The sequence below is a fragment of the Amycolatopsis sp. NBC_00348 genome (genome assembly GCF_036114655.1).
Lineage (GTDB): Bacteria > Actinomycetota > Actinomycetes > Mycobacteriales > Pseudonocardiaceae > Amycolatopsis.
Genome location: NZ_CP107994.1, coordinates 4,142,466 through 4,196,104, shown reverse-complemented (window position 1 = coordinate 4,196,104; position 53,639 = coordinate 4,142,466). Strand labels below are relative to the sequence as shown.

The 53,639-nt window shown below is 68.9% G+C and carries 63 protein-coding genes and 6 pseudogenes (1 of these 69 only partly in view); 32 read left to right on the top strand and 37 right to left on the bottom strand.

Features of this window, described 5'->3' with window-relative positions; all coding sequences use genetic code 11:
- Positions 1–386, top strand: partial view of a carboxymuconolactone decarboxylase family protein gene (locus tag OHS58_RS18190; protein WP_328649132.1) — the 3' portion only. 196 nt of this gene lie to the left of the window's left edge; only the last 386 of its 582 coding nucleotides appear in the window; its start codon lies off the left edge, out of view; the stop codon is at positions 384–386.
- Between the two features lie 24 nt (positions 387–410).
- Positions 411–785 (top strand): LysR substrate-binding domain-containing protein, encoded by a 375-nt coding sequence (locus OHS58_RS18185; protein ID WP_328649131.1) that lies wholly within the window; start codon positions 411–413, stop codon positions 783–785.
- Positions 786–788: 3 nt separating this feature from the next.
- Here OHS58_RS18185 and OHS58_RS18180 read toward each other — a convergent pair whose 3' ends face one another.
- From OHS58_RS18180 to OHS58_RS18170, 3 genes are all read right to left on the bottom strand, one after another.
- Positions 789–2,012, bottom strand: coding sequence for an IS110 family transposase (locus tag OHS58_RS18180; RefSeq protein ID WP_442875495.1), 1,224 nt, complete (start codon positions 2,010–2,012; stop codon positions 789–791).
- A gap of 309 nt (positions 2,013–2,321) precedes the next feature.
- On the bottom strand, positions 2,322–2,729 hold the full coding sequence (locus OHS58_RS18175) for a hypothetical protein (RefSeq protein ID WP_328649130.1): 408 nt from the start codon (positions 2,727–2,729) through the stop codon (positions 2,322–2,324).
- A 385-nt stretch (positions 2,730–3,114) separates the two neighbouring features.
- A complete protein-coding gene (locus OHS58_RS18170; protein ID WP_328649129.1) occupies positions 3,115–3,576 on the bottom strand; it encodes a MarR family winged helix-turn-helix transcriptional regulator in 462 nt (153 codons plus the stop codon).
- A 69-nt stretch (positions 3,577–3,645) separates the two neighbouring features.
- Here OHS58_RS18170 and OHS58_RS18165 point away from each other — a divergent pair, with 69 nt between their 5' ends.
- The gene (locus tag OHS58_RS18165) at positions 3,646–4,107 is read left to right on the top strand and encodes an SRPBCC family protein (protein WP_326948612.1); all 462 of its coding nucleotides are present in this window, start codon (positions 3,646–3,648) and stop codon (positions 4,105–4,107) included.
- A 48-nt stretch (positions 4,108–4,155) separates the two neighbouring features.
- Here OHS58_RS18165 and OHS58_RS18160 read toward each other — a convergent pair whose 3' ends face one another.
- Positions 4,156–4,443, bottom strand: coding sequence for a three-helix bundle dimerization domain-containing protein (locus OHS58_RS18160; RefSeq protein WP_328649128.1), 288 nt, complete (start codon positions 4,441–4,443; stop codon positions 4,156–4,158).
- Positions 4,444–4,706: 263 nt separating this feature from the next.
- Here OHS58_RS18160 and OHS58_RS18155 point away from each other — a divergent pair, with 263 nt between their 5' ends.
- Positions 4,707–5,027 (top strand): hypothetical protein, encoded by a 321-nt coding sequence (locus OHS58_RS18155; protein ID WP_326948614.1) that lies wholly within the window; start codon positions 4,707–4,709, stop codon positions 5,025–5,027.
- A 241-nt stretch (positions 5,028–5,268) separates the two neighbouring features.
- Positions 5,269–5,367, top strand: coding sequence for a CoA transferase (locus OHS58_RS18150; protein ID WP_326954087.1), 99 nt, complete (start codon positions 5,269–5,271; stop codon positions 5,365–5,367).
- A gap of 288 nt (positions 5,368–5,655) precedes the next feature.
- On the opposite strand, the gene OHS58_RS18145 is transcribed toward OHS58_RS18150, so the two are convergent.
- Complete coding sequence (locus OHS58_RS18145; protein WP_328649127.1) at positions 5,656–5,985, bottom strand: trypco2 family protein; 330 nt, start codon at positions 5,983–5,985, stop codon at positions 5,656–5,658.
- 621 nt (positions 5,986–6,606) lie between these two features.
- Between OHS58_RS18145 and OHS58_RS18140 the strand changes: the two genes are divergently transcribed.
- Complete coding sequence (locus OHS58_RS18140) at positions 6,607–8,421, top strand: eCIS core domain-containing protein (protein ID WP_328649126.1); 1,815 nt, start codon at positions 6,607–6,609, stop codon at positions 8,419–8,421.
- Positions 8,422–8,471: 50 nt separating this feature from the next.
- Here OHS58_RS18140 and OHS58_RS18135 read toward each other — a convergent pair whose 3' ends face one another.
- Positions 8,472–8,789 carry a hypothetical protein gene (locus tag OHS58_RS18135; protein ID WP_328649125.1) on the bottom strand — a complete coding sequence of 106 codons (318 nt, stop codon included), beginning with the start codon at positions 8,787–8,789 and terminating at the stop codon, positions 8,472–8,474.
- A 47-nt stretch (positions 8,790–8,836) separates the two neighbouring features.
- On the opposite strand from OHS58_RS18135, the gene OHS58_RS18130 reads away from it, so the two are divergent.
- From OHS58_RS18130 to OHS58_RS18120, 3 genes are read left to right on the top strand one after another with little or no spacing between them, the layout of a single operon-like run.
- A complete protein-coding gene (locus OHS58_RS18130; RefSeq protein ID WP_326948619.1) occupies positions 8,837–9,019 on the top strand; it encodes a hypothetical protein in 183 nt (60 codons plus the stop codon).
- A gap of 6 nt (positions 9,020–9,025) precedes the next feature.
- Complete coding sequence (locus OHS58_RS18125; protein ID WP_328649124.1) at positions 9,026–9,355, top strand: class I SAM-dependent methyltransferase; 330 nt, start codon at positions 9,026–9,028, stop codon at positions 9,353–9,355.
- A gap of 43 nt (positions 9,356–9,398) precedes the next feature.
- The gene (locus OHS58_RS18120; RefSeq protein ID WP_328649123.1) at positions 9,399–9,599 is read left to right on the top strand and encodes a hypothetical protein; all 201 of its coding nucleotides are present in this window, start codon (positions 9,399–9,401) and stop codon (positions 9,597–9,599) included.
- 477 nt (positions 9,600–10,076) lie between these two features.
- Here the strand turns inward: OHS58_RS18120 and OHS58_RS18115 are convergent, their stop codons facing one another.
- Positions 10,077–10,643, bottom strand: coding sequence for a TetR/AcrR family transcriptional regulator (locus tag OHS58_RS18115; protein ID WP_328649122.1), 567 nt, complete (start codon positions 10,641–10,643; stop codon positions 10,077–10,079).
- Positions 10,644–10,737: 94 nt separating this feature from the next.
- On the opposite strand from OHS58_RS18115, the gene OHS58_RS18110 reads away from it, so the two are divergent.
- Together OHS58_RS18110 and OHS58_RS18105 are read left to right on the top strand one after the other, a co-directional pair.
- Entirely contained in the window at positions 10,738–11,856 is a 1,119-nt protein-coding gene (locus OHS58_RS18110) for a zinc-binding alcohol dehydrogenase family protein (RefSeq protein WP_328649121.1), read from the top strand.
- 400 nt (positions 11,857–12,256) lie between these two features.
- Positions 12,257–12,397: pseudogene (locus OHS58_RS18105) on the top strand (alpha/beta hydrolase fold domain-containing protein); the annotation flags it as partial.
- 189 nt (positions 12,398–12,586) lie between these two features.
- On the opposite strand, the gene OHS58_RS18100 reads toward OHS58_RS18105, so the two are convergent.
- Together OHS58_RS18100 and OHS58_RS18095 are read right to left on the bottom strand one after the other, a co-directional pair.
- Entirely contained in the window at positions 12,587–12,994 is a 408-nt protein-coding gene (locus OHS58_RS18100) for a RidA family protein (RefSeq protein WP_328649830.1), read from the bottom strand.
- Between the two features lie 507 nt (positions 12,995–13,501).
- On the bottom strand, positions 13,502–14,107 hold the full coding sequence (locus OHS58_RS18095; RefSeq protein ID WP_328649120.1) for a TetR/AcrR family transcriptional regulator: 606 nt from the start codon (positions 14,105–14,107) through the stop codon (positions 13,502–13,504).
- 174 nt (positions 14,108–14,281) lie between these two features.
- On the opposite strand from OHS58_RS18095, the gene OHS58_RS18090 reads away from it, so the two are divergent.
- Complete coding sequence (locus tag OHS58_RS18090) at positions 14,282–15,205, top strand: SDR family NAD(P)-dependent oxidoreductase (RefSeq protein ID WP_328649119.1); 924 nt, start codon at positions 14,282–14,284, stop codon at positions 15,203–15,205.
- A 188-nt stretch (positions 15,206–15,393) separates the two neighbouring features.
- Here the strand turns inward: OHS58_RS18090 and OHS58_RS18085 are convergent, their stop codons facing one another.
- Positions 15,394–16,173, bottom strand: coding sequence for a transposase family protein (locus OHS58_RS18085; protein WP_328649118.1), 780 nt, complete (start codon positions 16,171–16,173; stop codon positions 15,394–15,396).
- 235 nt (positions 16,174–16,408) lie between these two features.
- Between OHS58_RS18085 and OHS58_RS18080 the strand changes: the two genes are divergently transcribed.
- From OHS58_RS18080 to OHS58_RS18060, 5 genes are all read left to right on the top strand, one after another.
- Entirely contained in the window at positions 16,409–16,810 is a 402-nt protein-coding gene (locus OHS58_RS18080; RefSeq protein WP_328649117.1) for an ATP-binding protein, read from the top strand.
- 70 nt (positions 16,811–16,880) lie between these two features.
- Positions 16,881–17,087: a hypothetical protein gene (locus OHS58_RS18075; RefSeq protein WP_326948624.1), complete on the top strand. Its 207-nt coding sequence runs from the start codon at positions 16,881–16,883 to the stop codon at positions 17,085–17,087.
- Positions 17,088–17,195: 108 nt separating this feature from the next.
- Complete coding sequence (locus tag OHS58_RS18070; protein WP_326948625.1) at positions 17,196–17,414, top strand: hypothetical protein; 219 nt, start codon at positions 17,196–17,198, stop codon at positions 17,412–17,414.
- A 157-nt stretch (positions 17,415–17,571) separates the two neighbouring features.
- On the top strand, positions 17,572–17,745 hold the full coding sequence (locus OHS58_RS18065; protein ID WP_326948626.1) for a hypothetical protein: 174 nt from the start codon (positions 17,572–17,574) through the stop codon (positions 17,743–17,745).
- Complete coding sequence (locus tag OHS58_RS18060) at positions 17,745–18,986, top strand: hypothetical protein (RefSeq protein ID WP_328649116.1); 1,242 nt, start codon at positions 17,745–17,747, stop codon at positions 18,984–18,986. The genes OHS58_RS18065 and OHS58_RS18060 overlap by 1 nt, the downstream gene beginning before the upstream one ends.
- 44 nt (positions 18,987–19,030) lie before the next feature.
- On the opposite strand, the gene OHS58_RS18055 is transcribed toward OHS58_RS18060, so the two are convergent.
- From OHS58_RS18055 to OHS58_RS18045, 3 genes and pseudogenes are all read right to left on the bottom strand, one after another.
- On the bottom strand, positions 19,031–19,183 hold the full coding sequence (locus OHS58_RS18055) for a hypothetical protein (RefSeq protein WP_328649115.1): 153 nt from the start codon (positions 19,181–19,183) through the stop codon (positions 19,031–19,033).
- Between the two features lie 26 nt (positions 19,184–19,209).
- Positions 19,210–19,461 (bottom strand): hypothetical protein, encoded by a 252-nt coding sequence (locus OHS58_RS18050; RefSeq protein WP_328649114.1) that lies wholly within the window; start codon positions 19,459–19,461, stop codon positions 19,210–19,212.
- Positions 19,462–19,610: 149 nt separating this feature from the next.
- Positions 19,611–19,934 (bottom strand): annotated as a pseudogene (locus tag OHS58_RS18045) (single-stranded DNA-binding protein); the annotation flags it as partial.
- Positions 19,935–19,985: 51 nt separating this feature from the next.
- On the opposite strand from OHS58_RS18045, the gene OHS58_RS18040 reads away from it, so the two are divergent.
- Both OHS58_RS18040 and OHS58_RS18035 read left to right on the top strand, forming a co-directional pair.
- Positions 19,986–20,306, top strand: coding sequence for a hypothetical protein (locus OHS58_RS18040; protein ID WP_328649113.1), 321 nt, complete (start codon positions 19,986–19,988; stop codon positions 20,304–20,306).
- A 283-nt stretch (positions 20,307–20,589) separates the two neighbouring features.
- Positions 20,590–21,027: a MarR family winged helix-turn-helix transcriptional regulator gene (locus tag OHS58_RS18035; RefSeq protein WP_328649112.1), complete on the top strand. Its 438-nt coding sequence runs from the start codon at positions 20,590–20,592 to the stop codon at positions 21,025–21,027.
- Between the two features lie 21 nt (positions 21,028–21,048).
- On the opposite strand, the gene OHS58_RS18030 is transcribed toward OHS58_RS18035, so the two are convergent.
- Positions 21,049–22,239, bottom strand: a complete 1,191-nt coding sequence (locus tag OHS58_RS18030; RefSeq protein WP_328649111.1) for an amidohydrolase family protein — start codon at positions 22,237–22,239, stop codon at positions 21,049–21,051.
- Positions 22,240–22,328: 89 nt separating this feature from the next.
- Between OHS58_RS18030 and OHS58_RS18025 the strand changes: the two genes are divergently transcribed.
- Positions 22,329–22,925, top strand: coding sequence for a nuclear transport factor 2 family protein (locus OHS58_RS18025; protein ID WP_328649110.1), 597 nt, complete (start codon positions 22,329–22,331; stop codon positions 22,923–22,925).
- 189 nt (positions 22,926–23,114) lie between these two features.
- On the opposite strand, the gene OHS58_RS18020 is transcribed toward OHS58_RS18025, so the two are convergent.
- The 4 genes and pseudogenes from OHS58_RS18020 to OHS58_RS18015 form a co-directional block, all read right to left on the bottom strand.
- Positions 23,115–23,462: a hypothetical protein gene (locus tag OHS58_RS18020; RefSeq protein ID WP_328649109.1), complete on the bottom strand. Its 348-nt coding sequence runs from the start codon at positions 23,460–23,462 to the stop codon at positions 23,115–23,117.
- A gap of 124 nt (positions 23,463–23,586) precedes the next feature.
- Positions 23,587–23,877 (bottom strand): annotated as a pseudogene (locus OHS58_RS48785) (ATP-binding protein); the annotation flags it as partial.
- 37 nt (positions 23,878–23,914) lie between these two features.
- Positions 23,915–24,124: pseudogene (locus tag OHS58_RS48780) on the bottom strand (ATP-binding protein); the annotation flags it as partial.
- Positions 24,125–24,376: 252 nt separating this feature from the next.
- Positions 24,377–27,178: an arabinosyltransferase domain-containing protein gene (locus OHS58_RS18015; RefSeq protein WP_328649108.1), complete on the bottom strand. Its 2,802-nt coding sequence runs from the start codon at positions 27,176–27,178 to the stop codon at positions 24,377–24,379.
- 341 nt (positions 27,179–27,519) lie between these two features.
- Between OHS58_RS18015 and OHS58_RS18010 the strand changes: the two genes are divergently transcribed.
- Complete coding sequence (locus OHS58_RS18010) at positions 27,520–27,867, top strand: hypothetical protein (RefSeq protein WP_326954067.1); 348 nt, start codon at positions 27,520–27,522, stop codon at positions 27,865–27,867.
- A 737-nt stretch (positions 27,868–28,604) separates the two neighbouring features.
- On the opposite strand, the gene OHS58_RS18005 is transcribed toward OHS58_RS18010, so the two are convergent.
- The 6 genes from OHS58_RS18005 to OHS58_RS17980 form a co-directional block, all read right to left on the bottom strand.
- The gene (locus OHS58_RS18005) at positions 28,605–29,021 is read right to left on the bottom strand and encodes an organic hydroperoxide resistance protein (RefSeq protein ID WP_326948635.1); all 417 of its coding nucleotides are present in this window, start codon (positions 29,019–29,021) and stop codon (positions 28,605–28,607) included.
- 2 nt (positions 29,022–29,023) lie between these two features.
- The gene (locus OHS58_RS18000; RefSeq protein ID WP_328649107.1) at positions 29,024–29,968 is read right to left on the bottom strand and encodes an NAD-dependent epimerase/dehydratase family protein; all 945 of its coding nucleotides are present in this window, start codon (positions 29,966–29,968) and stop codon (positions 29,024–29,026) included.
- Positions 29,969–30,071: 103 nt separating this feature from the next.
- Complete coding sequence (locus tag OHS58_RS17995) at positions 30,072–30,635, bottom strand: TetR/AcrR family transcriptional regulator (RefSeq protein WP_326948637.1); 564 nt, start codon at positions 30,633–30,635, stop codon at positions 30,072–30,074.
- Positions 30,636–30,836: 201 nt separating this feature from the next.
- Positions 30,837–31,715, bottom strand: a complete 879-nt coding sequence (locus tag OHS58_RS17990; protein ID WP_328649106.1) for a hypothetical protein — start codon at positions 31,713–31,715, stop codon at positions 30,837–30,839.
- A 525-nt stretch (positions 31,716–32,240) separates the two neighbouring features.
- Complete coding sequence (locus OHS58_RS17985) at positions 32,241–32,618, bottom strand: hypothetical protein (RefSeq protein ID WP_328649105.1); 378 nt, start codon at positions 32,616–32,618, stop codon at positions 32,241–32,243.
- A gap of 29 nt (positions 32,619–32,647) precedes the next feature.
- On the bottom strand, positions 32,648–33,031 hold the full coding sequence (locus OHS58_RS17980; protein ID WP_328649104.1) for a hypothetical protein: 384 nt from the start codon (positions 33,029–33,031) through the stop codon (positions 32,648–32,650).
- A gap of 62 nt (positions 33,032–33,093) precedes the next feature.
- On the opposite strand from OHS58_RS17980, the gene OHS58_RS17975 reads away from it, so the two are divergent.
- Positions 33,094–33,246, top strand: coding sequence for a hypothetical protein (locus OHS58_RS17975; protein WP_328649103.1), 153 nt, complete (start codon positions 33,094–33,096; stop codon positions 33,244–33,246).
- A 142-nt stretch (positions 33,247–33,388) separates the two neighbouring features.
- On the top strand, positions 33,389–33,748 hold the full coding sequence (locus OHS58_RS17970) for a hypothetical protein (RefSeq protein WP_328649102.1): 360 nt from the start codon (positions 33,389–33,391) through the stop codon (positions 33,746–33,748).
- Between the two features lie 43 nt (positions 33,749–33,791).
- Here the strand turns inward: OHS58_RS17970 and OHS58_RS17965 are convergent, their stop codons facing one another.
- From OHS58_RS17965 to OHS58_RS17955, 3 genes are all read right to left on the bottom strand, one after another.
- A complete protein-coding gene (locus OHS58_RS17965; protein ID WP_328649101.1) occupies positions 33,792–34,142 on the bottom strand; it encodes a hypothetical protein in 351 nt (116 codons plus the stop codon).
- Positions 34,135–34,413 carry a hypothetical protein gene (locus OHS58_RS17960; RefSeq protein WP_328649100.1) on the bottom strand — a complete coding sequence of 93 codons (279 nt, stop codon included), beginning with the start codon at positions 34,411–34,413 and terminating at the stop codon, positions 34,135–34,137. The genes OHS58_RS17965 and OHS58_RS17960 overlap by 8 nt, the downstream gene beginning before the upstream one ends.
- A gap of 142 nt (positions 34,414–34,555) precedes the next feature.
- Positions 34,556–35,116, bottom strand: coding sequence for a phosphoribosyltransferase family protein (locus OHS58_RS17955; protein ID WP_328649099.1), 561 nt, complete (start codon positions 35,114–35,116; stop codon positions 34,556–34,558).
- Between the two features lie 127 nt (positions 35,117–35,243).
- Here OHS58_RS17955 and OHS58_RS17950 point away from each other — a divergent pair, with 127 nt between their 5' ends.
- The 3 genes from OHS58_RS17950 to OHS58_RS17940 all read left to right on the top strand — a co-directional run bounded on the left by OHS58_RS17950 (position 35,244) and on the right by OHS58_RS17940 (position 38,012).
- Positions 35,244–35,606 carry a hypothetical protein gene (locus tag OHS58_RS17950; protein ID WP_328649098.1) on the top strand — a complete coding sequence of 121 codons (363 nt, stop codon included), beginning with the start codon at positions 35,244–35,246 and terminating at the stop codon, positions 35,604–35,606.
- Positions 35,607–35,653: 47 nt separating this feature from the next.
- On the top strand, positions 35,654–36,616 hold the full coding sequence (locus OHS58_RS17945) for a hypothetical protein (RefSeq protein ID WP_328649097.1): 963 nt from the start codon (positions 35,654–35,656) through the stop codon (positions 36,614–36,616).
- Between the two features lie 571 nt (positions 36,617–37,187).
- Positions 37,188–38,012 (top strand): alpha/beta fold hydrolase, encoded by an 825-nt coding sequence (locus tag OHS58_RS17940; protein WP_328649096.1) that lies wholly within the window; start codon positions 37,188–37,190, stop codon positions 38,010–38,012.
- A 179-nt stretch (positions 38,013–38,191) separates the two neighbouring features.
- Here OHS58_RS17940 and OHS58_RS17935 read toward each other — a convergent pair whose 3' ends face one another.
- The 3 genes from OHS58_RS17935 to OHS58_RS17925 all read right to left on the bottom strand — a co-directional run bounded on the left by OHS58_RS17935 (position 38,192) and on the right by OHS58_RS17925 (position 39,761).
- A complete protein-coding gene (locus tag OHS58_RS17935) occupies positions 38,192–38,587 on the bottom strand; it encodes a hypothetical protein (RefSeq protein ID WP_328649095.1) in 396 nt (131 codons plus the stop codon).
- 304 nt (positions 38,588–38,891) lie between these two features.
- Positions 38,892–39,197 carry a hypothetical protein gene (locus OHS58_RS17930; RefSeq protein WP_328649094.1) on the bottom strand — a complete coding sequence of 102 codons (306 nt, stop codon included), beginning with the start codon at positions 39,195–39,197 and terminating at the stop codon, positions 38,892–38,894.
- A 63-nt stretch (positions 39,198–39,260) separates the two neighbouring features.
- Entirely contained in the window at positions 39,261–39,761 is a 501-nt protein-coding gene (locus tag OHS58_RS17925) for a hypothetical protein (RefSeq protein WP_328649093.1), read from the bottom strand.
- Positions 39,762–40,125: 364 nt separating this feature from the next.
- Here OHS58_RS17925 and OHS58_RS17920 point away from each other — a divergent pair, with 364 nt between their 5' ends.
- Positions 40,126–40,884 (top strand): glutamine amidotransferase, encoded by a 759-nt coding sequence (locus OHS58_RS17920; RefSeq protein WP_328649092.1) that lies wholly within the window; start codon positions 40,126–40,128, stop codon positions 40,882–40,884.
- A gap of 35 nt (positions 40,885–40,919) precedes the next feature.
- Here the strand turns inward: OHS58_RS17920 and OHS58_RS48775 are convergent, their stop codons facing one another.
- Positions 40,920–41,153, bottom strand: a complete 234-nt coding sequence (locus OHS58_RS48775; RefSeq protein WP_442875545.1) for a hypothetical protein — start codon at positions 41,151–41,153, stop codon at positions 40,920–40,922.
- A 3-nt stretch (positions 41,154–41,156) separates the two neighbouring features.
- On the opposite strand from OHS58_RS48775, the gene OHS58_RS17915 reads away from it, so the two are divergent.
- Positions 41,157–41,951, top strand: a complete 795-nt coding sequence (locus OHS58_RS17915) for a cell cycle transcriptional regulator TrcR (RefSeq protein ID WP_442875544.1) — start codon at positions 41,157–41,159, stop codon at positions 41,949–41,951.
- Positions 41,952–42,103: 152 nt separating this feature from the next.
- Here the strand turns inward: OHS58_RS17915 and OHS58_RS48770 are convergent.
- The 3 genes and pseudogenes from OHS58_RS48770 to OHS58_RS17905 all read right to left on the bottom strand — a co-directional run.
- Positions 42,104–42,403 (bottom strand): annotated as a pseudogene (locus tag OHS58_RS48770) (carbamoyltransferase N-terminal domain-containing protein); the annotation flags it as partial.
- A gap of 185 nt (positions 42,404–42,588) precedes the next feature.
- A pseudogene (locus OHS58_RS48765) lies at positions 42,589–42,693 on the bottom strand (hypothetical protein); the annotation flags it as partial.
- A gap of 261 nt (positions 42,694–42,954) precedes the next feature.
- Positions 42,955–43,575 carry an isochorismatase family protein gene (locus OHS58_RS17905; RefSeq protein ID WP_328649090.1) on the bottom strand — a complete coding sequence of 207 codons (621 nt, stop codon included), beginning with the start codon at positions 43,573–43,575 and terminating at the stop codon, positions 42,955–42,957.
- Positions 43,576–43,867: 292 nt separating this feature from the next.
- Between OHS58_RS17905 and OHS58_RS17900 the strand changes: the two genes are divergently transcribed.
- On the top strand, positions 43,868–45,622 hold the full coding sequence (locus OHS58_RS17900; RefSeq protein WP_328649089.1) for an aminotransferase class I/II-fold pyridoxal phosphate-dependent enzyme: 1,755 nt from the start codon (positions 43,868–43,870) through the stop codon (positions 45,620–45,622).
- A 43-nt stretch (positions 45,623–45,665) separates the two neighbouring features.
- Here the strand turns inward: OHS58_RS17900 and OHS58_RS17895 are convergent, their stop codons facing one another.
- Positions 45,666–46,943: a PucR family transcriptional regulator gene (locus OHS58_RS17895; protein ID WP_328649088.1), complete on the bottom strand. Its 1,278-nt coding sequence runs from the start codon at positions 46,941–46,943 to the stop codon at positions 45,666–45,668.
- A gap of 257 nt (positions 46,944–47,200) precedes the next feature.
- Here OHS58_RS17895 and OHS58_RS17890 point away from each other — a divergent pair, with 257 nt between their 5' ends.
- From OHS58_RS17890 to OHS58_RS17880, 3 genes are all read left to right on the top strand, one after another.
- Positions 47,201–48,424: an ROK family transcriptional regulator gene (locus OHS58_RS17890; RefSeq protein ID WP_328649087.1), complete on the top strand. Its 1,224-nt coding sequence runs from the start codon at positions 47,201–47,203 to the stop codon at positions 48,422–48,424.
- Positions 48,425–49,141: 717 nt separating this feature from the next.
- Positions 49,142–50,308, top strand: a complete 1,167-nt coding sequence (locus OHS58_RS17885) for a PucR family transcriptional regulator (protein WP_328649086.1) — start codon at positions 49,142–49,144, stop codon at positions 50,306–50,308.
- An 88-nt stretch (positions 50,309–50,396) separates the two neighbouring features.
- The gene (locus tag OHS58_RS17880) at positions 50,397–50,540 is read left to right on the top strand and encodes a hypothetical protein (RefSeq protein WP_328649085.1); all 144 of its coding nucleotides are present in this window, start codon (positions 50,397–50,399) and stop codon (positions 50,538–50,540) included.
- On the opposite strand, the gene OHS58_RS17875 is transcribed toward OHS58_RS17880, so the two are convergent.
- On the bottom strand, positions 50,524–52,047 hold the full coding sequence (locus tag OHS58_RS17875) for an nSTAND1 domain-containing NTPase (protein WP_328649084.1): 1,524 nt from the start codon (positions 52,045–52,047) through the stop codon (positions 50,524–50,526). The two genes, OHS58_RS17880 and OHS58_RS17875, sit on opposite strands and share 17 nt — an antisense overlap.
- Positions 52,048–52,398: 351 nt before the next feature.
- A complete protein-coding gene (locus tag OHS58_RS17870; protein ID WP_328649083.1) occupies positions 52,399–53,424 on the bottom strand; it encodes a PucR family transcriptional regulator in 1,026 nt (341 codons plus the stop codon).
- Between the last annotated feature and the right edge of the window lie 215 nt (positions 53,425–53,639).

Sequence of the window (53,639 nt, the reverse complement as noted above, 5' to 3'; positions counted from 1 at the left end):
GGGAGCTGATGGTCGCGATGGTCGCCAAGTGGAACTCGTGTCCCTTTTGCATTGGGGCGCACCGGGCCATCGCCGTGCACGGGATGGACAAGGCGGTGGCGGACGCGGCCCTCGCCGACTACCAGACCGCACCCATCTCGGAGCCTCTGCGCGCCACGCTCGCCGTTCTGGAAACCATGACCGTGCACCCTGACGAACTGCAGGGCGAGCAGATCCGAGCGGCGCTGGCCGCGGGCGCCACCCGGCGACAACTCGACGATGCGGCCGCGGTCGCGGCCGTGTTCAACATCGTCACCCAGTATGCCAACGCGCTGGGCTTCGCCATCCCGACCGACGCCGAGTTCGACAAGGCCGCCGGCATGATGCTCAAACGGGGCTACGCCTGACACGCGGCCGGTTGTCGTATCAACGTGAGTGCGGCGCCCGGCGACCCGGCGAGTTGCCGGACGTCGGGTGCCGCAGCCAAGGTTCTTGCCGCGCCGATACCGGGTGACATCTGCGCGCTGACCGCGGGGCTGGGCATCGCGCTGCTGCCCCGGCTCAGCGTCGCGGGCAAGCTGGCCGACGGCTGGCTGGTCGAGGTGCCGTGGACCGTGCCGTTCCAGGTCTTCACGCAGGTCGCCTGGCACCGCGAGATCCGCATCGATCCCCGGTTCTCGGTACTGCTCGACGCATCGGCCCGCGCGACTGCCGAGCAGGTCGCGGACGCGGGAGCGCGCCCGACCGGCGGAGCCGGCGCTGAGTCGGCCGAACCTGTTGACCTGAAAGACATCCCAGGAGCGTAGATGTCAAGCAGCAACGTTCTCGGCGTGATGCGACCAGGCGGTCGTCTCGTCGTAGAGGGTGCCGGTTTTGAGGCAGCCGTGGAGGATGCCGACGAGTCGGTTGGCGACCTGGCGAAGCGCGGCGTTGTGGCTGACGCCGCGAGCGCGTTGCCGGTCGTAGCAGGCGCGGGTGCCAGGCGAGCGACTGAGCGCGCTGAACGCCTGGGTCAGAAGCGCGTCGATGAGCCGGTCGTTGTGCACGAACCGGGCCAGGGCGACCCTTTTCCGGCCGGAGGCTCGGGTGATCGGCGAGGTCCCGGCGTAGTTCTTGCGGGCCTTGGCGGTGGCGTAGCGGTCGGGGTCGTCACCGAACTCTGCGAGCACCCGGGCGCCGAGAACCGGCCCCAGACCAGGCTGGGACAGGACGATCTCAGCGGCCGGGTGCTGGCCAAAATAGGCCTCCACCTGCCCCTGCAAAGTTTTGACCTGCGCGTCCAAGACGGTCAGGACAGCGATCAGCGCCTGGACCGAGGCGGCGTAGGCGGCAGCCACGACATCCGGTTGGCCGAGATGCTCGGCGCGCAGCGCGGCCTGGATCACCGTCGCCTTCCCGGCGATGTTCTTGCGGCGCGCCCGCTTCAGCGCGCCGTTGATCTGGGCGAGGGTCAACCGGGCGGCCTGGGCCGGGGTGGGGGCCTTGGCCAGCAACTCCAGGGTGTCGGCGGCGTCGAGGTCGTCGAACGCGACCAGCGCGGCGGGGAAGTAGTCCCGCAGCGCGTGCCGCAACCGCTGGGTGTGACGGGTTCGTTCCCAGATCAGGGTTTTATGGGTGCGGGTCACGACCTTGACCGCCTCGGCCCGCGCGGAATCCCCGGCGACCGGCCGCAGCTCGTGGCTGTGGGTGCGGACCATGTCAGCCAGCACGTGGGCGTCGCCGGGGTCGCTTTTGGCGCCCGAGACCCCCAGCCGGTCACGGAACCTCGCGGACTGCAACGGGTTGACCGCCAGCACCGTGTATCCGGCCGCGACCAGCGCCGCGACCCAGGGGCCTCGGTCGGTCTCGATCCCGACCAGCACCTCGGCCTCGTCGGTCTCGTCCCCGGTCAGCTCGCCGATCATTGCGTGCAGCCTGGCCATCCCGGCGACGCCTTCGGGCAGCCGGGCCTTGGCCAGCCTGCGACCGGAGCCGTCCATCACCTCCACGTCGTGGTGGTCTTCAGCCCAGTCGTCTCCTGCGAACAGCCTCAATTGTCCTCCCGATCTCGGTCACCGTGAGCAGCCGGCGGGAGAACTATCAGCGACCTAATCAAGCAGTGCTCACGCGCGACCAGCGCGCGGGGCACGACATCCCAGCAGCGATCAATTCTCCCGTCCAACCGGCAGGGGCACGATCTTTCAGCAGGACTCGGTCGTCCAGGAATCCTGAGTGCTCACCTGCCGGTCGGCTACCGACCAGGAGTTTGCCGTATGGCTCGCTCCCAGACTGATTAGGAGTTCGCGGGGGCCATCTGGTCACCCATCGCCGGGGGCTGGGAATAGCAATTGCGATTGAGCGATTCAGCGGGCGTGGCCAGGCTGTGGTGCCGTCCAGGGCCTGCCGTTCAGCAGATTCGTGGCCCACCAGTAGGCGGTGCGCACCACGTCCGGTTCCGGACCTCGCAGGTGGGCGGCGACGTCGTTGCCCGACCACAGCATCAGCGCGACGGTGTCGCCGGTCATCGGGGTCAGGCCGACGGTCCAGTGGCGGCCCTCGGCGATGATCGTGCGTTCGGCGGTCTGCCAGTGTCCTTTGGGGCCGGTCCTGGTGATCGTCCAGGTGCGGATCCGCAGGTCACGGACGGAAGCCAGCTCGATCGAGAAGCTGACGACAGGCCGGCAACCGGCTTCGACGGTGTCATAGCCGCAGGGTCCGGTCAGGTAGACGAAGCCGTCATCGTGGTCTCGTCGCGGTTGTGACCATGTCATCGTGGCTTCGGGGTGGTGGCTGCCCGGCCTCGTCCTGCCCACACCCGAGGCAGCGCGCGGGCGGCAGTGTGGTCTTCGACGAGCGGGGCGCAGCTGAAGACGGCCTCGGTTCCCTCGGTCCGGACGGTCCAGCGTTCCATCGCCCGGGTGGGGCAGACGACCGGCATCGCGCTGCTTGCTTCCTCCCCAGGACGTATGCGCAGCGTCCTGGTCAGGACTGCGTCGCAAGTGGATTACACCACGATCGAGGCCAGGCTTCGACAGTCGACCTGAAGGTCGATCTCAACAAGGTACTGACTTTCAAGTTGAGGGCGGCAGCAGCAATGCTCGTTTACGACGACGTCGAGGCATGGATGTCGGTTGGCCGCTGTGCGATGAGGCATGATCAGGCGCCGGTCTCCTTGCGGTGCGCGAGGGCGCGGCCGGCCGGCAGGCCGTCGACGAACCGGTGCAGGAAGCCGATGACCTCGCCGGTGTCGCTCCCGGCGCCGGCGGTGTCGAGCCGGTCGTAGAGCTCGTCCTCGATCTCGGCGATACGTGTCGCGATGCGCGCGCCTTCGGGGGTGAGCGTGAGCCGGACTTGGCGGCGGTCGTGGTCGGCGGGGAGGCGGTCGATCAGGCCGGTGGTGGTCAGGCGGTCGACCAGCCGACTGGGACTGCTGCCGCTTTCGCAGACCAGCAGGGCGCCCAGGCCGTTGAGGGTCAGCGGCTGGCGCTCCTGCAGGAGCCGCAGCACCTCGGCCTGCGACGGCGTGACCCCAAACGGCTTGAGGGCCTGGGCGAGCACGCGGTTGCCCTCCCGCTGCGCGGCCAGGATCAGGAACCGTAACTCTTCGGCGATGCGCACGGGAATAGATTACACGTCATCAGGTGTCGTATCACCTATCGACCGGGTGGAACGAGGGAAGGACCTCTGATGAGCTTCGAGATCACGCAGGACATCGACCGGCCGCCGGCGCGGGTGTTCGCGTTCGTCGCCGACGTCACGACCATGCCGCGCTGGTACGAAGCAGTGGTCCGGGTCGAGCCCGCCGACCCGGTCGGTCCGGGAGCCCGGTTCCGCATGGTGCGGTCGCTGCCCGCCGGCCCGGCGCACAACGACGTCGAAGTCGTCACCTGGGTGCCGGACGAAGAGATCACCTTCGTGTCCGTGGCCGGCCCCACCCCGTTCCGGTACCGCTACCGGTTCGCGCCGACGGCCACCGGTACTCGCCTGACGCTCGAAGGGCGGATCAGCGCGGAAGGGCTGACCGGTCCGGCCGGTCGCCTCGGCGGTCTCGCCGAACGTTTCTTCAAGCAGGGCATGAAAACGAACCTGCGCGCTCTCGCGCGGTTGCTCGAGTCGGCCACGCCCGCCGGTGCGATCCGGAGCCACTGAAACGCGGCTTTCCTCTCACGCTGACGTGCTTCTCGACGCGCGGCTCCGTCAGTCGCGCTCGTGGAGCGCCGACTGGAACGACGGGGTGTCGATGGAGCGGCGGGCGAGGTGCTCCACCAGGATCGGCACGTAGCTGCGGATCCTGGCGGTGTCGAATCGGTGGTGGTAGACGCGGACCCGCTCGGCGAGGTCGGCGGGCGAGATTTCGCTGGGTGGGTAGCGCTTCCGAAGCCGTGCGGTGATCTCTCCGATTTCCACGGCCTGGCTCAGCCGACCGTCGGCTTCGTCGAGTGATGCGGCGTGCTCCATCGTCAGCCCGGGTTCGTGGATGCGCATCGTCACTGCCTTCGCTAGGAGAACCCAAGCTTCCCACTCCTTCCTGGGCTCGACCGGGTCCCGACATGAACAGTGCACGTCACTGAGCGCCCACACCGGGCGAACCGAGCACGCGGCGCTGGTCGTGTCGGGGTATCGCCGAGCGGAGCGCGGTGACGCCCTGCCCGGCACTCAGCCGACCAATGACTGACCGTAGCTGTCGCTTGCGCAACGGTCTTTGCCCTGCGGGGGACAGTTCGGCAGGGTGTGCGAGGTTGGGCGGTGTGGATCGTAACCCGATCGCGGTGAGCCGGTTTCTCGTCTCGGCGGCGCCGTTGCGCGTCGCGGATCTCGCTGCCGACCCGCAGTGGCACGTCACGACGACCCCTGGGCGGCGCTGGACCACCGTGGAGCGTCATCTCGAGCGTCAGGGCCGCAGCTGGGTGGTGGGGCTGACGCCCGCGCCGGACGAAGACGTCGCCTTGATCGTCTGGTGTGACGGAGACGTGGTCGGTCACGCTCGCGGGCGCGAGGTCGACATGTGCGCGGCCGCGGTGGACTGGATCGACCGTGTGTGCGCTGACGGCACGGGTTCGCAGCCCTAGCTCTGCACCCGTAGCAGAGGTCGAGGACGCGACGGTGAGTTCGTGGTCGATAGTGAGGTCGGCCCGGTCGAAATCGACGTGTGCTCGTCCCCTGCGGTGCGAGCACTTTCGTGCTTGGAGGCGGCCGGCCGGCAGACAGGGTCGCAGGCCTTCTAGGCCGAAGCCGAGCTCATCGCCATCGCCGGCAGCCCCCGAAGTCCCGGCGAAGATCGGCATCCTGACGGCCGACATCTTGTCCGGCGTGTACCGCGCGCAGGCGATCCTTGCGGCGTTGCTGCGGAGCTGGCGGACCGGCGAGGGCGTGACGATCGAGGTCTCGATGCTCGAGGCCACGGCCTGATGCACTGCGCGTGCCCAGAGGGTTCCCTCCCGTACCTCGCGCTGGCCGACGCAGCCCGCGGCGGCGATCACCTTCCGTCCGGTTGAGCTAGCCGATACGGGACAACGACCGGGGGAGAGGCGACCGCGCGTCCTCCGCTACCTGCTCTCGATGCGCCTCAGATCATCGTCCTGATGTGTCGGGGGAGGCTCCGCCGAGGTCAGCACCAGTCGCGGTGCCACTTCGTAGCCCGAGCCGGGGCCGCCCGGGCCGGTGACCGCGGACCCGCTCCCACACAGCACGGTCCTCTCAGCGTTCGACGTGCCCGGATACGTCACCCGGCCCCGCCGGACGAGCTTGATCACCTGCGACCAGCAGATCCCCGCCGCCTGGCTTCTTCGGGGTGAGGGTCAGCTTGACCTTGTGCGTGCGACCCTGTGCTAGCCCGCCTTCGGCGTCGGCGGAGATCAGCCACGCTTTGAACCCGGCCTTCACTTTGGCGTCCCGGCGCATCTCGACCGCGAACTCCAGCTCGATCGGCCCGACCACGAACTCGACGTCGCTGCCGGCTCCCCGCGCCGCGGCCGCCATCAGCTCGTCTCGCACCGAGGCCACCGCGTCCGCCAACTCGATTTCCATGCCTCCACAGTCGCAGGTCGGGCACGACTTGCAACACGCCCCGGCGGGAGAAGCAAGGGCACGGTCAGACAGGCGGCCTGCGTGCCGAATAGCCGAGGGCACCAGTCATCGCCGGTGTTGACCGGTGGGTCTTCGGCGAATATCGCACGGCAGAATATATCTGCCGGCGACCGAGACGATCATGCTCAGGAAGAGCGCGCGGAATTCGCCTACCCGCAACACTTGACGGTAAGTCACTGACATGTGGCCATTCTGGTCCGTCCGTTTAGCTTCGGCGACGGGGAGCGATCGATGGTCACCACATATGCACGTGGTTGTTTCCGGTGGCCAACGCGGGGCTGTCGTAGATGGGACCAGGTAGTTGCGGGAATTCAACTCAACCGGGTGGCTGCCGATTGCGGCAAACCGTGGCGAGCGGATGCACATGGACATCTCGGGTGGCGTGATACGCCGCGCTTGCGGCATCGCTGCCGCCGCGAATGCGGTAACGCCGCGACGACGGGTAGCGACATCAACCGGGGGTGCGCTTGGGGTGACGACGAGCACGGCGACACCTCCGCCATTCACTCGTTTCCCATCGATCGAGAGCAATCGCGCGCGACAACCGCAGAGGACGCCCACATGATCGAAACCGCACATGAATCGCACCGCACGCCGTCTGCCCCCGAGTGGTCGGCGGCACTGATTCGCAATTCACGAGGGAAGGGGAAACGACTCGACGCCGATGCGCGGCGCATTCTACAGCGGTTCTTCGGAAGAAATCTCTCCGCCGTCCGGGTCCACCTCGGTTCCGACGCCGACGACCTCGCCCGCAGTCTGGGCGCGCGGGCGGTCACCACGGGCACCGACATCTACTTCCGCTCCGGTGAGTACCGCCCCGACCTGCCGGCGGGCCTGGCTCTGCTCGCCCACGAGGTCACCCACGTGCTGCAGCAGGCGACGTTCGCGCGCGGTTGCGCGACGGTCCGGACCGGCGTGCTCGTCGGGGCCGTGGACGGCGCGCCGGAACGCGCAGCGCTGGCGGTCGAACGCCGGTTGCTCACCCAGCACGACCTCGTGTGCGCGTCGGCGCACCGCGCGGGCCAGGCGGACCGCGATCCGGTGACCGCCGGTCGCGCAGGCGGGCTGCTGCTGCAGTGCGGGATCGGCCTGGAGGTCGAGATCCCGATCCCCATCGACCGGTTGACCCCGGCCCAGCTGGTCCAGATCCAGGGCTGGGTGGCCGCGGGCACCCACGCCAACACCCTGGGTGCCACCCAGGCCAACGGCCGCGTGCCGTACGGCATCATCGCGAACGCGCCGGTGGTAGGCGTGGCTCCGGGAGCGGGCTACCGGATCGACGCAGACCACGACAACCGCGTCAAGTCCAACCCGGGCAACCCGCCGATCCGCGAGGGTGGGTACGACTCGATCCTGGAGATCGTCACCGAACCCCCCGTCGGCACCGCGGCCGCCTTCACCACCGTCATGAATCACGTGCAGGGCTTCATCGGCAACATCAACGCGAACACGAACAACCTGACCACCCGGTGGGTCAACGCCTTCCCGGGAGTCGCTCTACCCGGGGGACCGTTCGACATCAGCATCGGCCCGATGGACTTCACGGCGCAGGGCCACCCGCTGGCCGTCAAGCTGCCCCACCACAACCTCCAGGGCAGCGTGCAAGTCAACATCGACATCGACCTGCGCGAGTACCAGAGCCTCCTCAAGTGGTACGCCAACTCCAACTACGCCGCCAGCGCGAACGCCCCGGCCGCCGAACAACCGATGTACAGCCAGATCAAGGACGACATCCGGGACGCCGTCAACGCGGGCCGGACCATCACCGCGACCATCTCTGCCGCGCACACCGCCGCCCAGCGCGCCCAGGCCGGGAACTTCCGCGGCCTGCGCGGCTGGATCACCCACCTCGCTCTCTACCTGAAACGCGGCATGATCGGACCCGGTGTCCTGGGCGGCAGCGCGAAGAACCTCGTCCCCATTCTGGTGAAGAGCCCGAACAACGTGCTCACCACCTACGGGTTCACCGCCGCGGAAATGGCGTACTACGCCGGGAACAAGAACGCGGTCCTGAACCAGATCATGGCCCAGCTGGGACGTCCCGCCATCGCCGGGCCGCTGGCGGGGATCCCGGTCTTCGCCGCCAACCCCGCGGGCTTGAACCTGAACCAGCTGGCCGACGAAGCCGCCGTCGGCGTGCCGCTGGCGGGCACCCCCGTCCTCAACCCGCCCAACCTCGGCGCCTGGCGCACGGGAAACGCCGCGGTGCAGGCCATCGCGCAGGTTCCGGGCGCGGCCAACTCCCGCGGCGGGCTGGTCGCTGAGTTCCGCAACTTCCCCGGTTTCTACAACGGTGTCGCCGCCTGGCGGACGCTCGGCCTGGACTTCCTGGCCCAGGCCACCACCCGCAACGCGCGCAACGGCATCGTGGCGTAGGCGGAACTCGCGAGTTCCGCGGACTGAGGGCCGGATTCTCCGCCCGGCCCTCAGTCCGCCGCGGTCGTCGCGGTAAAGGTCGCCGCCGGGCCGGCGCTCGTCGCCGTCACCGCGGCCATCGTGAACGTGTACGCCTTGGCCAGCTTCAGGGTGTCGACCACCCGGGTTATGCCCTTGACCGTCGGCTGGGTCACCAGGGCGTCCCGGCCGGTGACCGGGATGGTGCGGCTGTCGGACACGGTGATCAGGTGGCCCGGCACCGGGTGTCGCCCGTGGCCGCCGGCGGGGTTCCAGTGGATCGAGGCTGCGGTGGCGCTCGGCAGGGCATTGCGGCCTTTCGGGACGCCCGGCAGCGCCCCGCCTTGCATGCCAGGGTTAGCGGATCCGCGGGGCAGCGACGGCTCGCTCGTAACGCATGCTGGAAGAATCCACCCTGATCGACGCGGGGTACCTGGACCGGCGAGCACTTCACGCGGCGTGGCAGGCCGCGAAAACGGCCGACACGATCCCCTCGATACTCTGCGACGCAATCGCCGTCGAACGTGGCGTCCAGACACTGCGCAACGCGGCACACCCCGCCACCGCAACGACAGGCTGAACGGACATGGAACTCACTGAATCCAATCTCTTCTACCGCCATCCACGGCTGTACGACCAGGTGCAGGCAGACCCTCAGCACACAGCTGCGACAACCTGCGAAGAACTCGTCGACACCTTCGGGCCGGCCAACGCCCGAGCACTCGTGGATTTCGGCTGCGGGACCGGCCGTGACCTCGACCGCCTCGCGAAACGGTTCGACTGCATGGGAGTCGATGCGCTTCCCTCCATGGTCGACCACGCTGCCCGTGAACGTCCGCACTTGGACATCCGCCACGGAGACGTCCCCTCCTCGCGGCTCGGGCGAACAGTCGATGTGATCACCCGCCCTGGGTAATCTGCTGTCCTACCTGCACGGCAACTCGGCGGCTGACGAGTTCATGACCGCGGTATCGGAAATTATCGATCTCGACCGGTTGGCGTTGTACCGGCACCTCGGACTGACCCGGCCGCGGACCACCCACCAGGAGCGTCACCGGAACGCGAAGCTGATGCTGCTGCTCCAGAACGAACCTACGGATCCAGGAGAACCCGATGCTTCGCTGACCTATGCCCGCGAGGAGTCACCCGACAAGGCCTGACCGCCGACCGGTCGTCCGTCGACCTCCTTCGGCGACCGAGCCGGTCCGGCAACCGGCCGTCATGAACCACACCGCTCGGGCATTCACGCGGCGGTGAGAGAAGCGTTAGAGCGGCGGCGCGGACGCCGATGCCATCGTGTGGTCGGTCCGGCCGACCGGGAGTGCGCAACGGTCGGCGAACCATTGATAGGCGCCGTGCCGTCGGGTGTCGATCGAGGCCCCCCTCTGCTCGGCCAGGCCAGACGTTCCCGTGGATGCTTGGGAATCGCATGCCCAGCAAGAAAGCATGAGGTGTGTGTCTTGTTTGGCATCTAGCTGCGGTTATACGTTCCGCTGGACGTAGGACCCCTCGGAGACAGCTGGCGGCTGGACGCCTTTACCGGATCCGGGACCGGTGTTCACCTGGTTCGGTCAGGCTGTGCGCGCTCATCACGACAGCCGACATTGAAGCCCGGCGCGCGGGTGGCCGGCACCTTCTTAGATGGGGTGGACGGCCTTGCGCAAGCAGGTCAACGATTCCTGCATCAAGGCATCGAATTCTGCGGTGGTGTCTTCGGTCCAGTCGTCGTAAGCGGCTGTGAACACCGTGACCGCTGCCTGTGCGGCGAACGCCGCCGCCCTGCTCGACTCGCGATGGGTGTCCAGGGCTCTGGTGATGGCCGCGGCGAGGGATGACATTTTGATCAGGTTGCGTTCGTGCAACTCCGGCGAAGCGGCGATCACTTTGCGCCTGACGTCGGCGTACTCGACGTAGTTCGCCAGCAGGTCCGTGCCGGCGCGAGTCAGGGCCATGACGGCCGCGTCGATGGCGTCGAGGCCGTCATCGGCCTCGGCCAGGTACTGGACAACGCGGTCTTCAAAGGCCGGCGCGCCGGCGAAGAGGACTTCTCTCTTGTCGGTGAAGTGGTTGAAGAACGTCCGCTTGGTCACGCCCGCCCGCTCGGCGATCTCGGCCACTGTCACCTCGGTGTAGCCACGCTCGAGGAACAAGGTCATGGCCGCGTGCTGCAGACGCTCCTGCGCGTTCGGTTCCCACCGTCCCATGCCGTCCAGCGTACCCCAGTGATTGCACTTGGTGAAATGCTATGGCACAGTGGTCATTGCACTTGATGCAATCATCGATAGAGGAGCGGTCCGCATGACCACCAACACCGCCGCCTGGATCAACGGCAGGCACGCTCGGCTCGAGGTGGGCCCCGCGCCCTACACCTCGCCGGGGACCGACCAGATCGTCATTCGCAACCAGGCTGTCGCCATCAACCCTCTGGACTGGATCATCCAGGCCGCGGGCAACCTGGCCTACCGCTGGCTTCGCTACCCGGCGGTGCTGGGCTCCGACGTCGCCGGCGAAGTCGTCGAAGTGGGCGAGAACGTCACCCGCTTCCGCGTGGGCGACCGGGTGCTTGCTCACGCGGTCGGCACCGACAAAGACGCCAACAATGCAGCTGAAGGTGCCTTCCAGCTCTACAGCGTCGCACTGGAACGGATGGCCTGCCCGATCCCGGACGACCTTCCCGTCGACGAAGCCGCCGTGCTCCCGCTGGCCGTCTCGACCGCGGCGTGCGGGCTGTTCCAAACCGATCAGCTGGGCCTGCGCCATCCGTCGGTGAACGCCGAGCCCATCGACGAGACCGTCCTGGTGTGGGGTGGGTCGACCAGCGTCGGCAGCAACGCCATCCAGCTGGCGGCCGCGGCGGGCTACCGGGTCGTCACCACAGCCTCACCGCACAACTTCGACTACGTCACCTCGCTCGGGGCCGCACAGGTCTTCGACTACAACAGTCCCACCGTCGTACCCGACATCGTCAAGGCCCTCCAGGGCCGCACACTCGCCGGCGCGCTCGCTGTCGGCACCACCTCTGCGGCCGCGTGCGTGCGCATCGCCGGCTCGTGCACCGGCCGGCGCTTCGTGTCGATGGCCAGCCCGGCGGTCTCCTTTGCCGGCCTCGGCCACGAGCACGGACGGCTCGAGCTCCCACGGCTGATCCTCAAGATCATCACTTCCAACGTGGCATTGCAAATCCGGTCCCGGTTCCAGAGGGTCGCCACGAAGTTCATCTTCGGCACGACGTTGAAGACCAACGACGTCAGCACGGCCATCTACCGCGATTTCCTGCCCGGCGCCCTCGCCGATGGCCGGTATGTCGCCGTGCCGAAGCCGTTGATCGTCGGGCACGGCGTTCACGACTTCCAGCACGCCATGGACATCCAGCTGAAGGGCGTCTCGGCGGAGAAAGTCGTCGTCACTCTGTCTTGACGAGCCAGCCGGATTTTCTGGAGTTCCCGTGAGGAAAGCCATCGGCGTTGGGTGAGGTCGACTGCACCTGTCGGCTACGCGTCACGCTCGTTCAGCACGTGTCGAAGCCGGGGGAGTGCAACACGAACGGATCACTCGACCTGGTGATGTCGATGTACTGAGGAGAAACGCTCATGCACACCGTCGATCTCGCCTACGTCGGGCGGGGCCTGCACGAGGAACATGATTCGGAACTGCCGTGGCGAGGTTCGTACCTGGTTGGCTCGGCGCGGAGCCAGTAGCCGCAGGCGCCTGCGAGAAACAACTCGGCACGTTCGGCAGCACCAGGACCCGCGCCGGCAATCTGACTGCCAGTACTGTGGGGTCTCTCCGAGCCTGACATGTCGATCTTGTAAGGCCCGGCCTGCCGCTCACCCTTGTCATCAACGGCGAAGCCGACGTCCTATGCGACGAAGGTGAGGCATGTGCCGCCAAGCTCTGCGGTGTACCCATGACCGCTACCCGCTACGACGGCATCATCCACGACTTCGTGATGCTGCACCCCCCACCGCCACACAGGCGGCCCGTGCCGCCACCGCGCAAGGCGCGGCGCACTATATCGATCTTGGGAGACTGGGAGGGCTCGAGGCCCCACTGGCGTCCCGAGCCCTCCCAGTTCGTCCAGAAGAGAACACGAGGGTCTATCTCGATCTTGACGCCCCCTGAGTCGCGTCCATCCGCCTGCCGCCCACTAGTCAATCACGGCGATGGCTTCGACTTCGACCAAAAGATCAGGGGAGTACAAGGCGGCGACGCCTATCAGTGTTCCTGGCGCGCGTAGCGTAACGCCGAGTTTCGCCAGGGCCCGATCACGACCCTCGGTAACCAGTTTCATTTTGTCCATGCTCCAATCAGTGACAAAGGTGGTCAGCTTCGCGACGTTGTCGAACGAGCCGCCCGCTTCGGCGAGCGCCGCGCCGACGTTGAGAAAGCATTGCTCAACCTGTGCGGCGAGGTCACCTTCGCCCACCAAGGTTCCGTCCGCGTTCCAAGCGACCTGGCCGGCCATGAACACGAGCTTCGATCCAGTGGCTATTGAGACCTGCCGGAAAAAGTCCACCTTCGGCAGTTCCTTGGGGTCGATCAAACTGATAGTCATGTCTTTTGCCGATCTGTAGTGGGGCGCACGAGCTGCAGGCTGCGGTGACGGCATTGCCGCTGCGGAACGGCGGGCCCGCAGGTGAGCCCGCTTGACCGGGCCGGCGGTGACGAAGCCAACTGCCGGCCGACTGGTCTCAGGGTGGTCGAGGATGCCGGCGTTGTCCGGGGTTGAGTGGATGGCGTGGTCGGCCCGCATTGTCGAGACGACTGCCAGACCTCGCTCGGCCTGGCCCGGCACCGCGGCTTCGTGCGGGCTCGTCATCGGCGTGATGGGGATGTCGAGAACGTGCTCGGCTTGCCCCGTTCTGATCCAGCGCCAGTCTCTGACCGCCGGCGCGACGTCCTGGCGGTCGATGGGCGTCCGGTCATCGGTCTGATGGAAGTCACCGGCCGGCGCGGGCTCGGATGACGCAGGCGTTTGAGGGACTCGGATTACGGCGACCGAGAGCACCAGGCCTGCTCACGCGATGCCAGCGGCGACGTAGTGAGAAGTCGCGCACCGCCGTCAGGGGCGTGGCTGAACGTCATCGATCCAGCGGTCGACGCGATCGGCTTCGCGTCTCAAGAGCTCCGGTGAGGCTGTGGCGTGGGAGAGGACCGCGGTCCCCTGGTAGGCGGCGATCATCTCGACGGCGAGCTCATGAGCGTCGCTGCGTCCCATTTCCTGGAACTGCTGCTCGGCCCCGTCGACGAGGGCTTGCATCAGCTTGGCTGAATGCGGCTCTGGGCCCGTCACGCGCTTGGAAAGCTCTGTACAGAGAGAACCGATGGGGCAGCCGCGCTGCGCAATCATGTCGGCTTCTTCTGACAGTGATCTGAACAGTGCCTTGAGCCGATCGGCTGGGGCGTCATGCCGCTCGGCCAGAGCCGCATAAGTTGACTCGATCTCTGCTATCCGCGTGGAGACGACAGCATCGACGATGTCGTCCTTCGTCTTGAAGTAGTAGTACACGTTGCCCAAGGGAACGCCGGAAGCAGCAGAGATGTCGGCGATCGTCGTCCGCTCCACTCCCTGTTCGTAGAACGCCTGAGAAGCGCCGGAGATCAGTCGGTCTCGCTTCCCTCGGCGCTCCTGAGCTCGTGATCCGCCCTCAGTCATCGCGTCAGTCACCTCGCTCACCATCAGGCCATGTGTCAGTCACCTAACTAACTGTAGACGATGCCGCCGTGCTCGGCTAGTGTGTTAGTTGACTGACTAACACACGGAGGGCTCCATGCGTCGGTACGCACGTAAGAAGGCTGTGATCAGCCTGACTGGGCCTACAGAAGGAGCGAGGGCATCACGATGAGCGCAGTCCCGGTAAAGACCGTGCTGATCACGGGCGGCAACGCCGGGATCGGCAAGGATGTGGCCCGGCAACTGGCATTGCGCCCTGAGATGGCGCGGATCTACCTGGCGTGCCGGAACCGGGATCGGGCGAGCGAGGCCAAGGCCGAACTCGAAGCGAAGACCGGCCGGAACATCTTCGAGATCGTCCTCATGGATGTCGCCGACCCGGGTTCGGTCCGTGCCGCGTTGGCCGGCATCGGCGGATCCCTCGACGCGCTGGTCATGAACGCCGGTGGAATCGGCGGCAAGACGCCCCTGGAGCTGACGGCCGACAGGGTCACCACCGTGTTCGCGTCGAACCTTCTTGGCCACGTCGTTCTCCTCGAGTCGCTCCTGGGCGAGGACCGGCTTGGCGGGGTGGCGGTCCTTGCCGGAAGCGAGGCAGCCAGGGGAGTCCGGTACATGCTGATGAAACGGCCGTCGTTCGTCTCAAACTCCGTCGACGAGCTCGCCACTGTCATCGACGGCACCTATTTCACCGACCACAAAAGGGACATCGGTTTGGCCTACGGGCAGGTCAAGTACATCGGGGCCCTATGGATGGCCTACCTGGCACGCCAACACCCTGGCCGCCGATTCATCACCGTGAGCCCCGGTAACACCACCGGCACCGAAGCTCCCAACAACTTCATATTGCCGCTGCGTCTGGCGGCCAAATACGTCGTGCCCCTCGTGGGTATCACCCACAAACTCGAGGTGGGCGCCAAGCGACTGGTCGACGGCGTCACCGACCCGACCCTGTCCAGCGGCGTGTTTTACGGCAGCCCCAACAACAAGGTGACCGGTCCCTTGGTCGACCAGACAGACATCTTCCCCGACCTGGCCAACCCGTTCTTTCAGGACCACGCCAACGAGGCCATCCACCGATTTATCACCTGAAACATTTCCGCAATGCCACGCCGACCGGCTTCCGGGAACGCTCACATCACATTAGGTGACGACGTCGAGCGGTGGCGTGAACGCCGGAATTGAGCGTCGACCACGCGGCGAGGTATCTGCCGTGAGGCGGGTCCTTAACTAAGGGATGTCTCGTAACTGAGGGCGTGGTTGGTGGGGCTGGTGTTGTGTCAGGCTTCGAGGAGCACGTTGTGCAGGTGCGCGATTCCGGACACCGTGTCAGCGAGCGTGCTGGCGGCGCGGCGGTAGTCTCGGAGGATCTTGAAGTTCTTCATCCGGGCCAGGACGTGTTCGACGCGAGCGCGGACCTTGCGGTGGGTGGCGTTGAGATCCTCTTTCCAGTCCGGGAGCTCGCTGCCGTCGCGAGGTTTGCGGTAGGGCATGACGATCGCCGGGTTGCCTTGGTAGCCGCCATCGGCCATCACCGGCCGGTCGGTGAGTTGCTCGGCGATGCCCGAGTCGCGGTAGACGGTGCAGTCGTTGCTGCTGCCTGGCTGTGGGTCGCCGGTGGCGATGACCAGCCGGGTTTCGGCGTCGATCGCGACCTGCACGTTGGTCGAGTAGCGGTAGTTCTTCGACGGGGTCGCCAGTCGGTGATCGCGGGTCGGGACCAGGGTGCCGTCCACGATCGCGACCGCATCCACCCGGCGTGTGCGGGCCGGGGCCAGGGCCAGCAGCGGGCCGATCGTGTCGATCACCCGGTGCGCCGCGGAATGCGACACCCCGAACAGCGGCCCGATCTGGCGCATCGTCAGATTCGTCCGCCAGTACGTCGCGACCAGCAACACCCGGTCTGCCAGCGGCAACGCCCACTGCCGGCCCGGGCGGCCGTCCGCGATCTCGTCCCCGCCTCGCTTCGCGACCAGCCGCACGAGCTTGCGGAACTGGCCTGGTTCCAGCCCGGTGAACGGGGCAATCCACTCCGGCCGCGACGCTGTGATCACCTGCACCACAACAACATGATCAACTATCGCCCCAGTCAGCCCGACACCGGGTTACGAGACATCCCTTAGGCCGGAGCCAATACGACTCGCGACCGAACACGGCCGCCTCCGAACGTGTACCAGCCGTTCCCACCTGCCCAGGTATCGCGCACGTTTGGTTCACCCAGCTGTCCGGGTACGGGAATGGTGGTGAGCTGAGAGTGAGGTCCTCGTGCCGGTGCCCGACGCCGAGGACGAATCGGTGCCCAAGTTCCCTGCCCGGTTGATGCGGGAGGTCACGGCGCTGGCCGCGCATGCGGCGATGATGCGTGACGTCCTGGCCGACTGGGCCACCAGCTGGGGCCTGACCGCCGACCTCGTGCGAGACCTGCGGCTGGCGGTCTACGAGGCGATGGCGAATGTCGTCGCGCACGCCTACCCGCGCCACACGATCGGCCTGATGACCGTCATCGCGACCCGCGACGAATCCGGCGAGGTCGCGGTCACGGTCAGCGACATCGGCTGCTGGCGAAAGGACAAAGACCCCGGCCGCGACGGCGGCCGGGGGATCCCGATCATCCGCGCGGTCGCTCCGCAGGCCAGCGTCACGAGCACCGGCGGCGGCACCACCGTCCGAATGGTTTGGCCCGGACCGCTCGCCTGACCGATGTCACCTGGCGGCATCGATCAAGGAGCCCGGCCACCGTAGGCTGTGTCGAGCACTCAGACGGGGAATGCACGAGTCTCACACTGAGCGCGCGCTCCGGTCGGCGGGCAGGGACTCACGGCACGACCGGCCTGACGCGCCGGACGACGATCTGGCCGCACTGTTCGGCCGGCTGCCGATGGTCTTCGCGGTGCTGTCGGGACCGCGGCACCTGGTGGAGACCGCGAACCCGTCCTTCCGCGCCACCGTCGGCATGACCGCCGGGTACATCTGAGCGCCGATCGAGACGGTCCTTCCGGAACTCGCTGACCAAGGATTTCTCGCGCTGCTGGACGAGGTCTACCGATCGGGCACGCCCTACACCGCCCGCGACGCCCGGATCGTGCTCGGAACCGGGCAGACGACGCGGGAGACCTTCTTCGACTTCACCTACGACCCGCGCCGCGACAGGACCGGCAACGTCGTAGGGATCACCGTGCTCGGGGTGGAGACCACCGACCTCAAGCACGCGCAGCGGGTGAGCGCCGAGCACCGGGCCCTGCTGGAACAGGTCGTCACCGACGCCCGCTGTGGCAGGTGCTCGACACCATGGTCCGGGTGATCGAAGGCCAGTCCGAGGACGCGCGCTCGTTCGAAACCGGAGATTCGCTCCGCCTGGGCGGTGGTCACGGCGTGGCGCGGCCGGGGGCAGACCCCGGCGGATCGTAAGGTCACCCGGACTTGCCCGCCAACGCGTTTTCCCGCCGTAGAGTGCTGGCATGCGTGCGCTGTTCAGCAGTCTGGTGCCGGCCGACCACACCTACCCGCTGATCCTCCTTGCGGCCGTCGCCGGGAATGAGGTGCGTTTCGCTGCCAGTGAGGGGGTGTACGCGCGCACGCCCTCGCCGGGCGAAGTTGCCCGCATCATGACCGGCTACGCCCCGGGTCGCTGATGTCCGTCGACAGCGAGTACAGCCGGTTCCTCGACGAACTGCTTCCCGAGCTCGAGTTGTCGCTGAGCAAGCGTGAAGATGCCGAAGCGGTGCTGGAGCGGCTCCGCGTCTACTACGCGGGGTTGCCCGCGCCCGGCCAGGAGCTGCGGCCGGAACCGGGCCGGGTCGCCGTCATCGCCCTCGATCCCTGGCGCGACTGGTCCGCCGAGGTCAAGAGCGCGGTGCTGGTCGCGGACCTGGTGATCTGCGACGACCCGCTGCTGTACGTGCAGGACCACATCAAGCGGTTCGCCCACTTCTACCGGCGGACCTTCGGCAAGCGGACCGGCACCCGGCTGCTGGCCCACCTGGCTACCCAGCTCGAGCGGATGTGGGACGTGCTGCCGCTGGTACGGGCCGGGCTCGTCGTGTTCCGGCCGCTGCGCATGGCGGCCGAGGAGACCGTGACTGCGGTGGAGCGCGCGGTCACCGACCACCTCGGCGACCACCTGGAAATGCTCGGCTGCGACGTGCACAGCTATCCGCAGTGGGTCGAGTACCGGCTGCCGTTGCTGGCCGAGCAGGCGAAGATCGAGCTGGACCGTGAGCTGTGGACGGAGTTCGGCATGGGTCCTGCCGAGATAGCCCGGTTCACCGTCGAGCCGCGCCTGACCCTGCAGTCCCTGACCACGTGGAACGGGCTGCTGCACGCGGAAGCGGTCGACGGGACGTTCTGGAGCACGTCCGACGCGTACTGGCGGCTGGCCCGGGACGCGATGAACGGCCTGCATCCCGGGACGAGGCTGCTGTCCTTCGTCGACACCTTCACCCGGCCGGTCCTGGAACAGTTGCCGACGCCGGCCCTGCTCACGATCCGGGGTAACGACGACGCGTTCGACGCCTTCCGGCGGCACCTCGCGCTGACCGAAGACCTGATCGGCTCCGATCCGGACGATGAGCAGTTCCCCGCAGACGTCGCCCGGGTCTTCGACGAGGTGTTCCGGCCGAACATCCGCGTCATCGAGAAAGCCATGCGGCGCAACACTCTGCTGCGTGACCTGCCTTTCGTCCTGGCTACGGCCGGCTTCGCCGTCGCCGGCGGGATGGCCGGCGCCGCACCGCCCGCGGCGACGATCTTCGGTGCCCTCTCGAGCCTCCTCGGCTTCGGCCCGGCCGTCCGTGACGGCCTGCGCCGGGAAGCCAAGGTGCAGCAGGAGCCGGCGTTCGTGTTCTGGAAGCTCGGCGTGCCCGGAACGCCCTGAAACGTGATCGCGGCCGTCCTCGCCGGACGTCGTCGGCGGGTGGCTCAGTAGCTGAGCCCGCGGTGGGCGCTTTCGCCGTAACCACGACCCTGGTCGTCGACCAGTTCCTCCTCCAACTCGGTTCGCCGCGCGTCGCGCAGTGATTCGCGGGTCAGCATCACGTCCGATGCAGCGTCTTCGGGATCGGGTGTGATCATCAAAATGCCTCCATTGCCGGGTGATGTCACGCCAGGCGTCGGCCCGAAGGTCGTTGCCGGCGGATTGGGTAGCCGAGCGGGGAGGCAACGTCGGCGGTGGTGATTCCGTACGTTTCACGATACGCCGCGGCCAGCCCGATGACCTGGTCCCATTGTCGCGCAAGCGCGGCATCGTCGGGGCGGGCACCGAGCGGCGCAAGCCAGGCCGGCTGTTCCCGCACAGCCTGGTCCCGCAGCTGGTCGGTTCTCGCGGTGATCTCCGCATTCAGGGTCGCCAACCGTTCCAGCGAACCGTGATGGTGGTGACGATCTGCTGCCAGCGGCTGATCTGCTCATCGGTCGCGTGCGCGATCCGAGCGGGCGCATCGTGGGTTCCGACGTGCTCGCTGTCCGGCCGGCGGGGAAGGCCGGCCGGACACTGGGTTCATCAGAAGGGCGGCTTGTCGCCGGCTCCGGCCCCGGCGCCCGCGCCGACCAGTTCCTGATCGCCGGCCGGACCCCACGGGTCGTCGGCCGGGCCTGCGGGTGTGCTGGTGATCAGGTCCGGGTTCACCGTTGAGGGCGCGTTCTTCGCGTTCTTGGTGACAGTGGTGGTGGCGTAGCGCAGCGACGGGCCGATCTCGTCGACATCCAGCTCGACCACCGTGCGGCTCTCGCCTTCCTTGGTCTGGAACGAGCGCTGCTTGAGGCCCTGGACGACGCCGCGGGCGCCGCGGGCCAGGGACTCGGCGACGTTCTCGGCCGCCTGCCGTCAGATCGTGCAGCGCACAGCACGGCGCTGAACGACCGTGACGCGGTCCTGATGACGAGGTTCACCACCCGCGACAGCTACTACTACGCGGGCATCGCGTCCTGGGGCCAGAAGTACGCGATCGGCGTCGTGGACGCCGGGGTCGACACGAAGCTGGCGGGTACCGGCGCGGCGGCGGACATCAAGCCGGAGGAGACGCACGCACTGCGCTTCGCAGTCCAAGGCTCGAAGCTGACCCTCTACGACGGCGGCCGGGAAGTACTGTCGGTGGTGGACCCGACGCTGGTCCTGACGGAGAGCTTCGTAGGCCTGCAGAGTTCGACGGCGACGGGGAAGACCTCGTTCGGGAACGTGTCCGTGCACGCGTTGTGAGTCGACCTGCCGATCAGCGGAGCCGGACGCCCCACGGCGACATTCCGATGGATCTTGAACCCGAGTGCAACAGATCGCCGGGCTGAGGGTCTCGTGAGAGGTGTGCGGTTCGAAGAGTTCTCACGCTGGGTTGTGGCCGGCCAGGTCCGCAGGCCCCGGACCATCGGGGACGGTGATCTCCTGGCCGAGACGGTCGATCCGGCAAGCGGGCTTGGGAGCGCCGCCTGAGGGATCGGACGAGCTTCTCCAGGCCCGAGTACATGTGTTGTTATATCGTGTCAGGATGCTGGCTGATCAGGACGTGCCCAGCGGTGTCGATATCGCGATGCAGCTGCGGCGAGCGCAGCTGCGCAAGCAGATGGCCTGCGAAACCGCGCTCGCCGAGGTCGGGGTGACGTTGCCGCAGTGGGGCATGCTGTACGCCGTCGCGGCCGAGCCGGATTCCTCGACCCATGCGCTGGCCCTGTTCATCGGGCAGTCCGATCAGTCCGCGGGCGCGGTGGTGGCCCGTCTGGAACAGCGCGGGTTGCTCGAACGCCGGCCGGGCGTCGGCAAGGCGATCCTGCACCGCCTCACTGCTGAGGGCGAGGAGCTCGTGCGGCGCTGCGACACGATCGTCGAGCAGGTGATGACCCAGCTGCTCGACGGTTTGCCCGATCGGAGCCGCCGGGCATTGCGGATCTCGTTGCAGTCGATCGCTGAGGCCGCACTCCCGACGTGAGCAGGCCGGGCACCGGGGATCTCATTGAACTGCCCGGGTGCCGCTGCGCCACACGTCCCTGATCGACAGGGTGTCGCTGATCCTGCTGGTGGGATCGCCGTCGACCAGCAGCAGATCGGCGCGCGCGCCCGGGGTGATCCGGCCGCGGTCGTGCAGGCCGAATGTGGTCGCGGGCACGCTGGTGGCGGCCCGCAGCGCCTCGGTCGGAGTGAGCCCGGCCCGCACGAGCAGCTGCAGTTCGCCGTGCAAGCTCGCCCCGTGTGCCATGCCCAGGGCGCCGAAGTGGTGGTTGGCGTCCGACCCGGCCAGGATCGGTACACCCGCCTCGTGCATCGCCTTCACCGCGGCCAGTGCGTCGTCGAAATTGCCGGCCGGGAGCGTGTTGAATTCACGGCTGAGGTTGTCCGTCCAGGGCTGCGGCAGGCGACCGGTGACCCGGCTGTCGCCCGCCAGGTCGGCGCCGAGGTGCCGGCCGGTGAGTGAGGCCAGCAGGTTCAGTGTCGGCGTCAGGAACGCGCCTCCCGCAAGGAACGCCTCGATCAGCTCGGGCGTGGCCGGGCCGTCGATGAACAGGTGCGCGAATCCGTCGACCCCGGCGGCCAGCGCCTGCCAGGTCGCATCGAGGGTCAGAGCGTGGGCGATCACCATGCGGTCGCGGTCATGCGCGGCGGCCACCGCTGCCTTGACGATGCGTTCCTCGACGACAGGGACGGTCTTGCCGAGGGTTTTGCCGCTCTCGATGAGCACCTTGATGTAGTCGGCGCCTTCGGCGATCCGCTCGTCGACGAAACGCGCGGCGTCTTCGGGCCGGCTGACCGTCGGCAGCTCCGGATCGTTCAGGCCGCCGTGGAGCTGGGTGGGGTGCCCGCCGGGTGCGGTCAGTCCCACTGAGGACGAACGGACGTCCGCGATGTCGGTTCGTTCGGCGGCGGCGCGACGAACCGGGTGCATTGCGTGCGGGAAGGAAAACAGGTCGAACTCGGTGGTCACGCCGAATCGGAGGGCTTGACCGAGTGTCTCCACGTCGGCGTGGGTGTGGGCGTCGATCAGGCCGGGCAGCAGGGTGGCGCCGTTGCCGTCGATCCGCTCGGCTGTCGAGGGTGTCGACGCGCCGACGGCGACGATCCGTGTTCCCTCGACTTCCACGGTGCGCACGCCGATCGGCTGCTCGCCGTCGAACACCCGGGCACCTTCGATGACATAGCGGGTCATGAATCCTCCTGTATACGTGTTCGTATATACTAACCCATGGATGAGGTGGTACGACTTCGTTCCGAGCAGAGGAAGGTGTGCAGCTACCCATGTCCGACAATGAAGCAGACGTGATGAGCGTGCTGGACCTGATCGCCCACGAGCGGCAGGCGCGTGACCGGGGCTGGTGGTCCCGCCTCGAGCGGTGCTACACGCCGGAGGCGACCATCCGGACAAGCTGGTTCGACGGCACCGCGGTCGAGTACATCGAGGTGTCCAAGCGGGTGTTCGACCACACCCCGTCCACCCATCGTCTCGGACTGCCCGTCATCGACGTCAACGGCTCCCGCGCGATCGCCGAGGTGCCGGTGACGATCGAGATGCGCGGCGCTTTCCGCGGCGTCGAGACCGACCTCGTCGCGTACCTGCGGATGCTGCACCGCGCCGAAAGGGGAGCCGGTGGCTGGCGGCTGGCCGCGTCGGTCGCGATCTTCGACCACGACACGATGACCTCCGCTGTCCCCGGCATTGCCCTGACGCTGAATCCGGGCGACCTTCAGGGCACGCGGCCGTCCTATCGCATGTTGAGCCTGTGGATGACCGAGCGCGGGTACACGGTCCCGGCCGATCGCCACGGCGTCGACCGGCCCACCGACCTCACCGCGCTGTATGACGACGCCTACGCGTGGGCCGGCCTGCCGCGCTGACCAGGCCCGTCAAGAAGGTGAGGCGTCGACCAACCTCGCGGCGGCTTGACACGACATAGCAGGCCGGGGCGCCATCAGGTGACGTCCCCGGCCGGTCTCATCCGCCTGGCCGTGAACCGGTCTGCAGGTGACCGGGACAGGCGTGCGATGGGTGACGGGGCTGGTTCACCCCGGGTATCGGGCCGTGCTTCAGGGACGCACCGCCTGGCCGGGGTGTGCTGACGTTCGGGCGATCCACGACCCGTCAAGCCGGGCGTGCCCACCGCCGGGGATGCCCTCCGCCGTCACCCAGGACGTCTCCGAGCAGGTACGGGCTGGCTCGCCGCGCGACACCACGCCGAGCCTTCCGGCAGTCAGCGCGACCGGTGTGGGGAAGCGAGCCTCGGCGCTGGTCTTCTGGACCAGGTCGCGGACCGTCGACGGCGGGACAGCGTGGCCGAGCATGCTCGTGAGCAGTCGTGTCAGGGGCTGTTCGGGGTCGGTGTTCTCGAGTGCGATCCGCGCGCTGGTGCCGTCGCCGCGCTGGTAGGCGCGCATCGCGATGCGGCACCCCCGCCTGTAGCGTGCGCGTTCCCGGGCTCGGGCGACGCTGTTGCGCAGCGACTCCAGTGACGGCAGCGACGGATCCGGGCTCGGGGGCGGTGACCTGCCGGACGAACAGGTCGACGCGGTCTAGCAACCACAGCGGTGTCCGAGCGAGGTAGCGCGCACGCTGCGCCGGGGTGCAGCGGCAGACCTCGGTCCGGACGCTGCCGCACAGGCAGTCCCGGGCGGTGAACACGACGCGTGCTCCGGCCGGGCCCGATTCGGCACCTGCCGAGGCGGTGATGCCGATCGTGCCGTTCTCCAGCGCCGGACGCAGCACCTCGACGGAGCGGGCAGAAAACTCGGGAAGGTCCTCGACGGTCAGGACACCGCGGTGGGCCAGCGTCAGCAACCCCGGCCGACTCAGGGATCCGGCTATCGCGGCGATCGTGTCGTCGGGGAGCAGGGAAACGCCGGGTGGGCGCTGCGTTGTCGGGCCAGGGTTCGCCGGCCGGGAAGTGCCACGTGCTGACCTCGAGCGCCTCGGTATCGGTGAGGTCGGCCATCAACGTCCGGATCAACCGCGGCAGCAGGAGGACCGGGGTGCCGGGAGCCGCGACGTGCAAGGTGTGGTGACCGCCGGCGGCCGCGACCGCGGCAGCCCGGACCGCCATGGGCGCCAGCCGGGCCCAGGCTTCGGGAGCCCACGGCGTAGTCGACGATGCCCCTTCGCCCGATTCGGGCCGCGGGACCGGAGGGGGTCCGGCCGTCGCAAACCCCGGGTGATCGGGATCCCGAGCCGGGTGGAGGCGTCGGCGTTGAAGCGGTGGAGGTCGCTGTCTTCGATCTTGACGTCCGTGAACAGCAGTGTGATCGGTTCGTCAGGGTGATCGTGGCGAACAAGCTCGGCGCGGAGCGGCGTCCCGTTACGCTGGAAGGGTCCGCCAGCCCGTCACCGTGTGGCTTTCGCGGCTCAGCCGGTAGGCGGCGTCGGCGTACGGGCGGTCGAGGCGGTACACCGTCCGCATCGGAGTGGCCGGTTCGGTGTCGAGCCGGGTGTACAGCCTGGTGATCGTCGAGACGCGGTTCTGCGCGCCGAGGATCCCGCCGACTTCCGGGCTCCACGAACCGCCCGCGGTGGCGCTGTGCTCGCTGCCGTCCGGACCGAACCCGAACCCGATGGCGTAGGAGACCGGCGCCACGACGCCGTTCGCGATGACCGGCTGGCCCTGGCAGGGGTAGAGCCAGTTCAGCTGCCAGTCGACGAGCGTGTGCCCGTCGCGCGGCAGGAAGTCGCCGACCGGGACGACGTCGCGCACCGTGGGCATCGCGAACGACAGCCAGTCCTGCGTCACCTTCGCGGTCAGCCGGAAGGCCGTGGTGCCCGCGGGGAGGGCCGTGCCGTCGCTGATCGCCACGTCCCGCCAGGACAGGCTGTCCTCCGGCGCGGCGAAGTCCGAGCGGGCGACCACGCGGTACCCGCCGTCGGACGCGGCCGCGAACTCGGCGGTGAGGGTGTTGCCCGCACCGGTCACGCCGCTCACGGTCGTCATGAGCTGCTTGTCCGCCGACAGGTCGGCGGGCAGCCGCAACCACGGCGTGGTCATGGTGGCCGGTCCGGCGGTCAGGCTGCCGTAGACCTCGGCCGTCGCGGGGCCCGGCTCGGGCGGGCTGCCCGCCGCCCGGACGTCGCGGTCGAAGCCGTCGGTGGCCGGCGCGCCCGCCAGCACCGCGACCGGACGCGCGGAGCCCGGGTCGGCGGCTCGCAGCACCCGCGCCTCCCCGCAGCGGCGGGCGAGCGGGTCCGCGACGGCGTCCGCCCACGGCGACCACGAATCCCGGGTCCGCACCGTGGCGAGCGCGAACCCGCCGACGAGGAAAGCCAGCTCTCCCACCAGGAAGCAGACGGCGATCGCCCGGGCGAGGTGGATCGCGGTGAAGGCGTCCCGGCGCGGGACGAGCGTGACGACGAGGGCTCCGGCGAGCACCACGGCCGGCGCCACTGCACTCGGCAGTGGCTCGCCGGCCAGGGGGACGCCGGGTAGCACGTCGTCGGCCCACGTGTTGCGGCCCTGGGCGGCCAGCCAGATCCAGCCGCCCGACCCGGCCAGGAGCAGGGAGCCGACCACGAAGGTCAGGCGGCGGGTGCCGAGGTAGCGCCGGGCCAAGTCCGGCGCCGACAGGGCCAGATGGCTGAGGAAGATCGTCGCGACGCCGGCGAACGCCCCGAAGTGCCACGGCCACTTCGACGGGGTGCACACCAGCAGCACGAGCCCCAGCGTGCAGGTCCAGCCGGTCAGCCACAGCGGCCGGGGCAACGGCCGTCGGCGCTGCCGGGCGCGGACGCACAGCAGCACGAAGAACGGCACGATCAGCAGGAGCAGCAGCGCCGGTGCGCGCAGCGCGAAGTTGCCGGTGGACTGGTCGCCCAGCAGCAGCCGGTACCGGTCCACCTCGTCGCCGAGCGGGTCCGGGGGACCGGTGTCGAGGCCGCCGCCGAAGGACGAGCTGCCGCGCAGGAAGTCGTTCAGCGAGCCGTCGGCGAACCCCGCGACGGCGGCGGTCGCCGCGCACGACACCACGCACAGCACCGCGGCGACCGCGTCCGTCGTCGAACGCGCGGTCCTGCGGATCAGCTGCGCCGCCGATTTCGCCCCGAGCGCCAGGGGGAGCAGCACGAGGACGCCGGCGGTGTGCGCGATGAGCCCGAGGGACGCCGCGCCGACGGCGAGGCCGAGGTACCCGACCCGTTGCCGGCGGCGGGCGAGCAGCATGGCGCAGACGGTGATCGTCAGGCAGGCCGAGACCGAAGCCTCCTGACGGGTGCCGAGGCCGAACGGCAGCCACCAGGCGAGGAACAGCAGCGCCGGGACCAGCAGGCGCTTCCCCACGGCGACCGGGCCGACTGCGCCGCGGACCCCCAGCCACGTGATGATCGCGAAGAACAGCGACGGCACCCGCTGGAGCACGGGAGCCGTGCCGAGTTCGGACCACCACGCGTAGAGCTGCAACAGCCACGTGAACGGGACGTAGGAATTGTTGTGGTACATGTAGTAGTTGCCGAAATAACCCGCGTGTTCCCGGTTGAGCGCCATCGCGTACATCCAGCCGTCGTCGCTCGTCCGCGGCGCGAGGAACAGCCACGCGAGCAGCGTGACGCCGACGACGACGTCCGCGGCGCGGGGGTGGAAGCGCTTCCGCCGGCCGGGCCGCCGGTACAGCACGATCAGGCAGCCCGCGCACACCAGCAGCCCGGCCACCACGGCCGCCAGGAGCACGAGCTTCACCGGCGTCGGCGCGGAGGCGAACCGGTCGTCGACCCGCACGGTGACGTCGAGGTCCCGGCCGGGCAGCGTGGTGATCGCCGTGATCAACGCGTCCACGTCCGGCAGCGCCGACGTGCCCAGCGTCCGCCCGTCCTTGGTGTAGAACAGCTTCTGGTCCTCGGTGCGGATCCGGTACTGGCAGGGTTGCGCCGTGATCGGTTCGCGGAAGACGACGGCCGGGCCGAGGAACGCCGTGAGAGAGCCATTTTCGGCGGTCACCCGCAGCCCCTCGGCGGCCGTGGGCTGGTCGGGATCGGTGGTGGCGAGCAGGATGTGCGACGCCCGATCGGCGTCGGCGGCGGCCGCTGCGTCCACGGTGGCGCAGGAGAAACCGGCCGTCAGCCCGAGCGGCTTGCCGGCTTCGAGCGCGAGCAGAGTGGACTGCGGCGCGGTGGGATCCACCGGCCAGGAAACCGAAGGATCGTCGACCGCGACTGGCGCCAGCGGCAGTGCGAGCGCACACAGGATGGTCAGGATTCCTGCGCCTGCCGCCAGCGCTCTCAGCCGGCGCCGCGGTGGCCGGGTGGGCGGCTCCGCCATCGGTGTTGTCGTACGCGGTTCGAGAACTGCGGGCGAGTGAACGATGACGTCTCCTCGGCTGCATCAAGGGATACTCACCCACGATGCAGGCCCGGGCGCCGGGAAAACACCAGACAGTCAGGTAGCCAGGCCGGCGCTGATCAGCCAGATGTGTTCACAGGTCGCCGCGGCCGCCGGGTGCCCGGCCCAGGTGGGTGCCTGGCGTGCTGGGTGCGGTGGCGGCGGGGATGGTGCCGTGGGTGTTCGTGCTGGGCCGGACCCTGCCCGAGACGACCCAGGTGCGGCACTGGCCGGCCGTGTGGATCGGACTCGACCTGGCCATGGCGCTCGGCTGCGCGACCACGGCGCGGTGGTATCACCGGGGCGATGCCCGCGCCCGCCTGTCGGCCTCGGCGGTCGCGGCGCTCATGGGGATGGACGCCTGGTTCGACGTCCTCACCGCCCGGCCCGGCGCCGAATTCACCCAGGCCCTCGTCTGCGCGGTCCCGGAACTGGCCCTGGCCGGACTGTGCACCTGGCTCGCCCTGCGTGATACAGAAAGGCTGTCATGAAACGAGAACACCCGCGACTGCCGCGGTCGAGCCGGGCCAGATCCCGAACCCGAAAGACGCGATCGAGAAAACCTCCACAGTGCCGCCTGCTCCGGCCTGATCCCGCCGGCCACAGCGCAGAAGGCAATCGCCGGCAACTGGATCACCGCCTTCGACGACGCCGGGCTCCGCATCGCCGGCGGCAAGGTTCTACCTCCGAGACATCTCAGCCCGGTGCACCAGCCACCGCGGCGACGAAGACGGCAACTGATCACCCACCTCGCTCCGTGACTTGGAGCTCGCTGGAAACGTCCTCCGCAAATCGGATGGCGGAACCGGTGAGGGCCCTGATCGTGACCCGACACCGGGCGTCGGTGAGGGTTGCAGCGGGAGTAGCGGCCCGGCGACGAATCCATCGCCGTGATCGCTCTGCCGCGTCTCGCCGTCATGCACCAGCCGGTGCGCGATGTGCCGACCGACGCCCTTGCAACCCGCCACCGCCCATACCCGTTCGGTGCACCGGCGCCCGGCCGCAGGACGGTTGCCCGACACCACGGAACGCACTCTTCTGCCGATGAGCGGACGTTCGGCGCCAGAGTCGGCCGGCGGACGTCTCCTGCCACGATGACCGACGGGACAGGGGAGCCAGACATCGTGCAGCCGACCGGAAGCGCCGGGTTCTGACAGATGCCAGTGCGGCGACCGTCGACGCGACGGTCGCCGCACTGTGTGTTGGGCGCTATGCCGGAGCCTGCCGGTCAGACGGCGACGCGCAGCATGACGTCGATGTTGCCGCGGATCGCCCGTGAGTACGGGCAGCGCCCGTGGGCGTCCCTGGCCAGCGACTCGGCGTCCGCCTGCGACAGCCCGGGGAGTGAGGCGGTCAGCTCGACGTCGAGCAGGAACCCGGCCTCGTCCTGGGCGAGGCTCACCCGCGCGAGGATCGTGTCGCCGGACAGCTTGATCTTGCGTTCCCTGGCGACCAGCCGCAACGCGCTGTGGAAGCAGGCCGAGTAGCCCGCGCCGAACAACTGCTCGGGGTTGGTCGCCGTGCCGGAGCCGCCCGCTTCCTTGGGGAGCGCGAGTGCGGTGTCCAGCAGGCCGTCGCTGGAGCGGACCTTGCCGTTGCGGCCGTCACCGCTGGAGGTCACTTCGGTGGTGTACAGGGTCTGCACGGTCACTGTCCTTCCTGGACGGAGTGGGCGAACCAGTCGAGGGTCGTGGCGAGCGCGTCGCGCATCGGGGTGGCGCGGGCACCGAAAGTGCTGGTGTAGAGCGAGTCGTCCATGACGAACGGCTCGGTGTGCCAGTAGAAGAGTTCGCGGTACTCGGCCATGAACTCCTCGTCGTACGGGCCGAACGGCTCCGCCTCGCGCTGCACCGTGATCTGCGTCGGCTCGCCGGTCAGGTCGCCGATGATGTCGTGGATCTGCCGGGTCGTGTACGGGCCGTCGACGGGCAGGTGCCACAGCCTGCCGAGTGCGCGATCGTCGGAGCCGAGCACGGCGAGCCCGGCGGCGAGGTCAGGCACGTAGGTGTAGCTCTTCGGCAGGTCGATGTCGCCCAGCCCGAGCCTGGTCGCGCCGGCCAGCGCGGCCGGGAACACCGACACGCCCAGCGAGGACAGCAGAACGCGCGGGCCGAAGAAGTCGGCCGCCATGCCGAGCGCGACGCGGACGTCCCCACGCTCGTGTGCGGCCAGGTACCGTTCGGTGATCGCGGCGCGCGTCTTGCCCTTGGGGCCTGGCGCGGCGAGCGGCGTTCGCTCGGTCATCGGCACCCCGCCGGTCGGGCCGTACTGGTTGAGCGTCTCGACGGTGACCAGCTTCGCGCCGCTGCGGCCGACGACGTCGAGCAGCGCGTCCTGGATCACCGGCAGCACCTGCGGTTGCAGCTGGTACGGCACGTGCGTGCAGTTGTAGACGACGTCGGCGCCCTCGACGATCTCGGCGAGCTTGACCCGGTCGGTCACGTCGGCGGCGACCCGCACCGAATCGGCGATCTGTTCCCCTCCGCCGGACCGGTTCACCGTGCGCACCCGGTTGCCCTGGGCGACGAGCCGCTCGGCGAGGGTCAGGCCGACGGGTCCGGTGCCGAGGACGACGTGCAGTTTCGGGGTCATGACTTCTCCTCTAACTGAGTGATTAACCACTCACACTTGGCGTGAAAGAGAGGGCCGCACGACGCGGCCGTTCTCGCGGCGAAAACTCGATTGGCGACGGAGCTCAGTAGTGGCGCAGGCCCGCCGAGAGCGTGTTCGCCCACGGCGCGTCGACCTCGGTGGCGCCGATCGCCACCACCAGGTGACACAACGCCCCCCTGGCCATGAAGTCCTGGACCGCGCCGGCATCCGCGCCGGAAACGCTGCGCACGTACTCGACGGTCCTGGCGTAGCTGCGCCGCACCACCTCGCGCACCGCGGGCTCGGACGCCGCTGCCGCCTGGGCGTGCACCTGGACCAGCAGCAGGTCTGGATCAGCGATGAGCCGGGCGTACTCGTCGCCCATCGCCATCAGCACCTCGTGCGGCTCGCTGCCGCGCGCCTTGGCTGCCCCCCTGGCGAAGCTGTCCCGCACGAGGTCGAAAGTATGCTCGACGACCGCGACGAACAACGCCTCCTTGTTGGGGAACAGGCGGTAGACATAGGCCTGCGAGATGCCCGCCCGCTTCGCCACCTCGGTGGTGTTGGTGCCGTAGTAGCCACGGGCCGCGAAGCTGCTGACCGCGGTGCTGAGCACCACTTCCCTGCGTTCCTCCGCGGTGCTGAGCACCCGTCCCGTCGCTGCCATGTGAGTAATAAACCACTCACACTTTCCGGTGTCAATCCCTCGGCGCTTCCCGTCAGGCTGCCCCGACCCGCGGGACCAACGACCGCCCACGAGCCGGTCGGCCGTGAAACTGAGGTTGGACCCGCATCGAACATCCGCTTCTGCCGCTGGCCGCACTGCTGCGACGCGTGCTCGTGTTCGCCGGCTGCCCTGCAGGTGGCTTCACCGGAGGTGTCGGCCGAACCCGACCCAGCCGATCAGACGTTCCCTGACCGGTCCAGCCTGCAAATGGCCGACGAGCCGGTCGACGTGGCAGGTCAAGGCCCGGTGCCGGTGAAGGTCGCGGATCTGCTCCCGCGGAAGGTCTCGCCAATTCGTGGCCATCGCGATGGCTTGATCGGCGTCAAGAGTGAGCGCCGCGAGCGTGTCCGCCGCGAGAGCTTCGGGATCCCAGTCCGGATCGCCGTCCGGACCGAACTGCTCGATGATCCACATACGCAGGCAGAAGCCCAGCTGCGCCCGCCGCTCCAGATCCCAGGAATTGTCGCCGGGCAGCCCCACATCGGCAGCCGAGGCCAGTTTGGCCCATCGCCGGCGAACGCCGCCCCCGGACGCACCCGGCCGGCAGGCGTGCTCGCGGGCGACCCGCCGGGCACGGTCGAGTTCCCGGCCGTCCGCGAGGGTGGCCACATAGTGCTCGAGCCGGTCGATCGTCCACGTACTCAGGTCCCGCGCCGCCGGCTTGTCGTTCACGCTTCCCGGGTGGCCGTCGAGACAGCTGCGGGCATACTCGCCGAGCGACAACTCGTAACCCACACAGCCCAGGGAGTACCGGACCCGGCCGGCTTCGCCGGCCAGCCGCTCCCACGCCGTCCGGCCCGCCTGGTCATCCAGCTGCCCGACCAAGGTCGCCGCATAGGCGCGCCCAGCCGGTGTCCCCTCCTCGAGCACCCGTTCCAGCAGCGGCAACGCGCGCACGCCGAGATCCTGCACGTGCTGGTAGGCGACCGTGCTCGAATCGAAGTTTCCCATGAAGCCCTGACTGTTGAAAGACAAGAGCCGAGCCGTCATCAGTTCTGTCACTGCTTCGTCATCATCCATGGCTGCCCCTCACAGCGCCGGAGCGGGCACATTCCCTGCGGCTCCGGATGATCGTGACGACGGCCCATATCGCTGCCCGGAAGTCCGTGGACGGACCATTAGTGATCTCACCTCGCCCCAAGCGGCGGATCGACGGCACATGCGAGTCGTCGTTCTCCATAGCGATGACTCAAGACAACACGTGCTCAGGCAACCCGGCAGGCATGTTCGCGCAGGGCGCACTCTTCTGCCGCGGTGCGGGCGTTGAGGCGGGAACCCCGACACCTCCCGTCGAGGAGTGGGTTCCCCGGACCCGGCCCGGCTCGAACGGGCTGCCACCCTCACCGTGCGACGGGTAGGACGCATCCTTACCGGGTAGATGCGCCTTGGGCGGGCTCGTCGCGATGGTAGGTCGCGGGCGCCGGCCATGGCGAGCGAGTTTCGATCGCAGGGATCCGCGCACCAATCGCGCGGGATGCACGCTCATGCCGAGGTGCGTGTATAGGGAATGCTGTATCCGGTCCAGCTCGGACCGTGCTGCCGGAACTACCCGGCCGGTTCATCGAGGCGATTCAGGGCGTCGCGAAAGTCGCCGCTCTGGTAGAGGCCCGCCAGCGCGATGATCATGTGATCCAGGCCGGGCGCACCGACAATCAGGCCATCGGAGCACCATAAGTGACCGCCCCCGCCGTACTCTCCCGTCTCAGCCCATTCCGACATAAGACGCTCGACCTCGGCCAGCGTGAAGATCGTCGCGCTCCAGCGAGAGCCGTCGGGCAAGCGCACTTCGGCATCGACGTTCTCCACCGCCTCGATTCGTTCGCCACCGCCGACCATGAAGGTCACCTCGAAGACCGAGGTCCGAACTCGGTAGAACGGCCCGTCCCAGCCTTGATCGATAACTGCGAACTCCCCAGCCTCCATGAGGAAGAGCCTATCCGGCCACTGTCTCTTCATGCCGCTGAGCGGTCGTCCGCCGGACGCACGCTCATGCCGAATTGCGGACGCCGCTGCAGCCGGCTGCCCACAGTGGTAATCGGATGACGGCGGCCATCGTGTCCGGCCACAATGCGGACGTGCGACTTACCTGGACGATCGAGCACCACGGTTGGGCCCTCTGCTCCGTCGAGGACGAGCACACCAGCGCCGAAGCGTTCGCTTCCTATGTCACCGAGGGTCCCGAGCAGCTGCTGAGGGCCGTCGCCAGGATCATCCTCCATGAGACCCACACCCAGGCCGAGTTCGAGGCCGAACCCACCGTTTACCGCTGGTTTCTCCACCGTCGCGCGAACACGGTCACGATCCGCCTTCTCGAAGCGCAGTCGACTGGAAGACACCTGAACACGAGGGAAGCCTGCTCTGGCAGAGCGAGCAGCCAACGACCACGCTCGCCAGAACCGTGCTCAGGGCATTCGACACCGTCGCCGACGACCTGGGCGAGGCCGGCTACCAGACCCGGTGGGGCCGTCCGTTCCCCCGCCACGAACTGGAAGGTCTCCGGACGGCCTGGCGCAGAACGGTCCAGCCCTCACCGCGGCCGGCCGCCGACTGAGCCAACGACGTCCAGTCACCGATCCGTCATCCTGGACGCGTCGGATACTGCGTTGCCGCCCCTGCCCGCCCCGGCGATCATCCGATTGCCTTGTCATGTCGAACTGTGTGTGCACCTTGACGGTTCGACATACTCTGCTCATGTGATCGAGATCGGTTCGCGGGCGCGCACCCTGCCGGCACCTCCACACATCGTCTGGGACTCACTCGTGGAACCTCACCGGCCAGAAACCCATCCGTGGCTCTCCCTGCTGGCCGACGAAGTCGAACCCCGAGTCCTGACCGCGCAGAAACCGAGCCACGCGACGTGGTCATCACTGTGGCCAAGCCGGCCCCATGATCAGATACATTTCACGCTGACGGCCTCACCCGACGGAGGGACCCTCCTGAGATTCACCTTGCTCACCCCCGACGAAGCCCCCGACCAGAGCAAGACCGGACACCTCCGGAAACGGCTCAACCAACTGCTGTTTGCCGATCTCCGCTACTCCTACGGCCACTGAGCGACGAAAAATTGGCCCAACGTCCGCTCCCGCCGATGAGCGTTTACCCGGACTGTTGACCGAACGCGGCGTCGCCGAAGCTCAGGTCGCGCATCTTCTCGGGCGAGAAGACAACCATGATCTCGTCGCCTCCCCCGAACACGCGCTGCCAGTCCGGCGGCTGCGGGACGGCAGCGACGAACCACACCGCTCCCGCGGCGAAGTCGAGACGCACTGCCATCGGCACGTCCACAGCTTGCACGGATCCGACACTGCCATCGGCTCGCCGGCTCGGCCCCAGTTCCAGCCGCTCCCAACGCGCGGCGGTCCCGCGAATCGGCGTCCGCAGGTACCGGTCCCACAGGCTCCCGGGACCGGCGTCGGCCCCGATGCGCTCTGGGCCCTCGTCACCCAAGCTGAGATAGTCTTCGATCCGGCCGTCGGGGACTTTCGACCCCGTAGGTGTAAAAGGTGCCGGTCCAGGTGACCGTCGACGGCCCCGCGTCGGTGACGAGCCCGACGCCCATGACAGCGTGATGCCAGCTGCCGTAGTCCCATTGCGTCGGCTCGGCGGCGAAGTTGTGGACATCCCAGTAGTCCACCGCCAAGAGCCGACGGCCCCGGAGCCCCTTCAGCCTCGCCTCGAAACGCGCGCGCGGATCATCAACCTCATTCGCCGGTTCCACGCGATGATCCTCCCCGGTCACCCGGCCGGACGCACCACAGTTATGGAGGTATCGCCGCACAGTCGCCGAACGTCCGGTCATGCCGCGAGGCGCGCGTTCGGTTGACTGTCCGCACGTGCCGATGATCGGGCGGTCGAATGGATCAGAGTTCTCTGATGTGCAGCAGTGATCGGACATTCAGGTGTCGGCGAACTTGGTTGCTGCTCAGCGCGTCGACCACGATCGCGGCCCCGAGCCAGGTAGCCCCGGCATCCTGGGTGAGGAGGTGGGCGCCGTGGGCCTGACCGCCGGTTTCGATCCAGTCGTCGACGAACAGCACGCGATCGCCGCCGCCGACCAGATGCTTGCGGAAGCCAAGGCTGAGATGACGATCTCGATAGTCGGGTGGCGTGGTTCGCCGGAGCCAGGCATCACTGTCGCTGGAGACCACACGATCTTTGTGGACTTCGACAAACCCGACGTCGAAATGGAGAGCGACAAGCGGCCCCAGGAGGCAGCCGCGGGATTCCGGCCCGAGGACGACCGTGGGTTGCTGATCGGCGAACAGCTGAGCCAACGCGGGGCCCAGGCTCCCGAGCAGCTCGGGGCGGCGCCACCAACCGGTGACGTCGGCATAAAAATGCTCGTCTGTTCGGTCTCCGTGCCAGGTGAAGGCGCTGCGGAGCCCGGACTTCACCTCGTCCAGCCATACGTCTCCAGGCATCAGCCCATGATCGCGCCGCCGACCTCCACGAGCAATCGGGTTGTCCCGCGGCACGCCGTGTCGATCGCTCCCTCATGCTGCAAGGAGCCGTCCGCGAGGCTGGCGGCATCGTCGCCGCGCTCACCGCGTGCTGCGCGGAACCTTTGGTGAGGCCGTTGACAACCGGCTGAAGCGGTGGATCCTCGACCAACTCGAGGTCACCGACGATCGTCGTGTCACGCGGTACCGGCAGTTGGCGGCCACCATCAACGGCTGGCCTCCGCTCCCGGACCTGGAACCGGTGTTCACCTGGTTCGGCAAGGCACCGCACTCATCTCGCCAGCTGGCCCCGAAGTCCCGCGGGAGTCACACCGACCGGTTGGGGCCGGTCAAGGGAGGCTCACGCCACAAGGGCGAAGACATAGGCGCAAGCGTTCCGGGCCGCCGGGCAACCGCGGAGACCTTCGTGGCGTCCTGGAGGCATGACGTCGTCGAGGTCCTGGCTGTCTGAGGCGGCCTTGTGGCTTCCCCTGGTCGTGCTGATCGGCGGGCTCGCAAGTGGTATGGGCCGACGTTTCCCTGGCCGCGGAGGTGAACCGGTCGGCGGGGCACCTCTCGGAACGGGTCGTCGCGACCGGAGTCCGGGAGCACCTCACCGCGGACGTCCAGTACACCGGACCCGACGGGGTGACGAGGACCGAGACCTTCGAGCACCAGGGGCGCGTGCTCGTCCCGGGGTGCCGGGTGCAGATCCGGGTGCGGCCGGACCAACGGCGCGCGGAATTAGACGACGGGAACAAGCACACCGGGCCGATCGTGGCCGGCGGCCTGCTGACTCTGCTCGGTGTGGCACTACGGCGTGAGGCTGGAGAAGTACCGGGCGCGGTTCGAAAACAGGTAGTGGGCGTGTTGGTGGTGGCTGTCTCGCTGGCGGTGATGCCTCTTCTCCTTGCGGGCCCCCGGCGCAGCAGCATCGCAGGCATGGACAGCAACGCACAAGTTTGTTCGGTACGGGAACGAAATGATCATCCGGGAGGTATCTGTTCGAGTGAGATGCTTCCCGGCAATGCAGGAGGGACGCCGATGAGACCTGGCGAAGGGATCGGCCTGCTGGTGTTCGTGGCTTTCGGGGTGATGATGGTGATCGCCAGGTTCCGGTGGCCGGAGAAGTTCGAAGGTTTCGGTCGGGTCCCGCCGTCGGACCCGGCCCACGCACGCCAGTTCGCTGCGCTGCGGGATGAGGACTACGACCTCGTTCTGCGGGGCGGAGCCCGGGTGAACTACGTCAACGTGACGTCGCCGTCGGCCAGTCTGCTGGTCAGCCGCGCCCAGATCGAGCTGCGCGTTTTCAGCGTTGAACCGATCTGGATCGCCCGCGCCGAGGTGACTGGCCTGGAGTGGGTGGGCGCCCCGTTCGGTCGCCGCCTCAAGTTCCGCACCGCGTCGGGCCGGTTGGACAGGGTGACCTTCTGGCCCCCGAGAGATGCCGAGAAACAGCTGGCCGAGCTCGGCTGGTACTGAAGACGGTCGATCACTCCCGTGCGACGCCGAGACAGGACGCCGAACCGCCCGGCTGAAGGCCGCGGCATCGCGAAGGCCCAGTGGTGCGCGATGACGGTGATCGTGGGCGCCTCAGCCCGGCACGCACCGCCGGGTAGCTCGCGGTGGTACTCCGCCAGAGCCACCGTCCGAACGTAGCGTCCTCCGCCGCGAAGAGCCGGCGCTGGATGTAGTCGGCACAGGCGATGTTCTCCGGTGACAACTCAGTGTCGGACAAGAGCTGGTCGAGCGGTCGTAGACATCCGACTCTGCCGATGACAGCGCCTACCAGTCTGACCGGAGGCCGCGAGGACGGTGAGGATCCTGCCGAGAACATCAGCCGATCCGACACACGTTCCCTGCTGTAGCGCGAATCGTCGGCGAGCGCCGATTGCATGCCGGTAATTCGATAGTTGACCGGGACGCACTTGCCGCCTTCGTCTTCCCTCTCTAGGTTCAGGGCCCTGCGGGATATCAAGCCGCAAACCAGGCCCCGCCCATGGCTGGTAGAACGATCAGCGGAACCGAAAGGCATCGAGTGAAGCAGTCGAGCGTGAAGATCGATGGACAACGGATCACGTGCCTGGAGAGCTCAGCCGATCGCAGTGGCCAAGGCGAACCCGCGGTGATCTTCGTCCACGGCAACTCGTCTTCGGCCAGGACTTGGCTCCCGGTGATACGGGGCGACTTCGGCAGGCGGTTCCGTTGCGTCGCACTGGACCTGCCCGGACACGGTCAGTCCGAGCCAGCGAGGGACCAGGCCGACTACTCGCTACCGGGCTACGCCGCCGTGCTCACCGCCTTCGTGCAGGAGCTCGGCGTATCGGACGCGATCGTCGTCGGCTGGAGCCTGGGCGGGCAGATCGCGATGGAGGCCGCGCCCGAACTGCCGGACGTCGGCGGCTTCGTCATCTTCGGCGCGCCCCCGGTCGCATCGCCCGCGCAGATGGCGGAGGCTTTCCTGCCGCACCCGGCGATGGCCGCCCTCTTCAGCGCGCAGGTCAGCGAATCAGAAGCGAGGCTGGCCGCCGAGAGTTTCACCGCGCCCGGTTCGCCGCTCGACATCGGTGAATTCGTCTCCGACATCCTGGCCACCGACGGTGCAGCTCGCGCCGGGCTGGGGGCCAGCGCCGGTGCGGGCCGGTTCGCAGATGAGATCGCGATCGTCTCGGCGCTCCGTCAGCCGCTGGCCATCCTGCAAGGCGCCGACGAGCAGCTGGTGAGCCTGGACTACTTACAACAGCTGATCATCCCCGGACTGTGGCGCGACGAGGTTCAGCTGATCCCCGGAGCCGGCCACGCTCCGCACCAGGAGGCGCCGCGGCAGTTCGCCGCTCTGCTGACGGAGTTCATCAGCGATCGTGGCTGCGAGCAGTGACCGGCCCGGAATCGTTGGCACCTGACAACAACCCACAAGTCGCGAACCCCGCGTGCTCGGTGACCTGAGTGGACCGCGGGAGAAATCGCCGCTGGGAAACCTGCCCTAACCGGCTCGCGGTCAGGTCATGCACCGCCGTGGAGCCGACGCCACCGGATCCCGGCCGACTCATCGCTCAACTACCCGCGCGGCCACGCTGGTACAGCCATCCGGCGTGGGGCGGCGGCGACCAGCACCGCGGAGGCAAGGGCATCTCCTGTCGTGAATCCCGGCAGCGAAGCCAACAGACGACGTCCCTCGCGCGCCGCAGCCGGTGTCGATGAATGCGGATCGCGGACTGCATCCACGACCCGCGCCGTAGTGGCGCGTACCTCGAGGTCCGGCACGCTCATCAGCCGGCTCGCCCATGGGGTGTCTGCGCGAAGTCGCTTCCAAAGGAGCAGCGCGCCGATGTCCGACTTGCCGATACTTCCCGCGGCCCGAGCACGCACCGCCACCTCGACCAGCACCTCGTCGTAGGCGGACGCCACCTGCTGCTCGTACGCGGTGCGCGCGCGGTAGCCAGCTGTGCCCACGTCTGCTCACGAGCGCCACCCAATCCTGTCACACCGTCAGCATGCAGGACAGCGCCCGACCAGTTCGACCCGCCAGGACCCAAACATCCTCATCTGCCGATGAGCGGACGTGCCGGTGGATCTAGCTGATGCGCGTTCGGTCGGCGGCCCTCTTAGCGATCAAGCAGTGGCGGTCTGCGGAGTGCCGGGCAATGATCGGCTTTCGACGACGTCAGCTATCAGCTACGACCCGACAGTAGTGGCCATAGGCTAATAATTCTTTGTCGACAAATTATTTAGCTGCTGATAGCAGAAGTTCTCCTGATCACTCGAACGGCGTCGCAGCAGCGGTCTCGAGGGCGTGGTGGATCGAATCCGCGTTGTCGCCGGACCACATGGCCACCTGGTCGATGAGGATCCGCATGTACTCCTGGGTGAGCAGCAGCGAGAACTCACGGAGAGCTCCGCCGGACGCGGCCGGGAAGGCCCGCTCGCGCCGTGTGGCGAGTTCGCGGGAGATCATGCGCAGACTGAGCAGGTTCTCGCGCTGGTCGGCGTCCGGTGACGGCTCGTTGCGCAGGGTTATGACGAGCTTGTCCAGCAGGGCGGTCAACCGGTCGTAGTCCGGCATCGTGAGTTCGAGCTTGTAGGCGAACTCCTGGGTGCTGACCCGGTTCTCGCCGAGTTGCCGCCACTACACCGGGGCGAGTTTCCAGGCGTCGGGAGCCCGGCCCTTGCGCAGGTCCGCTGTGAACGGTCGCAGGTTGCCTTCGCCGATGCCATCGTAGTATTCGAACGCGACTGCGGGCAGGTGGATCCGGCTGGGCTGGAGGGTGCTGAAGTGGCCGATGACGGCTACTTGCTCGTCCTGCTCCAGCGTGCCCCATTCCCCGTAGGGGCCACCGCATGCGTCTGCCAGCTCGTCCAGGCAGGCGGCGATGGCGCGCTGTTCGTCTTCGAGGGCGACGTCGACTTTCGCCGCGGCCCGGCGGAGTGTCCGGCACGCCATCCACAAGAGGCCCAGGCCGGTCACCGCGCCGGCGGTCGCCCAGGTGGTCGCGGCGTCGGCCGGTACGACCGCAAGGATCACCAGCGCCGACAGCGCAGGACGTCGCGCGTCCTTTGCTCGAGCCCACAGCACATCCGGGTGGTGGTGATCCTCCGCGGCGAGAAAGGATTGTCCTCGAGTGCTCATCAGTGGCAGACCTCCGTTGCCGCTCCGATTTCCGGCACTGCCCACCGTGACGGCCTTCAAACTTCGTGACGTGTCGACCGTCGCACGTGGAAGCTGAGGAGTTACGGAAATTGGTCCATCTGCACACTCTGCGCTAGCCGATCCACTCACGCGGGGGATATCGGGTTACTTCCGGGAGCGCGCATCGTTGAGGCTAATTTCACGTGGCGCCAACAAGATTTTCTTGTTCGGCGGTTGGGCAATCCACCATCGGATGGCCCGTCGGGTTGGAACAAGAACAGGTCTTCGACCTGGGCGTTGACCTCGGTGCAACGCGTTGCCTAGCTTTGCCCGACGTAGGTGGTCTTTGCGGGGAGGGTGATGGATGACGCGGGTATTGCTGGTCGGGGATTGGTGGGACGCAGTCACGATCGAGGTCACGGGCCATGAGTCCGTCCCCCGTGCCCGAACCGACACCGAGCCCCAAGGTGTGGTCGAGGCCCTCGAGCACGAAGGACACGTCGTCACCCGCATGCCCTCGCCGGCCGTCGCGTCCGGCTTCCCCGAGACCCCGGCCAAGCTCGACGCCTACGACGTGGTGGTCCTCTCGGATGTCACAGCGGATTCACTGCTGCTGCACCCGCAGGTGATCCAACGCGCACGGCCGTTCCCGAACAGGGTGAAGGTGCTGGCGGAGTGGGTCCGCTCCGGCGGTGGGCTGGCCATGGTCGGCGGGTACCTCAGCTTCCAGGGCTTCCACGCGAAGGCGGCCTATCACGGGACGCCGATCGAGGAGGTCCTGCCCGTCCGGATCCTGCCGTACGACGACCGGGTCGAATGCCCGGAAGGTGTGGCCGGCCGGCTGACCGGCGACGAGCACGAGGTGACCGCCGGACTCGAGCGCACCTGGCCGATCATGCTCGGCTACCAGCGCCTCGTGGCCAAGCCCGAAGCCCGGGTCCTGGCCACGATCGGCTCGGATCCCCTGCTGACCGTGGCCGCGGCGGGTGCCGGACGCACCCTCGCGTTCGCCTCGGACATCTCACCGCACTGGGCGCCCGCGGAGTTCACCCGGTGGACCGGCTATCCGCGGCTCTTCGTCCAGGCCGTCACCTGGCTCGCCGGAGGCGAGATGCGCCGATGAGCGATACGTCGCTCGTGACCGGAACCGATCGACCCTCACCGGCTGCCGAAGGCCCGGATGATGTTCTGCGGCTGACCGGGTTCGCGCGGAGCGGATCGTTTCGCCTCGGTGACGTCCGGACGGTCCGGATCGACGCGCTGCGGTCCGCCGATTCGCCGCGGACGACCGGTGAGGACGACGAGCACGTCCGTGCGCTGGCTCAGCTCGGGCCTTCGCTGCCGCCCATCGTCGTCCACCGGCCCAGCATGCGGGTCGTCGACGGCGTCCACCGGGTGCGCGCGGCCGTCCTCAACGGACAGCCGGCGATCGAAGCCCGGTTCTTCGAGGGGTCGGCCGAAGAGGCTTTTGTCGTCGCCGTGCAGTCGAACTCCCAGCACGGGCTGCCGCTGTCACGTGCGGACCGCGTGACCGCGACCGCGCGAATCCTCGCTTCGCACCCGCAGTGGTCGGACCGGACCATAGCGAAGCTCGCGGGAGTGACCGACAAAACGGTTGCCGCACTGCGCAAACGAGCGGAGTTCGCGCCCTCGGAGGCCGACGTGCGCCTGGGACGCGACGGACGGTTGCGGCCGGTTGATCCGGCGGTCGGCCGGCTGCGTGCGGCGGAGTACCTCGCGGCCGAACCGTCGGCATCCCTCCGGAAGGTCGCCACGGCCGCCGGTATCACACCCGCGACGGCCAAAGACGTCAAAGACCGTCTGCGACGGCGCGAAGATCCCCTTCCGCCTCGGCTGAGACCGAAGCCCGCGGAACACCGCGAGGAGAAGGACGACCACGTCGAAGCGCCGGCGACGCGCCAGGCCACCCCGGTCCCGGCGGAGACTTTCGGAGTGCTGGCCCGGGATCCGTCCCTGCGCCACACCGAGGGCGGCCGGGCCGTGTTGCGGCTCCTGCACCTGCACACGCTCGACGACGCCGGTTGGCTGGCCGTGCTCGACGGTGTGCCCGCCCATTGCCGCGAGGCTGTCGCGGAGGTCGCCCGTGCGTGTGCCACCGCGTGGGGCCGTGCCGCGGACGTGCTGGACGGTCGCGCGTCCGATCGCGGCGGGAGCGCGGCGAGCCGGTAGACCCCGGCGGGATGCGCGTGTGGGGTCGCATCCCGCCGGCCCGGCCGGCGTTCAAGGTCGGAATTCCGAACTCGAACGCGGGCCGGACGCACGTGCCACGAGGAGTCTCGGCGTCCCGCGGCCCTGATCATCCCCAGGGCGGCTCCGCCGATGGCCGAGCCCGAGTCGCCGGGGAACGGTGGCACCCACAGCCGGCGTACGCAGCCGAGCGCGCGGAGGGCCCTGTTCAGGGTGATGTTCAGGGCACCGTCACCGGCGAAGCAGAGATTCTGCGGTGCTCCGTAACCCTTTTGCCGGATCTTGTCCGACAATCGTTGCGTGACCTGCCTGGTGAAGAACCCGCTGATGCTCGCCAGCACGTCGTGGTCCGAGAAGCCGAAGCCGGCGGTCCAGGTGCGAACGGACTCGAAGAACCGGTGCGGCGTGGCCGGCGACGTGCTGGTGGCTCGCATGACGGCGATAGCGCCTTCCCGAGCGGAAACGTCCCGTACACGCTGGGGGTCAGCAGGTCAGGGCACGTCGCCGACTCGCGGTACGGCCCGGCCATGAGGACGACCAGCCTTCCCCGGGCTCGGGCCTCGACCGTGCCGGGGTGATCACCTTGCCGGCCGTCGAGGACCTGTTCGTCCACATCGGACGGACGGTAGCCGAAGCCGGCGAGGATCCCGGCGACTGTTTCGAGGTCGGCGGTCTCGCCGGCCCGGAGGCTGTCGCGTTGCTTCTCGCGTTCGACACTGAACACGAGGTTCCCGCCGTCGATGAGGGCCACGGACGTGTCGCCGGTGAGCTTGAGTCCACAGGTGATCACGACCGGGTTCCTTTCGCGACGACGAGCGGTCCCGATGACGGTGCAGTCGAGAGGCGCTCTTCGATGCGGCGGGCCGGCGCCGCCGGCCTGGTGGACAGGATTTTCGCGCACGAACACCCCGAGGAAAGGCGAACGAAGGAAACCCTCGCGGGTTCAGCGCCCGTATCCCGGGCCGCGGGCTGTCGTCCGAAGTCATCACGACACCGGGAGCGCCAGTGAGCGAAGCACAGCTTCGGTCGACAGCACCTTCGCGGACTGTCCGGCCACGTAGTCCAGGGCGAGGTGGTGGTGGCCGAGGGTGAAGTCGGTGACGGCGTCGGCCACGAAGAACGGCTGGATGCCGTGCGCAAGGGCGTCGATCGCCGTCACCATGCAGCCGACGTGCGTGTGCACGCCGCAGACGATGAGCTGATCCCGTTGCCGTCGCTCGAAGAAGCCGGGGAGCTCCGAACGGAAGAACGCGCTGTACCGCCACCTGGCGAAGACGGTGTCCGGTGCACCAGGGCCGTGTTCCGCCGGCGTCCCCGCGTCCCAGAAGTCCGTCAGGAGTTCCGGTCCTCCCGGGGGCATGTCACTCGGCTGAGCTGTGAACGCCACCGGCACCCCGGAACGCCGGCAGGCTTCGACAAGACGCACGCAGTTGCCGGTCAGCTCGACGACGGGGGAGTCGCCGGCGGAGAAGAACTGCAGGAAGTACTCGTGGAGATCGTGGACGAGCAGCACGGCGCGCCCGGCGTCCGGTGCCGGATCGGCGTGGTCGCCCGGTGGTTCCGACGAGGTCGGCCGTCGTTCTGCGGCAAGGGGGGAAACGGTCATGGAAACCTTGTCCGGCGGTGACTGTGGTGGGTCGCGGATGCCGCGGATCGACGTCGGCGGCCTTCCGGTGAAGGATCGAAGAAGCTAAGCGCGGCCGCGGAACCACGTCAAACAAGCTCGTTGACGACGGGCGCCCGGTCGAGACCGTGGTCACGTGTCGCGGTCGATTCTTGTGGTTTCGACAACGGGACCGCCCGCTGAATTGTGAGCGGGACAGAGTTCGCGCCGTGACATTGACCCTGCGCACTTTGTTGCTTAACTTGGCGCAAATGATGTGAAGCGAAAGGGCACGATGACCGCACAACTGTGGCAGCCGGAACGCCGCACGCGGCATCAGGCTAAGACCGAACCCGCAACCGCCCAGCCGGGGCCTTCGGCCACCTTCGGTGCCGACTTCGAACGCGAGGGGATCGCCGTCGTTCCCGGCGCCGTCCCGGTGGACTTCCTGCGGGGGATCGTCCGGCAGCTGGGCGAGACCGAGCACGTGACGGGGCAGATCAAGGCCTTGCGGAGCAGTTCCGCCGTCGCCGCGGCCGCGGCCGCGGTGCTGGGACCGGGCGCTGTGCTGATGGCCGTCCGGCTGGTGGTACCCGAACCAGGTGACCGTCTTCCGGCGCAGCCGGAGAACAGCGAACCCGGAACGCCACTGTGGATCCCGCTGGGCGACGCCGAGCTCCGGGTGCTGCCCGGCAGCCATCACTGGGGACCGTTGAGGAGCGGCCGTCACGAAATCGGGCCCCTGGACTCCGTCCACCTGGGCGCCCTGCGCTCGGTGGCCCTGCAGGCCGGGGAACTCGCTGTCCTGCAACCGTTTCTCGTGCGTGACGTCCTCCCGCGGTACGGCTCGGCGCCGGTGATCGAACTCCGGTACGCGACGCCCCGGCCCTCGGGTGCCCGGCGCTCCGGTGCGCCAGGGGGTCACCCGGCCCGTCTCCTGCTCGAAGGCCTGCGGGCGGACGGAATGGCCGGCCGTGGCGAGGCCCTCGCCGAGGTCGCCCGGCGACGCGCGGCCGACGCGGGATCGACGTTCATCGACCTCGGTGCGGACCGCTCGGAGACGGGTGAACTGCACCAGGCCGTCGTCGCCTTCTTCAGTGAACGCTTCGACGTCGAACTCGACCAGCGCACCGAGATCGCCGTCACCGGCGGTGCCTCACAGGCCCTCGACGCGCTTTCGCGCTCCCTGACCGGCGACTGGGTGGTCCTGCCGGACCTGTGCCCGCCGGCCGCGGCGGCCATCTCGCTCGCCAACGGTGCCCGCGTGCTGCGCGCCCCTATGGACCGGCACACCGGCCTGATGGACCTCGGGCTGCTCGATCGCATTCTCGGAAACCTCGCGCGGCGCCACGAATCCGTGCGGTTCCTCTACTTCGCCTCGCCGGGACGGCCGATGGACGCGATCGCCGACCACGAGCACCTGGCCGAGGTCGTGGCCATCAGCCGGCGGCACCGGGTGCTGGCCGTGCACGACATGGACGACCCGCCCGGCGGCGCGGGCGACCGCGTGCCGAACGTCCTCCAGGTCCCGGGTGCGTGCGAGCACGCTGTCACCGTGGCCGAAGGGCCGCGAACCGGCTTCCTCGCGGGGAACCCGGCGGTCGCCGGGCTCGTGGCGCGGCACAACTCGTTGTTCCGCGTGACGCCGACCGCGGCCCGGTGGCCCTCGACCGCGGCCGCCGAGCGGGTGAACCGGGCCGTGTCCGGCTGGCGGGCCCTCGGCTGGCCCGCCGACGCGGTGACCCCGGGCGCCGGGCACGGATCCGCCGTGCTGCTGGCGGTGCCGCCCGGCATCACGACGACCGGCCGGTTCTTTCCGGTCGAGCTGTTCGCGTTCCACCTGGCCGGCCGGGCTTTCGTGCACCTGCCGACGTCGTTGTCGTTCAACCCCAGGGACGGCTCGCTCCTGCGCATGGCGGTACCCGACGACGACCGGCTGCTCGACGAGCTGTTCGACCGGCTCGGCTCGGTGGACGTGCACTGGGGCATGGAGCCGGCGCCGTGGATCGAGGAGGAGCTGGCCGCGGAACTTCAGCGGCTCGGCCGGTAGCGGGAACGCCGCCCAGGTGTTCGCCGGGGCGGCGCGGCGGAGCCTATTCGCCGGATGCCTTGCGGATGCTTTCGCCGGGGTACGAAGTCCCTTCCGCGCGGCGGGCGGCGAGAGCGGCCATGACGTGGTGCATGCCCGACGGCTCGGTGACGTCCCGGCCGACTACCTCCGAAACGCGGCGGAGGCGGTAGTCCACCGTGTTGGGGTGGACGTTGAGGCGGGTCGCCGTGCGACGCCGGTTCTCGGCGTTGTCCACGTAACAGGACAGGGTTTCCGCCAGTTCCGGGTGGTGCTCCAGAGGATCGAGCGTCGCCGCCAGCCGGCGGCGGGCCGGGCCCGGCCGGGTCAGCTGGTACTCGACGAGCACGTCGTCGAGGCCGTAGAGCCCTGGCGGCCGTTCGAACCAGCGCAGGACGTCCAGCACGTCGGAGTTCTGCACCGCGGCGGCCCGGATCCGGTCCGGAGCCGCGACGGCCACCACGGCCGTCACCGGCACGCCGGCGACCCGCTCGGCCGCGGCGAGCACGTCGGCCCAGCGCTGCCGGGAAAAGTCGTCCTCCAGCGGCACCAGGACGATCCCGCCTCGAGCGTTCAACGACGTCAAGGCCTGGTCGTCGGTGGCGGCGGAGATCGTCCGGCGCAGGCGGCCCGCCACCCGGCGCCCGAGGATCGCCGTGTTGATCCCGGCGCGCAGCTCATCGGGATGCCGGCCGAGGGCGAGATTCAGGACGACGTAGCGCGAAGCGACGGTATTGTCCACGAGTGCCGGTGGGTTCTCGTTGAGCAGTGCCGAGAACAGGACCTGCTTCGCGTCCTGTTCGGCACCGGCGCGCTGCCGGACCTCGTCCACGTAGCCACCGGCCACCGCGTTCACCGCCTCCCGGAGGCAATCGAACAGCCGGGCACCCAGTTCGCGGACCGACTCCAGGTCCTGGGCGTCGGCCGCCTCGGTCAGCCGCAGGTAGAGGCCCTGGATGCCTCGGCAGTACGCGGACAGCACAGCTTCGAGGGAGAGACCTTCCTCCGCGCGCCTGGCCGCGGACTCCGCCAGCCGGTCGTGTTCTCGCGGAGTGGCCGACGCGCCCTCGCGCAGCCAGCGGGCGTAGTACCGGACGGCGTCGGTGCTGACCGACCGCACGTCGTTCTGGAGGACCTCCGGCGGGAGCCGCTGGTAGTCCGTGCTGTGCCGCCGGTGGCCGCCGATCATCTGCTCGACGATGTCCGGCAGCTCGGACAGCAGGATCCGGTCGACGGCGGTCCCCGCGATCACCACCGGCTCCGGCCGGGTCGGTGCGTGGCCGTTCACAGCGGATGTCCTCATGGCGAACCACACCTCGAATCGAGCTTCGCGGGCCGGAGCGGCGGCAGGTGCGCCCCGGCGGTACGTTAACCGTTCGTCCAACCCTTGTAAATATTGGCCTCCCTTCACGGGTGAGTCCTCTGAGCTGCAGTTATCGGCTGATCACCCCTCGTGAAGAAAGTTCGGGAACCACTGCGCGCGGCATCGAGGGCGCGCTATATTACGGCTGTTGGACGAACCATCGGCCGAACCACCCGAAGACCAGGAAGGGCAGTCCGATGGCCAGGGGGACCGCACACGAGATCCGGTGCCGGAACCGATTCGACGTGCTGCGCCACGTCTACGCGGCCGACGAGGCCGTGAGCCGCCAGGAGCTCGCCGCGGCCACCGGCCTCTCGTTCGCGACGGTCGCCACCCTGGTCGGAGAACTGCTCGACGCCGGGGTCCTGGTCGAGGCCGCGCGGCAGTACTCCGGCGGCGGCGGCCGTCCCCGCGCTCGCTTGGCCGTCAACGCACGGCGAGGGCTCCTGATCGGGGTGGACTTCGCCGAAACGTACGTCCACTTCGCGGTGTTCGACCTCGCCATGCAGGTGCTGGACGAGTTCGAGCGCCCGATCGAGCAGGGCGTGGTCCCGCCCGAAGCCACCATGGACCTGATCGCCCAGCGGGTCAGGGCGATGCTTTCCGGTCTCGGCCGCACCCTGGACGACGTCCTCGGGTTCGGGATCGGCATCCCGGGCCTGGTCGAGCCCGACCGCGGGGTGAGCGTCTATTCGCCGTTCTGGTCGTGGCGGGACATCCCGGTGCGCGCGCTGCTGACCGAGCGGTTGCGCCTGCCGACCTACGTCGAGAACCCGTTGATGGCCGGCACCGTCGCGGAGATGTGGTTCGGGGCCGGCCGCGAGGCGGCGAACCTCCTGGTGGTCACCCTGCGCGGCGGGGCCGGGGTGGGCATCGCGGTGGACGGGGCGCTCTACCGGGGTGGCACGAACAGCGCGGGAGAGTGGGGACACTCGTGCCTCGTCCCGGACGGTCGCCTCTGCCGCTGCGGAAACCTGGGGTGTGTCGAGGCCTACGTCGGCACCACGGGGGTCGCTGCGACGCTTCGGGAGGTCGCTCCCGAAAGCCGGCTGTCGGCCGGCAGCGACGAACAGGTCGTCGCCGCCCTCGGGCGCGCCGCGGCCGACGGCGATCCGGACGCCGTCAAGGCCGTCGAGGTCGTCGCGCGTCACCTCGGCACCGGCGTGACCACGCTGGTGCACCTGTTCGATCCCGAGGTACTCGTCTTCGAGGGGTCGGTCGCCGAGGCGCTTGGGCCGCTTCTGCTCGCCGAGACCGAGCGGGTCGTCGAACGGCAGGTGTGGGCCAGGCCGGGCCGTGAGGTGCGCTTGCGGCTCTGCTCGATTCCGGGCAATCCGGTCGGTCGCGGCGCGGCGACGCTCGCGCTGCAGGGATTCCTGAACGGCATCAACGCGCCGGGCGCGGCCCGGGCCGGACGGTGAACCGCGGTCAAGCACCGCGGCGGCGTTCGGTCACGAACCGGCCGGCGTCCAGGACGGCGGCCCGGGAAACGTGACCGGTGCGGCCGGCCGCCCCTTTCCGCGCGCCGCCGAGCCGGAGGTCCGCCGTGTTCCGGAAGAGCCCGGAACCGGCTCGGTGAAGGGACGCGGCGGCGAGGGCGAGGCGGGGAATTCCGGACAGCATGCAGTGCTCCAGGAAACTGTGGCGGCGGGAACGAGGCCGAGTACAGCTCCCGGTGATCGGCTCGGTCAAGCGTGCGCGACGCATTTGGGAATCGCACCGAGCGCGACCCGGCCGGCTTGGACCTCGTCACAGTGCGAGCCCGGTGGGGCGCGACCGGCGGATCCTGGGCAGGGATCCGCCGGCCGGCCGGCGCCCCCAGCGCCGGGTGTGACCCACGTCGTCAGGTGGTCCCCCGCCGCCCCCCGCGACCGGAACCCGTACCCAGTGGTGCCCCACAAAGGAAACATCGGCAGCCGGCCGGCCCGACTTGACTGGGAGTGTGGGCAGAGAACTGAACCGTCCATTGTGGCCGAGCACAGCGGGTGGTTTGGAGGCTCGACAGTTTTCGCGTCGCCGGACGGGATGATCTCCAGATTTCGGCCGGCCGGGTGGCTCGGCCGGTCGGTACCGCCTAGTTTCGGCTGCGAGCGGTGTCCTGCGTGATCGGAGTGCGAATCGATGGGAACGTTCCTCCGGTGAGCCTCGGCGATGGTCTGGGGCCCCTTTCCCCTCACAACCAGCAAAAGGCCGCGCAGGCGCTGCGGTCCCACGTCACGGCGATCACGGGCGCCGTGGTCGCCGAGATCCGGCGGCGGGCACCCGAGTGCGGCGACGGCACGGTTCTGCGCGAGGCCGCCGGTGCGATCGTCACGAACTACGTGGACCGGATCGAGAACCCGCAAGCCAGCCGGCTCGATCTGCTCGAGCAGCACCAGTTGTTCGGAGCCGCGGAACTCCACCGCGGCCGTCCGATCGAGCGGCTCCAGGCCTACTACCGGCTGGGCGGACGGGCGGCGTGGCAGCGGATCGTCCGGATCGGGGTGGAGCAGTCCTTCGCCGCCGCGGTCGTGTCTCACCTCGCGGAGGAACTCTTCACGCTCGTGGACGACCTCGCCTGCGCGGCCATCGACGGTTACCAGGACGCGGTGGCCACGACCAACGACACCCTGACCGTCTGGCGCCGGAAGCTGCTGCACCTCGTGCTCTCGTCGCCGCAGGCGTCGCGCCACGCGATGCTCGAGATGGCGCGGCTGGTGCGGTTCGACGTCTCCGGCGAGCTGACCCCGGTGGTCGTCCGGCTCGGTGGCTCCAAGCCGCACCTGTGGGAGCTGGACGGCACGTTGGTGGAGAGCGCGCACGGCTGGGCGCGGGTCTTGACGCCCGGGCCCGTGGACGACCGCTGGGAGGCTGCCCTGAGGACGGCGTTCCCGGAAGCCACCGTCGTCATCGGGCCGGCGGGTTCCGCCGAGGCCGCCCCCGAGGGCGAGCGGATCGCGCGCGAGGTGCTCGCCCTGGCCCGGCGCGGGAGGATCGAGGCACCGTCGTTCTTCCGGGCCGAGGAGCACCTTGCCGAGCTGTTGCTGCACAGCGACCGCGCGGTACTCGACCGGTTGGCGGCGAAGGCCCTGCGGCCCCTGAAGAAGCTGGCCGAGCCGGAACGGCGGCAGATGCTGGAGACGCTGGGGTCCTGGCTGGACGAGCAAGGATCCGTCGAAGGTATGGTGGCCCGCCTGAACGTCCACCCGCACACCGTCCGGTACCGGCTGCGCCGGCTCGAGGACGTGCTGGGTGACCAGCTGCGCGAACCGCGGGACCGGTTCGCGCTGCACCTCGTGGTGCGGTCCGGGGGAGTGCTGGGCTGACGTGTCACAAGGATCCGGTGTGAATTTCGGGGATGGATTCCGCTCTTGAGCTCTCCTCGTCCGCCCCGAGACGAAGGAGCGCTGGTGCGTGACGGCCGCCCGCTGCGTCGAGGGTCGTGAACCGGGTGGGCTGACGGTCGTCGCCGGGCGGCAGCGACCCGACGGCACGAGTGGACGCTACACCGAAATGGCGAACTACCTGACGCGGCTTCCGCTCACCGGTGGACCGTGAACCAGCGGCCGCGGCGCCTGGACGCGGTGAGGAAAGCCCGTCCGGTCGCGCTCAGCCCGGGCAGCGACGGCCGGCGCGTGCTCGCCTCGGCCGCATCGAGCCGGCTGCCGCGGTAGAGCAGGGCACGGTCGCGCCGCCGGATGGACCACTCGGCGGCGTCCGCTTCCAGACGTTGCCGTTTCACCAGGTGCTCGCGGTCGCCGTCGAGCCAGCCGCGGAGCCGGGGCCAGCCGGTCAGCACCGAGTCGTGCGTGACTTCGGCCGCGCCGGCGTCGACGGTCACCAGCCGCGCCGCGATCAGGGAACGCAGCGCCGCCGGGTCCGTTCCCTGCTCGGCGAGCACGGCACGGGCGACGCGGGCCCGCGTGTCGTCGCCCGTTTCGCTGACCCTGATCAGTGCCGGCAGCGTGGTGCGGATCCCGTTGCGCACCAAGGGTTCGGACGCGGTCCAGGTCTGCTCCGCGAGTGCCGCGACGAGGCCGTGGACACCGCCGCTCGCGTGGTACCCGGCCAGGGTGAGCAGGGTGCCGTCGCGATTCTCCCAGGTCGCGCGCAACGCCAGCGACAGGAAGGGCAGCGCACCGGCGACCGGGCCGCGCGTCGCACCCGGCCCCGCGCCGAGGTCGCGCAGGACCACTTCGGCCAGTCCGGGTTCGAGGTCGAGGCCCGCGGACGCCGCCGGTCCGGTGACGGCTTCGCGAAGTTCCTTCTCGTTCATCGGTTGCAGGTCCAGCGGACCGTCCCGCAAGGACGCGGCCAGGCCGGCGTGGCCGGACACCTCCGCCGTGAAGTCGGCTCTCAGTCCGATGAGGACGGTGGCGGGCAGGGCCGCGAGCCGGTCGAAGGCCCGGCCGCGTTCTCGTTCGTCGGGCCAGCCGGTGAAGAACTCTTCGAACTGGTCGAGGACGACCAGCCGGCGGTCGTGGCCCGGTGCCTGCGCGAGTTCGCCGGCCAGCCGGGAAACCAGCACGGCGGGACGGTCCGAGGGCGTGGCCGTCACGACCGACCACCGTGCTGCCGTGGAGGACGGCGCCCGGAGTGCCGGGAGAATCCCGGCGGCGATCAACGAGGACTTTCCGCTCCCCGACGCGCCGGTGAGCGCGACGATCCCGGAGCCGGCCCGCTCGAGGCGTGCCAGCAGGTCCGCCGCGGCTTGACGCCGTCCGAAGAACCACGCGGAATCGGCCGGGGTGTACGCGGCGAGCCCCGGGTAGGGACACATCCCGGCGGTCGCCGACCGGGGTTGCGGTCCGGCGGGACTCTCGAGGGCGGCTTCCCACCAGGCGCGCCACCGCTCCGGCGAGTACAGGCCGCCGGCCGGGGGCGGGCTCGTGGTGAGCCGGGCCTGCTTGAACAGGACGTCGAGAACGGCGGCGAAGACGGCGAAGCGTGCCGGAACGTTGCGCCCGCGGCGCCAATCGCTGATCCGCTGGATGGAAACGTGGACGACCTGGCCGCGTTCGTCGACGCGACGGCTCCGGCGCACGGCGGTCACCACGTCCGCCATCCGCGGGCTTCCCGCAGCGGCGTACAGCAGGGCGAAACGGGCGGAAAAGGCCGCACGGGGGGAAGACTCGTCGCTGGGGTCGATCACTGGATGTGCTTCTTCTCCGGGATGGGCGCCGGGGCGGCGAGGTGGACGCTTTCGCCGCGGAAGTGGGGCCCGCATTCCGAAACGGTTCCGGAATACGGGCCCCGTTGCCGCCCGCCGAGTCGGGGGTTCCGGTGAGCGGCACGGCTTGACCGCACCGTCAGTGTAATAACGGGCAGCCCGGAATCGGCGGCTCCGTTTGCTGGATGTTCGCCAATTCCTCGGATGGTCGTTTGGGGTCTGTCATGAGCATTTCGACGGCAGATGTCACATTCGTGGTCGGTCCCGGGCGCCGCTTTCCGCGCGATGGGCCGCGAGCGCCGCCGTGATCCGGTGCAGGGCCGTCGGCTGCGACAGGTCGACGCCGGTGATCTCCGAGATCCGCCGAAGCCGGTAGTCGACCGTGTTGGGGTGGATGTGCAGCTGCGTCGCGGTCCGGCGGCGGTTGTTCTCCTGCCCGGTGTAGACGGTCAGGGTTTCGATCAGGTCGGGGTACGCGGTGAGGGCGTTCACCAGGGAGGCGAGCTGCGCACGAGCCTCGCCGGGGCGTGTCATCTGGTATTCGACCAAGACGTCTTCGAGCCGGTACAGCCCGGCCGGGAGGTCGAACCAGCGCAGGACGTCGAGTATCTCCGCGGTCTGGATGACCGCTTCGGCGACCTCCTCGGGCCGGACGACCGCCGCCGCGGCCGTGATCGTGATCCCGACAGCCTTTTCCGCGTCCCGCAGCCCCTCGCGCCACCGTCGCCAGTCGACCGGGGTCCGGGCCGGAACGAGGACGATCCCGCCCGCCGCACCCAGCGAGCTCAGCACGTGGTCGCCGCCGGTCGGGGCCAGGGCGGCGAGCACTCGCCGGGTCAGCTTCCGCGAGTCGCCCGGCGGAGCGGCCGGTTCCGCGGCCGGCCCGAACGACAGGTGGAGCATGACGTACTGCGGCACCAGGGCGAAACCCCGCACCTGGGCCACGGACCCCGCGGCACCGTGGGTGAGGATCGTCAGCAGGGTCCCGTGCTCATCCTGCTCTTTGCGCTCGCGGGCCCGGAGCGCCGCGACGTAGTGCCGGATCAGCACCTCGACCGTGGCCCGGGTATGTGCCAGCAGCCGAGTCCTCAGCGTGAGCACCGCAGGTACGCCGGTGGACAGGGCGTGGTGGACGACCTCCGTGCCGCGGAGGTGGGCGGTCACCAGCTCGTCGAGCGGAACGCCCTCGTCGACCGCGCGGGCGGTGGCTTCGGCGATGGCGTTTTCGTCCGGTTCGGCGTCGGTCGCCAGTGATCGCAGCTGGCTGCGCACCGCCGCGACGGTTTCCGGTGACGCCGGTTGGCCGCCGGGCTGGCCGAAGTCCCGCAACGTGCGGCGCGTGTGGGCGAGCGCCTCAGTCGAAAGGGTGATGCTGTCGTGGTGTTCGCCACAGATTTCTGGGAATTGTTCGGAACCGGGGATGCGGCCGGGCACGGCTCTCCTCGTCGTGAATTGCGAAATAAGTCCGGAGTCGCCGCCGTCGGGAA

Excerpts from the sequence above, each read along its gene's own strand:
- OHS58_RS18125 (WP_328649124.1), top strand. The coding sequence starts at position 9,026 with ATGGAACTCACTGAATCCAATCTCTTCTACCGCCATCCACGGCTGTAC.
- OHS58_RS17900 (WP_328649089.1), top strand. The coding sequence starts at position 43,868 with ATGACCGCACAACTGTGGCAGCCGGAACGCCGCACGCGGCATCAGGCT.
- OHS58_RS17985 (WP_328649105.1), bottom strand. The coding sequence starts at position 32,618 with ATGGAGGCTGGGGAGTTCGCAGTTATCGATCAAGGCTGGGACGGGCCG.
- OHS58_RS18140 (WP_328649126.1), top strand. The coding sequence starts at position 6,607 with ATGATCGAAACCGCACATGAATCGCACCGCACGCCGTCTGCCCCCGAG.
- OHS58_RS18175 (WP_328649130.1), bottom strand. The coding sequence starts at position 2,729 with ATGACATGGTCACAACCGCGACGAGACCACGATGACGGCTTCGTCTAC.
- OHS58_RS17875 (WP_328649084.1), bottom strand. The coding sequence starts at position 52,047 with ATGGCGGACGTGGTGACCGCCGTGCGCCGGAGCCGTCGCGTCGACGAA.
- OHS58_RS18160 (WP_328649128.1), bottom strand. The coding sequence starts at position 4,443 with ATGCGCATCCACGAACCCGGGCTGACGATGGAGCACGCCGCATCACTC.
- OHS58_RS17990 (WP_328649106.1), bottom strand. The coding sequence starts at position 31,715 with ATGGATGATGACGAAGCAGTGACAGAACTGATGACGGCTCGGCTCTTG.
- OHS58_RS18145 (WP_328649127.1), bottom strand. The coding sequence starts at position 5,985 with ATGGAAATCGAGTTGGCGGACGCGGTGGCCTCGGTGCGAGACGAGCTG.
- OHS58_RS18100 (WP_328649830.1), bottom strand. The coding sequence starts at position 12,994 with ATGACTATCAGTTTGATCGACCCCAAGGAACTGCCGAAGGTGGACTTT.
- OHS58_RS17895 (WP_328649088.1), bottom strand. The coding sequence starts at position 46,943 with ATGAGGACATCCGCTGTGAACGGCCACGCACCGACCCGGCCGGAGCCG.
- OHS58_RS18020 (WP_328649109.1), bottom strand. The coding sequence starts at position 23,462 with ATGCGCGCCTACCAGCGCGGCGACGGCACCAGCGCGCGGATCGCACTC.
- OHS58_RS18120 (WP_328649123.1), top strand. The coding sequence starts at position 9,399 with ATGACCGCGGTATCGGAAATTATCGATCTCGACCGGTTGGCGTTGTAC.
- OHS58_RS17925 (WP_328649093.1), bottom strand. The coding sequence starts at position 39,761 with ATGAGCACTCGAGGACAATCCTTTCTCGCCGCGGAGGATCACCACCAC.
- OHS58_RS17955 (WP_328649099.1), bottom strand. The coding sequence starts at position 35,116 with ATGCCTGGAGACGTATGGCTGGACGAGGTGAAGTCCGGGCTCCGCAGC.
- OHS58_RS18055 (WP_328649115.1), bottom strand. The coding sequence starts at position 19,183 with ATGATCACACCCGATCCCGAAGACGCTGCATCGGACGTGATGCTGACC.
- OHS58_RS18030 (WP_328649111.1), bottom strand. The coding sequence starts at position 22,239 with ATGACCCGCTATGTCATCGAAGGTGCCCGGGTGTTCGACGGCGAGCAG.
- OHS58_RS18040 (WP_328649113.1), top strand. The coding sequence starts at position 19,986 with ATGACGAGGTTCACCACCCGCGACAGCTACTACTACGCGGGCATCGCG.
- OHS58_RS18090 (WP_328649119.1), top strand. The coding sequence starts at position 14,282 with ATGAGCGCAGTCCCGGTAAAGACCGTGCTGATCACGGGCGGCAACGCC.
- OHS58_RS18000 (WP_328649107.1), bottom strand. The coding sequence starts at position 29,968 with ATGACCCCGAAACTGCACGTCGTCCTCGGCACCGGACCCGTCGGCCTG.
- OHS58_RS18165 (WP_326948612.1), top strand. The coding sequence starts at position 3,646 with ATGAGCTTCGAGATCACGCAGGACATCGACCGGCCGCCGGCGCGGGTG.
- OHS58_RS17920 (WP_328649092.1), top strand. The coding sequence starts at position 40,126 with ATGACGCGGGTATTGCTGGTCGGGGATTGGTGGGACGCAGTCACGATC.
- OHS58_RS18110 (WP_328649121.1), top strand. The coding sequence starts at position 10,738 with ATGACCACCAACACCGCCGCCTGGATCAACGGCAGGCACGCTCGGCTC.
- OHS58_RS18035 (WP_328649112.1), top strand. The coding sequence starts at position 20,590 with ATGCTGGCTGATCAGGACGTGCCCAGCGGTGTCGATATCGCGATGCAG.
- OHS58_RS18065 (WP_326948626.1), top strand. The coding sequence starts at position 17,572 with ATGCGTGCGCTGTTCAGCAGTCTGGTGCCGGCCGACCACACCTACCCG.
- OHS58_RS18075 (WP_326948624.1), top strand. The coding sequence starts at position 16,881 with ATGCACGAGTCTCACACTGAGCGCGCGCTCCGGTCGGCGGGCAGGGAC.
- OHS58_RS17995 (WP_326948637.1), bottom strand. The coding sequence starts at position 30,635 with ATGGCAGCGACGGGACGGGTGCTCAGCACCGCGGAGGAACGCAGGGAA.
- OHS58_RS18135 (WP_328649125.1), bottom strand. The coding sequence starts at position 8,789 with ATGCAAGGCGGGGCGCTGCCGGGCGTCCCGAAAGGCCGCAATGCCCTG.
- OHS58_RS18115 (WP_328649122.1), bottom strand. The coding sequence starts at position 10,643 with ATGGGACGGTGGGAACCGAACGCGCAGGAGCGTCTGCAGCACGCGGCC.
- OHS58_RS18130 (WP_326948619.1), top strand. The coding sequence starts at position 8,837 with ATGCTGGAAGAATCCACCCTGATCGACGCGGGGTACCTGGACCGGCGA.
- OHS58_RS18060 (WP_328649116.1), top strand. The coding sequence starts at position 17,745 with ATGTCCGTCGACAGCGAGTACAGCCGGTTCCTCGACGAACTGCTTCCC.
- OHS58_RS17890 (WP_328649087.1), top strand. The coding sequence starts at position 47,201 with ATGGCCAGGGGGACCGCACACGAGATCCGGTGCCGGAACCGATTCGAC.
- OHS58_RS17930 (WP_328649094.1), bottom strand. The coding sequence starts at position 39,197 with ATGCCGGACTACGACCGGTTGACCGCCCTGCTGGACAAGCTCGTCATA.
- OHS58_RS18025 (WP_328649110.1), top strand. The coding sequence starts at position 22,329 with ATGTCCGACAATGAAGCAGACGTGATGAGCGTGCTGGACCTGATCGCC.
- OHS58_RS17905 (WP_328649090.1), bottom strand. The coding sequence starts at position 43,575 with ATGACCGTTTCCCCCCTTGCCGCAGAACGACGGCCGACCTCGTCGGAA.